This window comes from Knoellia aerolata DSM 18566, from assembly GCF_000768695.1.
Lineage (GTDB): Bacteria > Actinomycetota > Actinomycetes > Actinomycetales > Dermatophilaceae > Knoellia > Knoellia aerolata.
Map to the genome: position 1 here is coordinate 1 of NZ_AVPL01000023.1, position 52,916 is coordinate 52,916.

48 protein-coding genes are annotated in these 52,916 nt (G+C 72.4%); 28 read left to right on the forward strand and 20 right to left on the reverse strand.

What is annotated here, in order from left to right; all coding sequences use genetic code 11:
* Positions 1–1,096 (forward strand): LCP family protein (locus N801_RS09955; protein WP_245618350.1); only part of this gene is annotated, 1,096 nt, incomplete at its 5' end.
* Positions 1,097–1,106: 10 nt separating this feature from the next.
* Here N801_RS09955 and N801_RS09960 read toward each other — a convergent pair.
* From N801_RS09960 to N801_RS09970, 3 genes are all read right to left on the reverse strand, one after another.
* Positions 1,107–2,285, reverse strand: coding sequence for an acyl-CoA dehydrogenase family protein (locus tag N801_RS09960; protein WP_035937111.1), 1,179 nt, complete (start codon positions 2,283–2,285; stop codon positions 1,107–1,109).
* Positions 2,286–2,366: 81 nt separating this feature from the next.
* Positions 2,367–4,457: an acyltransferase family protein gene (locus N801_RS09965; RefSeq protein WP_084108648.1), complete on the reverse strand. Its 2,091-nt coding sequence runs from the start codon at positions 4,455–4,457 to the stop codon at positions 2,367–2,369.
* 48 nt (positions 4,458–4,505) lie between these two features.
* Positions 4,506–5,522: an LLM class F420-dependent oxidoreductase gene (locus N801_RS09970; RefSeq protein WP_035937115.1), complete on the reverse strand. Its 1,017-nt coding sequence runs from the start codon at positions 5,520–5,522 to the stop codon at positions 4,506–4,508.
* Positions 5,523–5,611: 89 nt separating this feature from the next.
* Between N801_RS09970 and N801_RS09975 the strand changes: the two genes are divergently transcribed.
* Positions 5,612–6,064: a CoA-binding protein gene (locus N801_RS09975; protein WP_035937117.1), complete on the forward strand. Its 453-nt coding sequence runs from the start codon at positions 5,612–5,614 to the stop codon at positions 6,062–6,064.
* A gap of 107 nt (positions 6,065–6,171) precedes the next feature.
* On the opposite strand, the gene purE is transcribed toward N801_RS09975, so the two are convergent.
* Together purE and N801_RS09985 are read right to left on the reverse strand one after the other, a co-directional pair.
* On the reverse strand, positions 6,172–6,714 hold the full coding sequence (purE, locus tag N801_RS09980) for a 5-(carboxyamino)imidazole ribonucleotide mutase (protein ID WP_035937119.1): 543 nt from the start codon (positions 6,712–6,714) through the stop codon (positions 6,172–6,174).
* Positions 6,711–7,883 carry a 5-(carboxyamino)imidazole ribonucleotide synthase gene (locus tag N801_RS09985; RefSeq protein ID WP_035937122.1) on the reverse strand — a complete coding sequence of 391 codons (1,173 nt, stop codon included), beginning with the start codon at positions 7,881–7,883 and terminating at the stop codon, positions 6,711–6,713. The genes purE and N801_RS09985 overlap by 4 nt, the downstream gene beginning before the upstream one ends.
* A gap of 80 nt (positions 7,884–7,963) precedes the next feature.
* Here N801_RS09985 and N801_RS09990 point away from each other — a divergent pair, with 80 nt between their 5' ends.
* On the forward strand, positions 7,964–8,491 hold the full coding sequence (locus N801_RS09990) for a GtrA family protein (protein ID WP_052112830.1): 528 nt from the start codon (positions 7,964–7,966) through the stop codon (positions 8,489–8,491).
* A 218-nt stretch (positions 8,492–8,709) separates the two neighbouring features.
* Here N801_RS09990 and N801_RS09995 read toward each other — a convergent pair whose 3' ends face one another.
* From N801_RS09995 to N801_RS10010, 4 genes are read right to left on the reverse strand one after another with little or no spacing between them, the layout of a single operon-like run.
* A complete protein-coding gene (locus tag N801_RS09995) occupies positions 8,710–9,690 on the reverse strand; it encodes a sensor histidine kinase (RefSeq protein ID WP_439330535.1) in 981 nt (326 codons plus the stop codon).
* 42 nt (positions 9,691–9,732) lie between these two features.
* Positions 9,733–10,413, reverse strand: a complete 681-nt coding sequence (locus N801_RS10000; protein ID WP_035937127.1) for a response regulator transcription factor — start codon at positions 10,411–10,413, stop codon at positions 9,733–9,735.
* A 29-nt stretch (positions 10,414–10,442) separates the two neighbouring features.
* Positions 10,443–11,510 (reverse strand): adenylate/guanylate cyclase domain-containing protein, encoded by a 1,068-nt coding sequence (locus N801_RS10005; RefSeq protein ID WP_245618352.1) that lies wholly within the window; start codon positions 11,508–11,510, stop codon positions 10,443–10,445.
* 26 nt (positions 11,511–11,536) lie between these two features.
* Positions 11,537–12,298 carry a biotin--[acetyl-CoA-carboxylase] ligase gene (locus N801_RS10010; protein ID WP_035937132.1) on the reverse strand — a complete coding sequence of 254 codons (762 nt, stop codon included), beginning with the start codon at positions 12,296–12,298 and terminating at the stop codon, positions 11,537–11,539.
* Between the two features lie 24 nt (positions 12,299–12,322).
* Here N801_RS10010 and N801_RS10015 point away from each other — a divergent pair, with 24 nt between their 5' ends.
* The gene (locus N801_RS10015) at positions 12,323–13,963 is read left to right on the forward strand and encodes an acyl-CoA carboxylase subunit beta (RefSeq protein WP_052112833.1); all 1,641 of its coding nucleotides are present in this window, start codon (positions 12,323–12,325) and stop codon (positions 13,961–13,963) included.
* Positions 13,960–14,175 carry an acyl-CoA carboxylase epsilon subunit gene (locus N801_RS10020; protein ID WP_035937136.1) on the forward strand — a complete coding sequence of 72 codons (216 nt, stop codon included), beginning with the start codon at positions 13,960–13,962 and terminating at the stop codon, positions 14,173–14,175. Before N801_RS10015 ends, N801_RS10020 begins: the two co-directional genes overlap by 4 nt.
* 175 nt (positions 14,176–14,350) lie before the next feature.
* Here N801_RS10020 and N801_RS10025 read toward each other — a convergent pair whose 3' ends face one another.
* A complete protein-coding gene (locus tag N801_RS10025) occupies positions 14,351–15,025 on the reverse strand; it encodes an MOSC domain-containing protein (RefSeq protein ID WP_052112834.1) in 675 nt (224 codons plus the stop codon).
* 66 nt (positions 15,026–15,091) lie between these two features.
* Here N801_RS10025 and N801_RS10030 point away from each other — a divergent pair, with 66 nt between their 5' ends.
* The 4 genes from N801_RS10030 to N801_RS10045 all read left to right on the forward strand — a co-directional run bounded on the left by N801_RS10030 (position 15,092) and on the right by N801_RS10045 (position 20,547).
* Positions 15,092–16,006 (forward strand): endonuclease domain-containing protein, encoded by a 915-nt coding sequence (locus N801_RS10030; protein WP_035937139.1) that lies wholly within the window; start codon positions 15,092–15,094, stop codon positions 16,004–16,006.
* Positions 16,007–16,264: 258 nt separating this feature from the next.
* Complete coding sequence (locus N801_RS10035) at positions 16,265–17,908, forward strand: DUF885 domain-containing protein (RefSeq protein ID WP_052112841.1); 1,644 nt, start codon at positions 16,265–16,267, stop codon at positions 17,906–17,908.
* Positions 17,909–17,971: 63 nt separating this feature from the next.
* Positions 17,972–19,870: a Na+/H+ antiporter gene (locus N801_RS10040; RefSeq protein WP_035937142.1), complete on the forward strand. Its 1,899-nt coding sequence runs from the start codon at positions 17,972–17,974 to the stop codon at positions 19,868–19,870.
* On the forward strand, positions 19,867–20,547 hold the full coding sequence (locus N801_RS10045; protein WP_052112835.1) for a Maf family protein: 681 nt from the start codon (positions 19,867–19,869) through the stop codon (positions 20,545–20,547). The genes N801_RS10040 and N801_RS10045 overlap by 4 nt, the downstream gene beginning before the upstream one ends.
* A 69-nt stretch (positions 20,548–20,616) precedes the next feature.
* On the opposite strand, the gene N801_RS10050 is transcribed toward N801_RS10045, so the two are convergent.
* Both N801_RS10050 and N801_RS10055 read right to left on the reverse strand, forming a co-directional pair.
* A complete protein-coding gene (locus N801_RS10050) occupies positions 20,617–22,209 on the reverse strand; it encodes an acyl-CoA carboxylase subunit beta (protein WP_035937145.1) in 1,593 nt (530 codons plus the stop codon).
* A 25-nt stretch (positions 22,210–22,234) separates the two neighbouring features.
* On the reverse strand, positions 22,235–23,422 hold the full coding sequence (locus N801_RS10055; protein ID WP_035937148.1) for an acyl-CoA dehydrogenase family protein: 1,188 nt from the start codon (positions 23,420–23,422) through the stop codon (positions 22,235–22,237).
* A gap of 64 nt (positions 23,423–23,486) precedes the next feature.
* Between N801_RS10055 and N801_RS10060 the strand changes: the two genes are divergently transcribed.
* The 4 genes from N801_RS10060 to N801_RS10075 all read left to right on the forward strand — a co-directional run bounded on the left by N801_RS10060 (position 23,487) and on the right by N801_RS10075 (position 26,488).
* Positions 23,487–23,897 (forward strand): MerR family transcriptional regulator, encoded by a 411-nt coding sequence (locus N801_RS10060; protein ID WP_052112836.1) that lies wholly within the window; start codon positions 23,487–23,489, stop codon positions 23,895–23,897.
* A 32-nt stretch (positions 23,898–23,929) separates the two neighbouring features.
* Positions 23,930–24,109, forward strand: coding sequence for a hypothetical protein (locus N801_RS10065; RefSeq protein WP_035937154.1), 180 nt, complete (start codon positions 23,930–23,932; stop codon positions 24,107–24,109).
* 412 nt (positions 24,110–24,521) lie between these two features.
* Positions 24,522–25,745: an ATP-binding protein gene (locus N801_RS10070; RefSeq protein ID WP_052112837.1), complete on the forward strand. Its 1,224-nt coding sequence runs from the start codon at positions 24,522–24,524 to the stop codon at positions 25,743–25,745.
* Positions 25,742–26,488 carry a response regulator transcription factor gene (locus N801_RS10075; protein WP_211254705.1) on the forward strand — a complete coding sequence of 249 codons (747 nt, stop codon included), beginning with the start codon at positions 25,742–25,744 and terminating at the stop codon, positions 26,486–26,488. The genes N801_RS10070 and N801_RS10075 overlap by 4 nt, the downstream gene beginning before the upstream one ends.
* A 22-nt stretch (positions 26,489–26,510) precedes the next feature.
* Here the strand turns inward: N801_RS10075 and N801_RS10080 are convergent, their stop codons facing one another.
* The 3 genes from N801_RS10080 to N801_RS21360 all read right to left on the reverse strand — a co-directional run bounded on the left by N801_RS10080 (position 26,511) and on the right by N801_RS21360 (position 29,362).
* The gene (locus tag N801_RS10080; RefSeq protein ID WP_035937156.1) at positions 26,511–27,434 is read right to left on the reverse strand and encodes a PfkB family carbohydrate kinase; all 924 of its coding nucleotides are present in this window, start codon (positions 27,432–27,434) and stop codon (positions 26,511–26,513) included.
* Between the two features lie 64 nt (positions 27,435–27,498).
* Positions 27,499–28,917, reverse strand: a complete 1,419-nt coding sequence (locus N801_RS19730; RefSeq protein ID WP_052112838.1) for a serine/threonine-protein kinase — start codon at positions 28,915–28,917, stop codon at positions 27,499–27,501.
* Positions 28,910–29,362: a hypothetical protein gene (locus N801_RS21360; protein WP_035937159.1), complete on the reverse strand. Its 453-nt coding sequence runs from the start codon at positions 29,360–29,362 to the stop codon at positions 28,910–28,912. Before N801_RS21360 ends, N801_RS19730 begins: the two co-directional genes overlap by 8 nt.
* Before the next feature lie 128 nt (positions 29,363–29,490).
* Here N801_RS21360 and N801_RS10095 point away from each other — a divergent pair, with 128 nt between their 5' ends.
* The 3 genes from N801_RS10095 to N801_RS10105 are packed head-to-tail and all read left to right on the forward strand — an operon-like array spanning position 29,491 to position 33,794.
* Entirely contained in the window at positions 29,491–31,428 is a 1,938-nt protein-coding gene (locus N801_RS10095) for a VWA domain-containing protein (protein WP_245618353.1), read from the forward strand.
* 4 nt (positions 31,429–31,432) lie between these two features.
* A complete protein-coding gene (locus tag N801_RS10100; protein ID WP_035937164.1) occupies positions 31,433–32,323 on the forward strand; it encodes an AAA family ATPase in 891 nt (296 codons plus the stop codon).
* A gap of 10 nt (positions 32,324–32,333) precedes the next feature.
* Positions 32,334–33,794, forward strand: a complete 1,461-nt coding sequence (locus N801_RS10105; RefSeq protein ID WP_035937168.1) for a VWA domain-containing protein — start codon at positions 32,334–32,336, stop codon at positions 33,792–33,794.
* Between the two features lie 22 nt (positions 33,795–33,816).
* On the opposite strand, the gene N801_RS10110 is transcribed toward N801_RS10105, so the two are convergent.
* Positions 33,817–34,653, reverse strand: a complete 837-nt coding sequence (locus N801_RS10110) for an aldo/keto reductase (RefSeq protein ID WP_052112839.1) — start codon at positions 34,651–34,653, stop codon at positions 33,817–33,819.
* Complete coding sequence (locus N801_RS10115) at positions 34,629–35,630, reverse strand: DMT family transporter (RefSeq protein ID WP_245618355.1); 1,002 nt, start codon at positions 35,628–35,630, stop codon at positions 34,629–34,631. Before N801_RS10115 ends, N801_RS10110 begins: the two co-directional genes overlap by 25 nt.
* A gap of 39 nt (positions 35,631–35,669) precedes the next feature.
* Here N801_RS10115 and N801_RS10120 point away from each other — a divergent pair, with 39 nt between their 5' ends.
* Positions 35,670–36,182, forward strand: a complete 513-nt coding sequence (locus N801_RS10120) for a MarR family winged helix-turn-helix transcriptional regulator (RefSeq protein WP_035937170.1) — start codon at positions 35,670–35,672, stop codon at positions 36,180–36,182.
* A gap of 27 nt (positions 36,183–36,209) precedes the next feature.
* The gene (locus tag N801_RS10125) at positions 36,210–37,994 is read left to right on the forward strand and encodes an acetyl/propionyl/methylcrotonyl-CoA carboxylase subunit alpha (protein WP_035937171.1); all 1,785 of its coding nucleotides are present in this window, start codon (positions 36,210–36,212) and stop codon (positions 37,992–37,994) included.
* 80 nt (positions 37,995–38,074) lie between these two features.
* Here the strand turns inward: N801_RS10125 and N801_RS10130 are convergent, their stop codons facing one another.
* From N801_RS10130 to N801_RS10140, 3 genes are all read right to left on the reverse strand, one after another.
* Positions 38,075–38,701 (reverse strand): hypothetical protein, encoded by a 627-nt coding sequence (locus N801_RS10130; protein ID WP_035937173.1) that lies wholly within the window; start codon positions 38,699–38,701, stop codon positions 38,075–38,077.
* A gap of 225 nt (positions 38,702–38,926) precedes the next feature.
* Complete coding sequence (locus N801_RS10135; RefSeq protein WP_035937174.1) at positions 38,927–39,580, reverse strand: antitoxin; 654 nt, start codon at positions 39,578–39,580, stop codon at positions 38,927–38,929.
* Positions 39,581–39,662: 82 nt separating this feature from the next.
* Complete coding sequence (locus N801_RS10140) at positions 39,663–41,081, reverse strand: NAD(P)H-quinone dehydrogenase (RefSeq protein ID WP_035937175.1); 1,419 nt, start codon at positions 41,079–41,081, stop codon at positions 39,663–39,665.
* Between the two features lie 28 nt (positions 41,082–41,109).
* Between N801_RS10140 and N801_RS10145 the strand changes: the two genes are divergently transcribed.
* From N801_RS10145 to N801_RS10190, 10 genes are all read left to right on the forward strand, one after another.
* Positions 41,110–41,958 (forward strand): purine-nucleoside phosphorylase, encoded by an 849-nt coding sequence (locus N801_RS10145; RefSeq protein ID WP_035937178.1) that lies wholly within the window; start codon positions 41,110–41,112, stop codon positions 41,956–41,958.
* Positions 41,959–41,966: 8 nt separating this feature from the next.
* The gene (locus N801_RS10150; RefSeq protein ID WP_035937179.1) at positions 41,967–43,670 is read left to right on the forward strand and encodes a phospho-sugar mutase; all 1,704 of its coding nucleotides are present in this window, start codon (positions 41,967–41,969) and stop codon (positions 43,668–43,670) included.
* 42 nt (positions 43,671–43,712) lie between these two features.
* Entirely contained in the window at positions 43,713–44,519 is an 807-nt protein-coding gene (locus N801_RS10155; RefSeq protein ID WP_035937180.1) for an isocitrate lyase/PEP mutase family protein, read from the forward strand.
* Entirely contained in the window at positions 44,519–45,010 is a 492-nt protein-coding gene (locus N801_RS10160; RefSeq protein WP_035937181.1) for a DnaJ family domain-containing protein, read from the forward strand. The genes N801_RS10155 and N801_RS10160 overlap by 1 nt, the downstream gene beginning before the upstream one ends.
* 157 nt (positions 45,011–45,167) lie before the next feature.
* Positions 45,168–46,190, forward strand: a complete 1,023-nt coding sequence (deoC, locus tag N801_RS10165) for a deoxyribose-phosphate aldolase (protein ID WP_035937184.1) — start codon at positions 45,168–45,170, stop codon at positions 46,188–46,190.
* A 23-nt stretch (positions 46,191–46,213) separates the two neighbouring features.
* Positions 46,214–47,653, forward strand: coding sequence for an aldehyde dehydrogenase family protein (locus N801_RS10170; RefSeq protein ID WP_035937186.1), 1,440 nt, complete (start codon positions 46,214–46,216; stop codon positions 47,651–47,653).
* A gap of 1 nt (position 47,654) precedes the next feature.
* A complete protein-coding gene (locus N801_RS10175) occupies positions 47,655–48,572 on the forward strand; it encodes an aldehyde dehydrogenase family protein (protein WP_211254706.1) in 918 nt (305 codons plus the stop codon).
* Positions 48,569–49,186, forward strand: coding sequence for a uridine kinase family protein (locus N801_RS10180; RefSeq protein WP_035937191.1), 618 nt, complete (start codon positions 48,569–48,571; stop codon positions 49,184–49,186). Before N801_RS10175 ends, N801_RS10180 begins: the two co-directional genes overlap by 4 nt.
* A gap of 75 nt (positions 49,187–49,261) precedes the next feature.
* Positions 49,262–50,647 carry a magnesium chelatase ATPase subunit I gene (locus N801_RS10185; protein WP_035937193.1) on the forward strand — a complete coding sequence of 462 codons (1,386 nt, stop codon included), beginning with the start codon at positions 49,262–49,264 and terminating at the stop codon, positions 50,645–50,647.
* Positions 50,648–50,656: 9 nt separating this feature from the next.
* Positions 50,657–52,669 carry a vWA domain-containing protein gene (locus N801_RS10190; RefSeq protein ID WP_035937196.1) on the forward strand — a complete coding sequence of 671 codons (2,013 nt, stop codon included), beginning with the start codon at positions 50,657–50,659 and terminating at the stop codon, positions 52,667–52,669.
* The last annotated feature ends 247 nt before the right edge of the window (positions 52,670–52,916 follow it).

Genomic DNA, 52,916 nt, shown 5'->3' on the forward strand with positions numbered 1-52,916 from the left:
CGCCAGGCCCCCCCGCCGGGAGCACGCCCCCGCCCCGCGTCGGCCGGAGCCCGAGAGGCGACAGGGTCCCCCGCGCGGCGCCCGACCGGTCGCCGACCCGATCCAGCAGGAGCCGCGTCGCCGCCGTCGCACCTGGCTGCTCCTCCCCCTGCTCCTCGCGCTCTGGCTCGTCTTCCTCGTCGTGACGCCGTTCCACGCGTGGAGCACCGTGTCCCGGGTCGAGGACGCCCCCGCCGGCGACCGCCCCGCCGAGACGCCGGGCAACACCTACCTGCTCGTCGGCTCCGACTCCCGCGAGGGGCTCACCGCCGAGCAGCGCAACGAGCTCGGCACCGGCACCGCCGAGGGCCGCCGCACCGACTCGATCATGATCGTCCACGTCCCCGCGGGCGGCGGGAAGTCCGCGATCGTCTCCATCCCCCGCGACAGCTACATGCCGATCCCGGGGCACAACAGCAACAAGGTCAACGCGGCGTACTCCATCGGCGGCCCGCAGCTCCTCGTCGAGACCCTCGAGCAGGTCACCGACCTCCGGATCGACGGCTACCTCGAGATCGGCTTCGGCGGTTTCGCCTCGGTCGTCGACAGCCTGGGCGGCGTCGACATCTGCGTCCCGTTCGCGATGGACGACCCCAAGGCGCACATCAACCTCGCGAAGGGCTGCCAGACCCTCGACGGCAAGAACGCCCTCGGCTTCGTCCGCGCCCGCTACTCCGACCCGCGCGGCGACATCGGTCGGGCCGAGCGGCAGCGGCAGTTCCTCGCGGCCATCATGAAGGGCGCGGCGACACCGTCGACCGTGCTCAACCCGTTCCGCTACTGGTCCTTCACGCACACCGCCGCGAGCGCCGTGGGTGTCGGCGAGGAGACCGGCATGCGCGACGCCGCCAACATCCTGCTCGCCATGCGCGGAGCCGGGAACGACTCGACCCTGAGCCTCACCGTGCCCATCCAGGACGCGAACTACCCCACGGCCGCCGGGTCGGCGGTCAAGTGGGACACCGAGCGCGCCAAGGCCCTCTTCACGATGCTGCGCGAGGACCAGCCCCTCGAGGGTCCGCCCGCCGGGACGGACGGCAAGCCGTCGCAGGGGTAGGGGCTGGCGCCTACCCCTTGAGCAGCTGGCGGGCCATGACGACGCGCTGGACCTGGTTGGTGCCCTCGTAGATCTGGGTGATCTTGGCGTCGCGCATCATCCGCTCGAGGGGGAAGTCGCGGGTGTAGCCGGCGCCGCCGAGGAGCTGGACGGCGTCGGTGGTGACCTTCATCGCGACGTCGGAGGCGAAGCACTTGGCGGCGGCGCCGAAGAACGGCAGGTCGGGGTCGGAGCGCTGCGACTTCGCGGCGGCGACGTAGACGAGCTGGCGGGCGGCCTCGAGCTCCATGGCCATGTCGGCGAGCATGAACTGGATGCCCTGGAAGTCGGCGATGCGCGTGCCGAACTGCTTGCGTTCCTTGACGTAGGCCGTGGCGTGGTCGAGCGCGCCCTGCGCGATCCCGACCGCCTGGGCGCCGATCGTGACGCGGGTGTGGTCCAGCGTGCGCAACGCGATCTTGAGGCCCTCGCCCGGGGCGCCGACGATCCGGTCGCCGGGGATGCGGACGTTCTCCAGGATGAGCTCGCGGGTCGGGCTGCCCTTGATCCCGAGCTTGCGTTCCTTCTCCCCGAAGGAGAACCCCTCGTCGGACCGCTCCACGACGAAGGCGCTGATGTTGTTGCCGCGGGCCCCGTCGGGGTCGGTCACGGCCAGGACGGTGTAGTACTCGGAGACGCCGGCGTTGGTGATCCACGACTTCTGCCCGTTGAGGATCCACACGTCGTCCCCGGCTGACCTGTCCAGCGTCGCGCGGCACTTCATCGCCGCGGTGTCCGAGCCGGCTTCGCGCTCGGACAGCCCGTACGAGAACGTCGCCTCACCGGCGGCGACCGGCGGCAGGTAGCGCTGCTTGAGCTCCTCGGACCCGGCGAGGATCAGCGGCATCGTGCCGAGCTTGTTCACCGCGGGGATGAGCGAGGAGCTCGCGCAGACGCGGGCGACCTCCTCGATGACGATGCAGGTCGCGAGCGCGTCCGCGCCGACCCCGCCGTACTCCTCACCGATGTGCGGGGCGAAGAAGTCGGACGCGACGAGGGCGTCGTGCGCCTCCTGCGGGTAGCGCGACTCCTCGTCGACCGCGGCCGCGAACGGGGCGATCTTGTCCCGGGCCACATCACGGACCGCCTCGCGGATCGCCTCGTGGTCCTCGTTGACCTGGAACAGGGGGAAGTCGGCGTTGGCGCTCACCCGGCGATCCTACCGACGCGTAGGGAGTGCCCCTCGCCGCATGGGTGTGGGACCGACCACGTTGGGCGCGGTCGCGGCGCGTCAGTCCAGGCGCACTTCGACGTGGGTGGCGAGCATGGTCGAATACTCGGTGCTGAGATGGCTGGAGTCCTTGTAGACGATGACGTCCCCGACACGGGCGTAGCACGACGTCTGGTCGCAGAACAGGTCGGTGAGGTCGATGACCGGGATGTCCGCTGCGCGGGCCGCGGTCACCGCGAGGTCCTCGACGACGGCGGTCCCGCGCGGGACCGCGCACTTCTCGGGAGCCGTCGGGTTGGCGGCGATGCAGCCCGGAACGAGCTCACCCGACGTGGCGGGCACGTCCGAAATGACCCGCACGTCCTTGCCCGCGTCGACCCAGCGGTCGTATCGACGGCTGAAGCCGGCCTTCCCGGCCTCGGCCCCCGTCGCCCCGCCCAGCCCTTCCCAGCGGTACGCCCGGGTGAAGGAGGATGCGATGACCATCGAGATGGACTCGTCGCCCAGGATCGCTTCGTCCACGGCGGCGTTGTATGCCGCGCAGCTCTCCTGGCGCTCGTCCGAGGTCTCCACGTCGAGGACCCGGAGCGCGTCGGTCGACGGGCACGAGCCCTTCGTGTGGACGACGACCTTCCAGCCCCGGCGCTTCCCGAGCTCGTCGGCCATGGGGAGGAGCGCCCCGGCGTGCGAGTCGCCGACGAGCGCGATGGTCCCCTTGCTGCCCGACGGGTCGCCGACCACGCAGTCGAGGATCGCGGGGCTTTCCAAGGTCTGCTGGCACGCGCGGATGCGCGGGTCCCTGACCTGCGCGAGGACGGACTCGACCGGAGCCACGAGCGGACCATCACCGGCGACGGGGCCGCAGTCGTTGGCCTCGACGAGCGCACCCGGACCGAGACACCGGTCCGCAACGGCCAGACGCTCCTTCGTCTGTTGCGCCGCCACGGCCTCACGCCGCTCGAGGCTGGTACCCCACGCGGTCGTGAAGCCGACCACGAGGGCCATACCGAGCACCGCGAAGGAGAAGGCGCGGGCCGGAGCCTTGGCGAGCAGGGGCCGCACACGCAGGGGGTCCTCGACCCACGTCTTCGACAGCCAGGCGAGGCCGAGCGTCGCGGCGAGGACGGCGACCTTCTCCGGCCAGGCCAGTTCGTGCCCGGTGACGTGCGGCGTGATGACGATGAGCGGCCAGTGCACGAGGTAGATCGAGTACGAGATGTCGCCGACGAAGGTCATCGGCCGCGTGCTGAGGACCTGACCGACGCGGGTCCCCGCCCCCGACAGCAGCAGCGCCACCGTGCCGAGCACCGGGAACAGCGCCACCCAGCCCGGGAAGAGGCTGGCCTCGGTGAGCACCAGCCCGGACACGACGACGGCGACGACACCGAGCCACGCGAGGACGCTGTCGGCGGGCCGGCCCACCCGGGTGAGGACCAGGGCGGCCATCCCGCCGGCGGCGAACTCCCACACGCGGGTCAGGGTGCTCATGTAGGCGAAGGCCTGGTCCTGGTGGGTGGACACCACCGACCAGGCGAGCGACACGACGAAGATCACGGTGAGGCCGGCGAGGATGGCCCGGCGGGTGTCGCGGTGGCCGCGCAGCCTCATGACGGCGAGCAGCCCGAGGATGAGGACCGGCCAGACGGCGTAGAACTGCTCCTCGACCGACAGCGACCAGAAGTGCTGCGCGACCGTGGGCACGTTGTCGAGGGCCATGTAGTCGACCGCCGACGTCGCGAGCTGCCAGTTCTGCACGTACAGGGCGCTGGCCCCGATCTCGCGCGCCGTCTGCGCCCACGTCGTGCTGGGCGTGAGGAGCAGGACGCCCAGGCCGGACAGGACGAGGACGAGGAGGCTGGCCGGCAGGAGGCGGCGGATCCGGCGCGCCCAGAAGCGCACCACCACCAGGTGCCCCGTGGCGAGGATCTCGCGGTGGATGTGCGAGGTGATGAGGAACCCGGAGATGACGAAGAAGACGTCGACCCCGACGTATCCGCCGGTGATTCGCGTGGGCCACAGGTGGTAGAGGACGACGAGCCCGACGGCGACGGCACGCAGGCCCTGGATGTCGGGCCGGAAGTCCGACGCCGGCCGGGGGCGGGCGCGCATCTCTGACCGGGTCTGGGCCGCGGTCACCACGGGAGTGCTCATCGGGCGACCATGCTATCTGCGCCGCTGCCGATGGACACAGTCCAGGCCTCAGCGCAGGGCGGGGATGACCTCGCGCTCGAACAGCTCGACGCCCGACAGGTCGTAGGCGGACTCGATGAAGTTGGTGATCGCGTAGGTCATGCCGACGTCCTGCATGTCGGCGAGAGCGCTCGCCACCTGGTCGGGCGTGCCCACCGCGACGCCCTCGCGGTAGACCTTCATCGACCGCGCGACGGCGTCCTCGGGCACGCCCGCGCCGCGCAGGTGGTGCTCGATCCACCTGAACCGCTCCTGCACCTCCCTGGCGTCCCGGCCGATGACGACGTTGAAGTTCGAGGAGCGCGTGATCGTGTCGGCGTCGCGGCCGACGTCGGCGCAGTGCTGCCTGAGGACCGCGTTCTTGTGCGCGAAGGCCGTCGGATCGCCGGAGAAGTTGGTGTAGTCGGCGTACTCCGCCGCGATCCGCAGTGTCTTGCGCTCGCCTCCGCCGGCGACCCACAGCGGGATGCCGTTGCGCTCGGACCCGTCGAACACCGTGCCCTGCAACGGTCTTGGGAAGCACAGGGCGCCGTCGACCTGGTAGTGCTCCCCGGCATACGTCGCGGTGCCGGTGGTCCACATCTGACGGAAGATCTCCACGCCCTCGCGGAGGCGGGCGAGCCGCTCCCCCGCCGTCGGGAAGCCGTAGCCGTAGGCGCGCCACTCGTGCTCGTACCAGCCCGCACCGATGCCCATGTCGAGACGGCCCTCGGAGATGACGTCGACGGTCGCGGCGACCTTGGCGAGGTAGGCCGGCTCGCGGTACCTCATGCACGTGCACATCTGGCCGATGCGCACCCGCCCGGTGACCCCCGCGAACGCCGCCATGAGCGACCAGGCCTCGTGGACCGCCTCCTGCGTCGGGTGCGGCGTGGGGTGGAAGTGGTCGTAGACCCAGATCGACTCCCAGTCACGGATGCCGTCCGCCCGCCTCGCGAGCCCCGCCATCACGCCCCAGTGCTGGTCGGGCTCGATGCCGGCGAGGTCGTGACGCCAGCCCTGGGGGATGAAGATGCCGAAGCGCATGCCCCCACCCAACCCGTCGGCGGGGGTCCACGCAAGGCAGACGCGCACCCCGGCCCCACGCGTTCGCGGCCGGTGGCAAGGTGAGACCCATGACGTACCGGCACCGCAACGACCCCGACCTCATCCGCGAGCTGCTCAACGACCCCGGGGTGTGGGTCGTCGTCGGGCTGTCCACCAACAGCAAGCGGCCCGCGCACGGCGTCGCCCGGTGGCTCAAGCACGAGCTGCACAAGGGGATCATCCCCGTGCACCCCAAGGCCGAGACGGTGCACGGCGAGCAGGGCTACGCCAGCCTCGCCGACATCCCGGACCAGGACGTCAAGGTCATCGACTGCTTCGTCAACTCCGAGCACGTCGGCGCCGTCGTCGACGAGGCGATCGAGCACAAGGACCGGCTGCAGATCGACGCGATCTGGATGCAGCAGGGCGTCGTCGACGAGGACGCCGCGGACCGGGCCCGAGCCGTCGGCATCGACGTCGTCATGGACACCTGCCCGCGCATCGAGTGGCCCCGGGTCCGGGGCGAGGGTTCGGCCCGCTGACCGCCCGACTCATTGCGCATTTCGGTCAGCGAGCCGCCACTGATTGCGCATTCGGGTCAGCGAGCGGCAGCGAACGGGACCCTCATGCGCAGTCCGTCGGGGTCAGGTCAGGAAGAAGCGGAGCTGCGCTGGGCGCGCAGGGCCTCGCCCTTGGCGTGCGCCTGGTTGCGCAGCCCCTTGCGGAACTCGCCCATCGCGGCGCGCAGGCGTGCCGCCTCGTCGGTGTCCCCGGCGCCGAGGATGCGGACCGCGAGCAGCCCCGCGTTGCGGGAGCCGCCCACCGACACCGTCGCGACCGGGACGCCGCTCGGCATCTGCACGATCGAGAGCAGCGAGTCCATGCCGTTGAGGTGCTCGAGCGGGACCGGCACCCCGATGACCGGAAGCGAGGTCACCGACGCGAGCATGCCCGGCAGGTGCGCCGCGCCGCCGGCGCCCGCGATGATGACGCGCAGCCCGCGCTCCTCGGCCTCGAGGCCGTACGTGATCATCTCGTCCGGCATCCGGTGCGCCGAGACGACGTCCACCTCGTAGGTGATGCCGAAGTCGTCGAGCACCTTCGTCGCGAGCTGCATGACGGGCCAGTCGCTGTCGCTGCCCATGACGACGCCGACGACGGCGTCTCCCGTGGACGTGGTCGATGGGCTCATTCGGTGACGGCTCCCTCGATGTAATCAGCGGCGTGTCGCGCGCGTCTGCGCAGGTCGGCGACGCTATCACCGCTGACGTTGACGTGTCCGATCTTGCGGCCGCGTCGCACACCCTTTCCGTAGAGGTGCGCCTTGACCTCCGGATCGCGGGCCATGACGTGCCGGTATGCCGGGTAGAGCTCGGGGTGCTCACCGCCGAGGATGTTGCCCATCACCGTCCAGGCGTGCCGCGGTCGCGGTGACCCCAGGGGCAGGTCGAGGACGGCCCGCAGGTGCTGCTCGAACTGCCCGGTCACGGCTCCGTCCATGGACCAGTGGCCGCTGTTGTGCGGTCGCATCGCCAGCTCGTTGACGACGAACCCGCCATCGGGCAGCTCGAACATCTCGACGGCGAGGACGCCGGTGACACCGAGCTCACCGGCGACCCGGAGGCCGGCCTCCGTCGCCCGGGCGGCGAGGTCCGGGTCGATCCCGGGTGCAGGTGCGATCACCTCGGTGCAGATCCCGTCGGTCTGGACGGTCTCGACCACCGGCCACGCGGCTGCCTGCCCGGACGGGCTGCGAGCGAGCAGGACGGCGATCTCCCGGGTGAAGCCGACCATCTCCTCGAGGAGCAGGCTCGAGCCCTCGGCCGAGGCGCGCTCCAGCCAGTCGGTGAGCTCGTCCGCGGCGCCGACGACCCGGACCCCCTTGCCGTCGTAGCCGCCCCGGGGGGTCTTGGCGACGACCGGCCACCCCACGTCGTCGCCGAAGACCGTCACCTCGGCGGTGGTGTGGACCTCGGTCCAGCGGGGACACGGGATGCCGAGCGCGGTCAGCCGCTCGCGCATGGCGAGCTTGTCCTGGGCGAAGACGAGCGCCTCGGGCGTGGGGTGCATCGGGACGCCGGCGTCGGCCAGCGCGGCGAGCACGTCCGCCGGGACGTGCTCGTGGTCGAAGGTCACGACGTCGCACTCGCGGGCGAAGGCGAGAACGGCCTCGACGTCGCTGTGGGCGCCGACCGGTGCCGAGGGGATGACGAGCGCGGCGCTGGAGTCGGCCGCCTCGGCGAGGACGCTGAGGGTGAGGCCCAGCTCGGCGGCGGGTCCGGCGCACATCCGCGCGAGCTGTCCGCCACCGATGATGCCGACGACGGGGAATCCTCCGGGAGCACGAAGCGGGGCGGTCACCCGGCGAGGATAGCCGCGCGGGTCCGGGCGGGTCGTGCGCAGCCGGCATCCGGCGGGGTGTCGGCGGCTAGGCTCTGCCGGTGACGTCCACGAGCCCTGCCAAGGGCCTCCTCACCCGGCTCAGGGGCGCCATCGACGTCCTCTACCGCGAGGCCATCAAGTTCGGTGTCATCGGGGCGGTCGCCTTCGTCATCGACATGGGCAGCTTCAACCTGCTGCGGCGCACCCTGCTCGAGGAGAAGCCCACCGCGGCCGTCATCGTGTCGGCCTCGATCGCCACCGCGTTCGCCTGGGTCGGCAACCGGAGCTGGACCTTCCGCCACCGCCGCAACCGGCCGGCCCACCACGAGGCGGCGCTCTTCGCCGGCACCAACGGGGTGGCCCTCGTCATCCAGGCCGCCGCGGTCGCGTTCTCGAACTACGTCCTCGACTTCAGCTCGCTCACCGCCGACAACGTCGCCAAGGTGGTCGGCATCGCGCTGGGCACGCTCTTCCGGTTCTGGGCCTACCGCCGGTTCGTCTTCGCCGGTGAGCCCCTCGACGTCGACACCTCGCCGCTGGCCGACCTCCGCCACCACCACGACCCCCAGCACCCGCACCCGCACTGACCGACCCCCACACCGCACCACCCCCACCCCACCCCGTGTTCCCAACTCACCAATTCCCCCGTTGGGTACACGTCCCCAACTCACCAATTCCCCTGTTGGGCACATGTCCCCAACTCACCCATTCCCCTGTTGGGCACAGCCAACCCCACCCCTCACGCACCGCCGGAGCACTCGAGCGTCACTCCGCTTCGGAGGGGGTCATTCCGCTTCGGAGAGCGTCACTCCGCTTCGGAGAGGAAGACCGCGAAGACGGCGGGCTGGGTGCTGACGAGCTCGAGCCGGCCCCCGTTGTCCTCGGCGAGGTCGCGGGCCAGGGTCAGGCCCAGCCCCGACCCCGACGACGAGACCGACCGCTCGAAGATGTGCGGGGCGATCGCCGGGGCGACGCCCGCCCCCTCGTCGCCCAGCTCGACGACGACCGACGGGCCGGCCCGGCGGGCGGCGATGTCGACCGTGCCCCGGCCGTGCGCCAGGGCGTTCTCGACGAGGGTGGAGAGGATCTGGGCCAGCGCCACCGGCGTCGCCCGGACGCGGAGCCCGCGCTCGCCGTGGATCCGCATGCTCCGCTTCGATGCCGCGAACGCCGGCTGCCACTCGCGCTGCAGCGAGGCGAGCACCGCGTCGAGCGAGACGCTCGGGCGCGTCGGGTCGCTGACCCGGGTGCGCCCCATGAGGTCGTCGACGACCTTGCTCAGCCGCTCCACCTGGTCGATGGCGACCTGGGCCTCCTCCTGCACGACGGCGAGGTCGTCGGTGGACGCGATCTCGTCGAGCCGCATGAGCAGGGCGGTGAGCGGCGTGCGCAGCTGGTGCGACGCGTCCGCGGCGAAGTCGCGCTCGGCGGCGAGGTTGCGGGTCACCTGGTGAGCGCTGCGGGAGAGGACGTCGCTGATCCGGTCGAGCTCTCCGATGCCGGAGTTGAGCGGCATGAACCGCGACTCGCCGGCGCCGAGGCGCTCGGCGCGGACGGCCAGCTCGGTCAGCGGGTCACCGAGGAGGCGTGAGCGTCGCTGCGCGACGAACCAGCCGACCGCGAGACCGAGCAGCATGAGCACGAGGATGAGACCCGTGAGGAGCATGACCCCCTGCAGGCCGGTCGTGACGCGCACGATGTCGGCCCGCCTCTCGGGCGGCGCCGTCGACACGACGACGGCGACCACGAAGAGCGGAACGGCGAAGATCGCCAGCGTGGCACCCACGGCAGCGAGCGTGGACCTGAGGAGCAGCCGACGCATGCCCCGTCATTCCCCCGCAGGGTCGAACCGGAAGCCGACGCCCCGGATCGTCGTGATGTAGCGAGGCTGCATCGCGTCGTCGCCGAGCTTCTTGCGCAGGACGGAGATGTGCATGTCGAGGGTCTTGGTCGAGCCGTACCAGGCCGTCTCCCAGACGTCGCGCATGAGCTGCTCGCGCGAGACGACCTTGCCCTGGTGGCGGGCGAGGACCCGGATCAGCTCGTACTCCTTGGCGGTGAGCTGGATCTCCTCGTCATGGAGGAAGACCCGCCGCGACTCGGTGTCGACCCGGATGTCGGCCTGACCGGACGCCGGGGCGTCGGGGATGCCGCGCCGCAGCAGGGCCCGGGCGCGGGCGAGGAGCTCGGCGAGCCGGAACGGCTTGGTGACGTAGTCGTCGGCCCCGGCGTCGAGGCCCACCACGGTGTCGACCTCGTCGGCGCGGGCCGTGAGGACGATGACGGGGACGGTGTGGCCCTCGCCGCGCAGGCGGCGGCAGACCTCGAGGCCGTCCATCGTCGGGAGCCCGAGGTCGAGCACGACGAGGTCGGGGGCGTCGCTGCGAGCGGACTCCAGGGCCTCGCGGCCGTCGGCGCGCACCTCGACGTCGTACCCCTCGCGCCGCAGGGCCCGGGCCAGGGGCTCGGAGATCGCCGGGTCGTCCTCGGCGAGCAGCACGCGGGTCATGGGGGCGATGCTAGTGGGGTGGGGGCCGGTCACGCGTGATGGTCCCACGACCGGGCCCGGCGCGCGCCGGTCGAGCGGGCCAGCTCGAACGGGGTCACCGTCCCGATCCCGCGCAGGTGGCGTCGCCGCTGCTCGATCATCGAGAAGCCGGACAGGGCGCCGAGCGCCCGCGCGACCTCGTCGTCGACGAACACCCGCCCCGGCGGGGTGACGGCGGTGAGCCGCGAGGCCCGGTTCACCGTCGTGCCGAACACGTCACCGAGCCGGCTGATCACCTTGCCGGAGGCCATGCCGACGCGGACGTCGGGCAGCAGCGGGTCCTCCCCCATGGCGTCGACGAGGTCGAGCCCGATCGCGGCGGCGGCCGCGGCGTCGACGTGGACGAAGAGCACCTCGTCGCCGACCGTCTTGATGACCCGGCCGCCGTGGGTGGTGACGACGTCGCTCGCGAGCTCCTCGAAGCGCTGCACGAGCGTCGCGAGCTGCCGCTCGGTCATCCGGCGCACGAGCGAGGTGAACGACACGAGGTCGGCGAAGCCGACGACGCGCAGCGGCGCGCTCGGGTCGTGGTCGGTGTCCCGCGCGTCGGCGAGCATGCGCGTGATGGCCGCGGTGAGGTGGCGCCGCCACACGTAGACCATGAGCGGCTCGAGCTGGTCGGCGAGGTCGACGAGCAGGGTCGCGGCCTCCTCGGCCACCCCCCGCTCGGGCACGGCGCGGGCGTCCTTCTCCCCGATCTCGGCCTCCTGCTCGGCCGGGGTGATGTACTCGGCGACGAGCTGGGTCTGCCAGACGGCGAGCCGGTCGGCGGTGCGGGCGAAGGCCCGGGTCATCGCGAGCGCGAGGTCCTCGTCGAGGTCGTTGTCCCGCACGAGGTCGGCCACGCGGCGCAGGGCGTCGAGGTCGGCCTCGGTGAACATCACCTCCTCGTCGTCGACGATCTGGAAGCCCAGCGCGTGCCACAGCTTGCGGGCCTGGAGGAGCGAGACCGAGGCCTCGCGGCTCACGTCGCGACGACCCATCGTCGCGGGGCGGCCGAGGAGCCGCGCCTCGACCTGGGCCTCGAGATCGCCCGGGCCCTCCGGCACCTGCGCCACCTGCACCCTCCTCCACGACTCGGATCTCACCGGACGTGGACGACGTCCCCGGCGGCCACGGCACACGGACCGTCCCCGGTCCTCAGGCACAGTCTGCCGTCTGCGTCGATCCCGGTCGCGACTCCCCGCAGCTGCGACGTCGGCAGGTGCACGACGACCTCCCGTCCCACGGTGGTGCAGGCGGCCTCGTAGGCCGCGCGGACGGCATACGCGTCGTCGTCCAGCTCGCGCAGGAGAGCCGCCAGACGGACGAGGTATGCCGTGAGCACCCGTTCGCGGCGTACCCCCGGTGCGCCCGCGAGCCGGAGCGAGGTCGCGGTGTCCACGGGGAGCTCGGCGCGGCCCTGGTCGACGTTGACCCCGGTGCCGACGACGACGCCCGCGGGCGTGAGCTCGGCGAGGATGCCGGCGACCTTGCGGTCCCCGTCGGCCGGGAGGAGGAGGTCGTTGGGCCACTTGAGCGAGGCCTCGAGCCCGCTCACGCTGGTGAGGGCGTCGCGCAGGGCGAGCCCGGCGACGAGCGGGACCCAGCCGAGGGGTGCGGTCTCGGGCCGCGGCACGAGGACGCTCGCCGCGATGCTGCTCCCGGGCGTCGTGGTCCACCCGCGGTCGAGCCGGCCGCGGCCGGTGCGCTGCTCCTCGGCGGTCACCACCCGCCAGGGCCGGCGGGCCTGGGCGAGCTCGGCGTTGGTGGAGCCGACCGACCCGTGCACCTCGACCGGCAGCCACGGCGGACCGGGTGTGACGAGGTCGGCATCCATCGGTGGGCGAGCAGCAGGAAGGGTCACGGGGTCAAGGCTAGAGTCGCCATCATGGCGCAGACCGACATCCAGCCCACCGGTGGAACCGACGTCCCCGCCGAGGACACCGGCATCGACATCCACACGACGGCCGGCAAGCTCGCCGACCTCAAGCGGCGCGTCGGCGAGGTCGCGCACGCCGGGTCCGAGCGGGCCGTGGAGAAGCAGCACGCGCGCGGGAAGAAGACGGCCCGGGAGCGCTTGGCGATGCTGCTCGACGAGGGCTCGTTCGTCGAGATGGACAAGTACGCCCGGCACCGTTCGGTCGCCTTCGGCCAGGACGCGAACCGGCCCTACGGCGACGGCGTCGTCACCGGCTACGGCACGGTCGACGGGCGCACCGTCGCGGTGTTCGCGCAGGACTTCACCGTGTTCGGCGGGTCGCTGGGTGAGGTCTTCGGCGAGAAGATCACCAAGGTCATGGACTTCGCGATGAAGGTCGGCTGCCCGGTCGTGGGGCTCAACGACTCCGGCGGCGCCCGCATCCAGGAGGGCGTGGTCTCGCTGGGGCTTTACGGCGAGATCTTCCGCCGCAACGTCCACGCGTCCGGGGTCATCCCGCAGATCTCGCTCATCATGGGCCCGTGCGCCGGCGGGGCGGTCTACTCCCCCGCCGTCACCGACTTCACCGTCATGGTCGACCAGACCTCGCACATGTTCATCACCGGACCCGAGGTCATCAAGACCGTCACCGGCGAGGACGTCTCGTTCGAGGAGCTCGGCGGCGCCCGGACCCACAACTCGAAGTCCGGCGTGGCCCACTACATGGGGACCGACGAGGAGGACGCCGTCGAGTACGTCAAGGCGCTGCTGTCCTACCTGCCCTCGAACAACCTCGAGCAGCCGCCCGTCTTCGGCGACGAGGAGCTCGACCTCGACGTCACCGACGACGACCGTGCGCTCGACACGATCATCCCCGACAGCCCGAACCAGCCCTACGACATGCACCGCGTCATCGAGGCCGTCATGGACGACGGCGAGTTCCTCGAGGTGGCACCGCTGTTCGCGCCCAACATCCTCTGCGGGTTCGGTCGCGTCGAGGGCCGCTCCGTCGGCGTCGTCGCCAACCAGCCGATGCAGTTCGCCGGCACCCTCGACATCGACGCCTCCGAGAAGGCCGCCCGGTTCGTGCGGACCTGCGACGCGTTCAACGTCCCGATCCTCACCTTCGTCGACGTGCCCGGCTTCCTGCCCGGCGCCGACCAGGAGTGGGACGGCATCATCCGCCGCGGCGCCAAGCTCATCTACGCCTACGCCGAGGCCACCGTCCCCCTGGTCACCGTCATCACCCGCAAGGCCTACGGCGGCGCATACGACGTCATGGGCTCCAAGCACCTCGGGGCCGACATCAACCTCGCCTGGCCCACCGCCCAGATCGCCGTCATGGGCGCGCAGGGCGCGGTAAACATCCTCTACCGCAAGCAGCTGGCTGCCGCCGCGGAGCGCGGGGAGGACGTCGACGCGACCCGGCAGCGGTTCATCACCGAGTACGAGGACACCCTCGCCAACCCCTACGTCGCGGCCGAGCGCGGCTACATCGACACCGTCATCACGCCGTCGAACACCCGGATGAACGTCACCAAGGCGCTGCGGGCCCTGCGCACCAAGCGCGAGACCCTCCCGCCCAAGAAGCACGGGAACATTCCCCTATGACGGACGCCACTGCGGCACAGCGCATCGAGGTCATCGGCGACGCCACCCCCGAACAGGTCGCCGCCCTCGTCGCGGTCCTCTCGGCCGCGTCCGGTGCTCCGGCCGACGCCGACGCGCCCCGAGCCGGGTCGGAGTGGGCGGCTCCGGCGCGGGCGATGCGCCGCCCCCTCACCCCCGGACCGGCCGCCTGGCAGAACTCCCTCCGTCCCTAACTCGCCAATTCCCCCGTTCGGCCCGCGACACGCCGGTATGCCGTCCGCTCCCCCTCCGTGCCCAACTCACCAATTCCCCCGTTCGGCCCGCGACACGCCGGTATGCCGTCCGCTCCCCCTCCGTGCCCAACTCACCAATTCCCCCGTTCGGCCCGCGACACGCCGGTGCCTCGACCTAGGCACTCCGTGAGCGGGACCCGTCCCACTTGGCCAGGCGGGCCGCGAGCTCCGCGTGCCCGGCGGGAGTCAAGGCCCGGGCGCCCAGCACCTGCCGAGCGAGGTCACGGTCGCCCATCCACGCCCGGAACGCGGTCGGCACGGTGATCCCGTGGCCGGGACGCCACGCCACCTCGACGAGGGCACCCGGACGGACGGTCCCCGGCTGAAGCACCGCCAGGTACGCCCCGGTCCGGCCCCGCGCCGTGAAGGCCTTGACCCAGCCGCGGACGCCCATGTGCGCGGCGAACGTCGCGCACGGCACCCTGGGCCCCGTCACCTGCAGCATCACGCTCCCCCCGACCCGCCACTGCTCCCCCACCAGCGCCGCGTCGACGTCGAAGCCGGACGTGGTGAGGTTCTCGCCGAACGCCCCCGGCGCCAGGTCCCGACCGAGGTCGATTCCCCACGAGTCCAGCTCCTCGCTGGCGAAGGCGTAGACCGCCTGGTCGGTCCCTCCGTGGTGCTTGCGGTTCATCACGGCATCACCCTCGACCCCGCTGCCGCCCGTCCCCTTGGGGCCGGGGTCGAACACGTGGATCTCGTCGGTCGACCGCTTGTCGATCCCGGTCGGGCGCTTGATGATTCCCGCCCTCGGCGGACTGGTGTTGACCGAGTGCACGCGCGCTGACATGCGGTGAATCCTATGGGCTGTGGAAAACCCGGATCGGGTATGCCGGTCAGTCGCCACAGTGTTCCCATGTCCGACTTCGACCCCTTCCGCCCCTTCCTCACGGACTGGGCCCGAGCGGCCGGCGTGAGCAGGCGAGAACTGGCGGGACCGGCATACCGACAGATCTTCCGAGGAGTGCACGTCAGTGCCGTGGTGCCCGACTCCCTCGTGGTCCGAGGCCGCGCCGCCCTGCTCCGGGCGCCCTCGCACGCACTGCTGAGCCATGACAGCGCAGCACAGCTGTGGGTCCCTTCGTGGCCGCGCAGCAGCGAGGTGCATCTGGCGTTCAGCCGCAGCGTCAAGACGATCGGCGACGGCATCCGGACTCACCGCTTCACCTATCGGATGGAGCGGTGGAGTCGGCACGGGTTGCCCGTCACGGGTCCGGCCATGACCTTCATCCACCTCTCGGTCCGGCTCGACCTCGTCGAGCTCGTCTGCTTCGGTGATCGCCTCGTCGCTCGAGGGGTCATCTCGCCGGAGGAGCTCGTGCAGGCTGCGCTCGCCTGGGAGGGCCACGGCCGGCGGGCCTCGATCACCGCCGCCCGGCTGGTGCGGGCCCGCTCGGAGTCGGTCCCGGAGACCCAGAGCCGACTCCTCATGGTCCTTGCCGGGCTTCCGGAACCGCAGTGCAACCACCCCTACCTGGTCGACGGGACGGAACGCTTCCGGCTCGACCTGGCCTGGGTCGGGGCGAAGGTGGCGCTGGAGTACGACGGTCGTTGGCACGACGAACCAGGGCAACGGGCCAAGGACGAGGCCCGCCGCAGGGAGATGCGCGCCGCCGGCTGGATCATCATCGTCATCCGAGCCGTGGACCTGTACGACCACCCCGATGACGTCGTGCGCCGGGTGGCTGACGCGCTGCGCGAGCGCGGGTGCACCGTCGACGTGAGTCTCGCCTACCAGCGGTGGTTCCAGCCGCGAGGCATCGTCGCCTGACGAGGACCTCCGGGCCCACGCGTCAGGACCTGCGGACCCACGCGTATGGCGGGCGGACGGCATACGGCGTGTGGCGTGCGCAACGGGGGAATTGGCGAGTTGGGGCCCGGGGGTAGCGTGCGGCGGGTGACCGACACCTCCAGCTCCTCCAGCTCCTCCAGCTCCTCCAGCTCCTCCAGCTCCTCCAGCTCCTCCGGCTCCTCCAGCTCCGCCACGTCCTCCACGTCCTTCCGGCGGGAGCCCACCGCCGTCGACGCGATCGCCGAGGGTCACTTCGACGCCGTCATGGAGAGCAGCCCGATCGAGGCCACCTACCTCGGCGTCGACGTCCGGCAGGGCGAGCTCGACGACTTCTCGCCGGAGGGGTACCGCGCCCGGGCCGAGCTCGCCCGGGCCACCCTCGCCCGGCTCGAGACCGTCGAGGCGGTCGACGACATCGACCGGGTGACCGTGGCCGCGATGCGCGAGCGGCTCGAGCTCGACGTCGCCATCCACGAGTCGGGGTATGACCGCGCCGACCTCAACGTCATCGCCTCCCCGATGCAGTCGATCCGCGACGTGTTCGACCTCATGCCCACCGACACGCCGGAGCAGTGGGCGACCATCACGACCCGGCTCGGCGTCGTGCCGACGGCCCTCGAGCAGTGGTGCGCCTCGCTCCTCGCGTCGGCGGCGGAGGGCCGCGTGTCCGCCCGGCGCCAGGTCGTTGCCTGCATCAGCCAGTGCGACGACCTCGTCGGCGACGACGGCTTCTTCGCCACCTTCGCCGCCGGTGCCCGCACCACGGACGGCCAGCCGCTGCCCGAGGAGCAGCGGACCGCGCTGGCCAACGCCGCCACTCGCGCCGGCGACGCCTACGCGGACCTCAAGGTGTTGCTGCGCGACCGGCTGCTCGACCTCGCCCCGGCCGAGGACGCCGTCGGCCGCGAGCGCTACCAGCTCGCCAGCCGGCACTTCCTCGGCGCGACCGTCGACCTCGAGGAGACCTACGCCTGGGGTCAGGAGGAGACCGACCGCCTCGACGCCGAGATGCGGCGCACGGCGGAGCGGATCCGGCCCGGCGCCACCGTCAAGGAGGCGATGAAGGCCCTGGGCGAGGACCCGGCCTACCGGCTGGACGGCACCGACGAGCTCCAGCGGTGGATGCAGACCAAGGCCGACGAGGTCATGGACCTGCTCGACGGGACGCACTTCGACATCCCCGCCCCCGTGCGCACGATCGAGTGCCGCATCGCCCCCACCCACACCGGCGGCATCTACTACACCGGCCCCAGCGAGGACTTCACCCGACCGGGCCGGATGTGGTGGTCGGTGCCCCGGGGCGTCGAGACGTTCGGGACGTGGGCCGAGCTGAGCACGGTCTACCACGAGGGGGTCCCGGGCCACCACCTCCAGGTCGCCCAGACGACCTACCGCGCCGAGCTGCTCAACCGGTGGCGGCGGATGCTCTGCTGGGTGAGCGGGCACGGCGAGGGCTGGGCGCTCTACGCCGAGCGGCTCATGGTCGAGCTCGGCTTCATGGACGACCCGGGCAACTACCTCGGCTTCCTCGATGCACAGTCGCTGCGCGCGGCCCGCGTCGTCCTCGACATCGGGATCCACTGCGGCTTCGAGGCGCCGGCGGAGGTCGGTGGTGGCGAGTGGACCTACGACAAGGCGTGGCAGTACCTGGGCGCCCACGCCAACAACGACGAGGCGTCGCTGCGCTTCGAGCTCGACCGCTACCTCGGCTGGCCGGGGCAGGCGCCGAGCTACAAGATCGGCGAGCGGATCTGGATGCAGCTGCGCGACGAGACCGCGGCGAGAGAGGGCGACGCGTTCGACCCGAAGGCGTTCCACCGACGGGCCCTCGACGTCGGCTCCGTCGGCCTCGACGCCCTCGTCGAGGCCATGCGCCGCTGACCCGACCGGGGACGACGGGCAGGCGCGCGGCGCACTCCCCCGCCGGCCGGTGACAATGTTCCGGTGACCCTCGCCCTCACCCTCGCCGCCATCGCCGTGACGGTCATCCTCGTGGCGCGCCTGTGCGCCCCTCTCGGCCTCCCCTCGCCGATCGCGCTGCTGCTCGTCGGCCTCGTCGCGTCGGTGCTGCCGTTCGTGCCCGACGTGTCGCTCGATCCCGACGTCGTCCTGTTCGGGCTCCTCCCGCCCCTGCTGTACGCGGCGGCGCTCGGGACCTCGCTCGTGGACATCCGCGCGAACCGGCGCGCGATCCTCGGCCTCTCGGTGGGGCTCGTGCTCTTCACGACGTTCGGGGTCGCGCTCGTCGCGTGGTGGCTCCTGCCCATCCCGTTCACCGTGGCCGTCGCGCTCGGCGCGATCGTCGCCCCACCCGATGCCGTGGCGGCCACGGCGGTGGCGCGCGGGATCGGGCTGCCCCGGCGCGTCACGACCATCCTCGAGGGCGAGTCCCTCCTCAACGACGCGACCGCGCTCGTGACCCTGCGGACCGCGATCGCGGCCGCGGGTCTGGCCACCACCCACCACGGCTTCGCCTCGCACGGAGCGGTCACGGTCGGCTCGGTCGCGCGGGACTTCGGCCTCGCGGTCGTCGGTGGCGTGGGCGTCGGGTGGGTCGTCTTCGTCCTCATCGGCCTCGTGCGCAAGCAGCTCACCGAGGCCTCGTGGGACACCGCGCTGTCCTTCGCGGCCCCGTTCCTGTCCTACCTCCCCGCCGAACAGCTCGGCGCCAGCGGTGTCCTCGCCGTGGTGACGACGGGGCTGATGCTCGCCCACAAGGCGCCGGTGCTGCAGTCCGCCACCTCCCGCCTCAGTGAGCGGATCAACTGGGCCAGCGTGACGTTCCTGCTGGAGAACGCCGTCTTCCTCCTCATCGGGCTGCAGCTCTCGCGGCTCGTCACCGACGTCGAGGCGAGCGAGATCACGCTGGGTCGTGCCGTCGTCGTCGGGGTGGCCGTCCTCGTCACGGTGCTCGCCCTGAGGCCGCTCTGGCTCTTCCCGTTCACGTGGCTGGTCACCCGGCTCGACCGCTCCGACCGCACCCCCCTCGACGTCCCCGGGGTCACCGTCACCTCCTGGGCGGGCATGCGCGGCGTCGTCACCCTCGCCGCAGCGCTCACCCTCCCGCAGTCGACCGTCCACCGGCCGACGCTGGTCCTCATCGCGCTCATCGTCACGGTGGGCACGCTGGCCCTCCAGTCGACGACGCTTCCGACGCTGGCGAGGGCCCTCGACGTGCGCGGACCCGACCCCCGGGAGGACGCGCTGCAGGAGGCCACCGTCGTGCAGGCGACCACCGGTGCCGGCCTGCGGGCGCTCGACGCCGAGGCGGACCTCGACCCCGCCATCGCCCAGGAGCTGCGCGCCAACGCCGAGCTGAGGGTCAACCGCATCTGGGAGCGGCTCGGGACGCTCGGCCCCAGCGTGGACGAGACCCCGAGCGAGGCCCGGCGCCGGCTCCGCACGGTGATGCTCGAGGCCGAGCGCCGTGAGCTGCTGCGCATCCGCGACGAGGACGACGTCGACCACGAGATCCTCTCCAGCGTGATGAACCAGCTCGACGCCGAGGAGGCGGCGCTCTCGTGGCGGACCGCGCGGGCCGCCCGGGTCAGGGACACCGTCGTGCGCACGCCGGACCAGGTGTCGCGCGCGTGCGAGCACCTCGTCGACGAGCCCGACTGCGCGGTCCCGTCGAGCGCCGAGGGCTGCGAGCAGTGCCTGCGCGAAGGGCTGACCTGGGTGCACCTGCGCATCTGCACGCGGTGCGGCCACGTCGGCTGCTGCGACTCCTCGCCGGGGCAGCACGCGTCTCGCCACTTCGGCGACACCCAGCACCCGGTGATGCGCTCGCTCGAACCCGGTGAGGCGTGGAGATGGTGCTTCGTGGACGAGGTCCTCGGATGAGCGACGACAGCCTGAGCGGCGTATGCCGGCCGGTCGTGCTCGTGCTGGCGTCGGCGTCCCCGGCGCGGCTGGCCACCCTGCGCGCCGCCGGGGTCGAGCCGGTCGTGCAGGTGAGCGAGGTCGACGAGGACGCGGCCCTGGTGGTGGCCGCGGAGGTCCACGGCCCCCTCGACCCGGCTGACGTCGCCCTCCTGCTGGCCCGGGCCAAGGCGGAGGACGTGGCGCGGGCGCGGGTCGCCGCCGACGCGCCCGAGGCCCTCGTCCTGGGCTGCGACTCGGTCCTCGAGCTCGACGGCGAGGTCCACGGGAAGCCGGAGGACGCGGCCGTCGCGACCGCCCGCTGGCAGCGCATGCGGGGGCGCTCCGGAGTCCTGCACACGGGGCACTGGCTCGTCGACGACCGCGACCCCGACGACGGCGGGACGAGCGGGACGGTCGGCGCGACCGCCTCGACGACGGTCCACTTCGCCGACCTCGACGACGACGAGATCGCCGCGTACGTCGCGACCGGCGAGCCGCTGCAGGTCGCCGGCGCCTTCACCCTCGACGGGCTGGGCGCTCCCTACGTCACGGCGATCGAGGGCGACCCCTCCAACGTGGTCGGGGTCTCCCTCCCCCTCCTCCGCGACCTGCTCGGCGAGCTGGGCGTGCCCTGGCGCGACCTCCGAGACCGCTGACCCCGAAGCGCCCGCCTTGTGTGTCTGAGCGCGAGCACTTGGTCGCGCTCAGGCACACGACGCGTGGTGTCAGACGGGAGGGATGTCGCGGCGCTTGGTCGCGAAGGCCCGGTCCCGGTTCGCGGCGTAGCGCAGCCGCCGCAACAGCTCCGACCGCAGGTCCTCGGGCTCGACGATGTGGTCGATGACGAGGTCGGCGGCGAGCCGCTCCAGGTCGACGTCCTCCTCGTACTCGCTGCGTCGGGCGGCGACGAACGCGTCGCGCGCCTCGGCACCCTCGGCGGCCTCGATCTCGGCGATCTTGTTGGCGTAGACGGCGTTGACCGCCGCCTCCGGGCCCATGACGGCGATGCGCGCGGTCGGCAGCGCGATCGTCGCGTCCGGCCCGAAGCCCGGCCCGCCCATCGCGTAGAGACCTGCGCCGTAGGCCTTGCGGACGACGACGCAGAACTGGGGGACGGTGGCTGAGGACACGGCCGAGACCATCTTGGCGCCGTGACGGATGATGCCACCGCGCTCCACCTCGGAGCCGATCATGAAGCCGGGCACGTCGGCGAGGTAGACGAGCGGGATCGAGTACGCGTCACAGAGCCAGATGAACCGGGTCGCCTTGTCGGCGCTGTCGGTGAAGAGCACCCCGCCCTTGACCATCGAGTTGTTGGCGACGATGCCGACCGTCTCGCCGTCCATCCGACCGAAGCCGATGACGAGCTCGGGGGCGAAGAGCGCCTTGATCTCGAAGAAGCTGTCGTCGTCGACGATCCCGTCGATGACCTCGTGGACGTCGAACGGCTGGCTCTCGCGCTCGGGCACGCTCGTCCGGGTGAGGGGCGCGCTCGGCTGCTCGACGGCATACGAGGGGCCTGGGGTCCGCCAGTTCTGCGGGACGTAGGAGAAGTAGAGCTTCGCGAGCTCGATGGCCTCGGCGTCGTCGTGGGCGAGGATGTCGCCGACCCCGGAGACGGTGCAGTGCATGCGCGCGCCACCCATCTCCTCGAGCGAGACCGTCTCGCCGACGACCATCTCGGCCATGCGCGGGCTGCCGAGGTACATGGACGCGTTGCCCTCGACCATGATGAGCAGGTCGGTGAAGCTCGGGATGTAGGCACCGCCGGCGGCCGACGGTCCGAAGAGGCAGCAGATCTGGGGGACCTTGCCCGACAGCGCCACCTGGTTGTGGAAGATCCGGCCGGCGCCGCGACGGCCGGGGAACATCTCGACCTGGTCGGTGATGCGCGCGCCGGCACTGTCGACGAACCAGAAGACCGGCAGCTCCTCGCGCAGCGCCGTCTCGGTCGCGCGGACGATCTTCTCGACGGTGCGGGCCCCCCACGAGCCCGCCTTGACGGTCGGGTCGTTGGCGATGACGACGACCGGGCGGTCGTCGACGGTGCCGCGCCCGGTGACGACGCCGTCGGCGGGCAGGCCCTTGGCCAGGGCGTTGGCGTAGCGGCCGTCCTCGACGAAGCTGCCCTCGTCGACGAGCAGCGCGATGCGGTCGCGGACGTAGAGCTTGTTCTGCGAGGCGAGCTTGGCCGCCGCCTTCTCCGGGGGTGCGGCCGAGGCGACGAAGGCGGCCTCGAGGCGGGCCCGCACGTCGGCGACCCGGGGGTCCCCGACCACGGCGGGACCTGCGCTGTCTGGGGACTCGCTGACCGGCATACCCCTCACTGTGTCAGCCACGCGCTCAGGCCGGGAGACCGAGGTGGCGGGCGATGACCATGCGCTGGACCTCGCTCGTGCCCTCACCGATCTCGAGGATCTTCGCGTCGCGGTAGAACCGGGCGACGGGGTACTCCTCCATGAAGCCGTTGCCGCCGAACACCTGCGTGGCGATGCGGGTCGCGGAGACGGCGGCCTCGCTCGTGTAGAGCTTGGCGATGGCGGCGGCCTTCTTGACGTCGGCGACGGAGCGGCGACCGGCGTCGTGCTCGTCCTTGAGCCACGCGGCCTTGTAGGTGAGGACGCGGCTCGTCTCCGCCATGACGGCAAGGTCGGCGAGCTGGAACGAGATGCCCTGGTTGACGCCGATCGGCCTGCCGAACGCGGTGCGCGACGACGCGTATGCCGTGCTCTCGGCGAGCATGCGCTCGATGAGTCCCAGCGCGAGGGCGGAGATGGCGATGCGGCCGTCGTCGAGGGTCTTGAGGAACTGCTTGAAGCCGCTCCCCTGCTCGCCGAGGAGGTTGCTCGACGGGACGCGGCAGCCGGCGAAGCTGAGGCCGTGGGTGTCGGAGATGTGCCACCCGAGCTTGTGGTAGGGCTCCTCGACCGTGAATCCCGTTGTGCCGGAAGGGATCATGATCGCGCTGAGCTCCGGACGCCCCTTGTCGTCGGTGCCGGTGCGGGCCGTCACGGTGACGACGGAGGTGATGTCGGTGCCCGAGTTGGTGATGAACGCCTTGGCGCCGTCGACGACCCACTCGTCGCCGTCGCGGACCGCCTTGGTGCGGGTGGCGCCGGCGTCCGAGCCGGCGTCGGGCTCGGTGAGGCCGAAGCCCGCGAGGGTGCGCCCGGCGACGAGGTCGGGCAGCCACTGCTGCTTCTGCTCCTCGGTGCCGAAGGTGAGGATCGGGTTGATGCCGAGACCGACGCCCGCCGAGAGGGTGATGCCGATCGACTGGTCGACCCGGCCGAGCTCCTCGATCGCGACGCACAGCGTGGTGAAGGCCCCGCCCTCCTCGGGGTCGAGGCTGCCACCGAACTCCTCGGGGACGACGAGGCCGAACAGGCCGAGGTCTCCCATCTTCGGGACGAGCTCGGTCGGGAAGTGCGAGTCCCGGTCCCACTGGGCCACGTGCGGCTCGACCTCCCGCTCGGCGAAGTCGCGCACGACCTTGCGGAAGTCCTCGTGGTCCTGGCTGAGCTCGAACATCGTCGTCCTCTCGGGGGCGGGCAGTGCTTGACGTTGACGTCAACGTAAGGCAATACTGCCGACCGTGGCAACCCGGCGCGTGGCCCCCGCGGCCCCTGAGCAGACGTGGACGATCCGCGAGATCGCCGAGGAGTTCGACGTCACGCACCGGACGGTCCGCCACTACGAGGAGCTCGGGCTCATCACCCCGGAGCGACGCGGCACGACCCGCATCTACCACCGTCGCGACCGGACGCGCCTCGGCCTCATCCTGCGCGGCAAGCGCCTCGGGTTCCCGCTCGAGGAGATCCGCACGATCATCGACCTCTACGACGCGCCCCGTGGGCGACGCAGCCAGCTCGAGTACGTCCTCGCGCAGATCGACGAGCGCCGGGCCGACCTGGAGCAGCGACGTCGCGACCTCGAGGCGGCCTTGACCGAGCTGGACCGCTTCGAGGATCGTTGCCGCGAGGACCTGTCCCGGCACTCGTCCTGACGGGTCCGGGCACCGAGCGAGAAGAGGCAGCCATGGACCGATCGGACGAACCGTCCGCCTTCGCCTGGATCATGTCGGGCACCGTCGGCGCCGTCGTCGCGGCCGGGCTCGGCAAGTTCCTCCTCGACCGGCGCCGGCACCGCGCGGTCATGGAGGCCCGGGCCGCCGCGGACGCGGAGGAGATGGCAGAGGTGGAGGGCCACCCGAGCTGACGCGCAGCGGGGCCGGCACCCGAGGTGGGTGCCGGCCCCGCCTCCGTTCTCGTCACCGGCCCGAAGGGGATGGCGGCGGCGAGAGGAGTGGTCAGCCCTGCGCCGCGGACGCTACGGGCTGCTGAGGGTGCATCGACACCACCGCAGGGAAACTGCTGATTGTCGACAACCTGCCACCTCTGTCGATCTTCGCCAACAGCGAGGGTTCGCGGATTCGTGGGTACCCACGAGCAGGGCGAACCCGAAGACTGAGGGGCCCAATCCCCCGCGTCGTCCCGCCCGGACTCGCCTCTGCCGGAAGGTCCTGTCGTGTCCCGTCGCCGCCATCGTGAGCGCGCCCGCGCCGGGCGGCGATCGGCCACCGTCCGAGCGCGTCGGGCCGACCCGGACCGGCTGGGGCAGACTGTCCGGTGTGGGGAACGAGACCGAGCCGGCGACCGTCGGCGCAGGTGTCAAGGTGCCCACGACCGCTGCCGGGACCGACCGGGCCTTCGCACTGCTCATCCTCGGCATGCGGCTCGGCACCGTCGTGCAGATGGCGCCCTCGCTGCCCCAGGGCCTGTCCGAGTCGCCCACGCGGCTCGGCTATCTCCTGGTGTGGCTGCTCGCGGCCGGCACCGCAACGGTGGTCAGCGTCGTCGTGTGGCGCAGCGGCCGACCACTGTCGCCGCGCTGGTACCTCGTCGACGCGGCCATCTGCTCGCTCGTCGTGCTCCTGGGTCTCGTCGTCGTGCCTGAGCAGGTCCGCCTCGGCACCTGGGTCGGCTACCAGCCGGCATACGCGCTCTCGGTGGTCTGCAGCGGTGTGGCGGTGCGCAGCAACCGCGCGTGGCTGGCCGCGCTCGTCGCGGTCGTGGCCGCCGACGTCGCCTACCTCCTCCCGACCCTGTCCACCGACACCGCTGCCACGCTGCTCGGCAACGTGCTCACCCTCGTCGTGCTCGCGGGTGTCGGTCGATGGGTCGCCCTCTACATCCGCCGGATCGCCGAGGACGGCGACCGGGCGCGCGCCCAGGCCCTCGACCTCGGACGTCGTGAGGAGGAGCGCCGCGCCCAGCTCGCGATCCACAACGGGGCAGCGGTGATCCGGATGCTCGGCGACCCCGCACTCGACGACCGCGCCCGGTTCATGCTTCAGGAGGAGGCGCAGCGCGAGGCGAGGCGCATGCGGTCCTACCTCAGGGGCCGCGACCACACCGACCCCTTCCTCAGCGCCTCGGGCGCGGCCCCCGCCGGACCGGTCTCGCTGCCGCACGCCGTGGGCCGCGTCTGCGACCGCTTCGGCGACCTCCCGCTGCACGCCACGCTCGACCTCGCCGACACCGTCGTCCTCGACGACACCGCGGCGGAGGCGCTCGACCATGCGCTCGCCAGCGTGCTGCTCAACGTCCGCGACCACTCGCGGGCCGAGACGGTGGTCATCCACGCCGATGCCGAGGAGCCCGGCGGCGATGGCGCGTGGGTGCTCACGGTCCACGACGACGGCGTCGGCTTCACCCCCGATCCCGAGCAGCTCGGTGTCGGGCTGCGCGAGGTCGTCATCAACCAGCTCCGTCCCCACGGCATGGAGGTCGAGGTCTCGTCGACCCCCGGGCTCGGGACGACGGTCACGATCTCCGGAAGGGTGGTCACGTGACCTCTCCCGCATCCACGGAGGGCCGCGCCCTGCGCGTCGTCGTCGTCGACGACGCCACCGTCATCCGCGAGTCGCTGCCGGCCCTGCTGCCCGACCTGGACTTCACCGGCAGCTTCGCCAACGTCGAGGCGATGCTGCGCGCGCGGCCCGAGGCCGATGTCGTCGTGCTCGACCTGCACCTCAGCAACGCGGGTCAGCCGAACGCCCGGCAGGGCGTCGCCGCCATCCGCGCCGTCACCGCCGCCGGCTACCGCGTCTGCGTCTTCAGCCAGGAGGAGCGGCGCTTCGTCCTCGCCGCCTGCCTCGCCGCCGGGGCGCACGGGCTGGTCTCGAAGGCCGCCCCGACCGCGCGCCTCGAGCAGTCCCTGCGCGAGGTGGCAGCCGGCGAGGTCGTCATCCCGCCGGCGGTCATCGGCCTGGTCGAGGTTCTCGTCCGGCGCAACAGCCTGACGATCCTCTCCGACCGTCAGCGCCACGTCCTCTCCGGGCGGGCGCGTGGGCTGACGTACGCCGAGATGAGCGGGCGGCTCCACCTGTCCGAGTCGACGCTGCGCGGCTACTGGGCCGAGGTGACGCGCAACGTCTCGGAGCACTTCCAGCGCACCGCTCCCGGTGACCTCGAGCACGCGCTCGGCCTGGGTCCCGGAGACCTGCTCGACTACTGGCCCGAGCCGCTGCCGCCCGGGACGCCGACGTCACCGCAGCGCACCGACCGCTGGTGGCGGCTCGGCCGCACGCGCTGACCGGCGGTCACGCGGCGGCAGGTCAGGCGTTCGCAGCGAGGAAGTGGTCGATCTCCGCCGCTGTGGGCGCGGTGGCCGGTCCGCGGCGCGTCACCTTGATGGCGCCACCGGCGTTGGCCCGGCGGGCGGCCTCGACCCAGGGCAGCCCGGCCGCCCGGCAGGCGACGAGAACACCGGTGTGGGTGTCGCCCGCTCCGTTGGTGTCGACCGCCGTCTGGGGGTAGCCGTCGAGGTCCGTCGTCTCGCCGTCCACGTGGACGGCACAGCCTTCGGGTCCGTCGCGCGCGATCGCCACGGCACCCTGGGGCAGGTGCTGGGCGGCCCTGGCGACCGCCGTGACGATGTCGACCTCCCCCGTGAGCGCCTCGCTCTCCTCGGCGTTCCCCGTCCACACGGTCGTCATGGCGAGCATGCGGAGGCGGACGTCGTCGGGCAGCTCGGCGAAGATCGCTCCCGGGTCGAGGACGACCTCGACACCCTCGGGCAGCCCAGCAAGCCACTCCAGCAACGGATCTCGTGTCCTGCCCGTCAGTGAGTAGCCGCTCACGCAGACCAGGTCACCGGCCTCGGGAGAGGACGTCTGCAGCGACTCGACCGAGATCACGCGCTCGGCCGCCTGGGTCGTCACGAAGGTCCGCTCGGCCGTCGGCTCGAGCATGACGACACAGATGCCGGTGTCGAGATCGGGCACGACCGGGCTCGTGATCTCCACGCCCTCCGCGGCGAGCGCGGCGCGGACGAGGTCACCGTGCGGCCCCGTTCCCGTCGCTCCGGCGTGGACGCACCGTGACCCCTGGCGAGCGGCGGCGAGCAGAATGTTGACCGCTCCCCCGGCGTACTCCTTCGGCGGCGGCGCCATGACGTTGCCGCCACGCCGTGGCAGCGCGGGCACCTCGACAACGACGTCGACGAGTGCCTGAGCCGTGTGGATCACCCGGGGAGACATGCACGGCAGCGTATGCCGTCCGCTCGCCCTCACGGGGTGCGCGCTCGCGTCGCGCGGCGGCGGGTCAGCCTGCGGGCCGGACCCAGGCGTAGGAGCCGTCCGCACGTCGCTGGCACACGACGGGGACGCCGTCCACGGTCTGCTCGCGCACCCCGACGTCGCTGAACTGGCACGGTTGACCGGGAGCGACGACGACGCTGCCCACCGTGACCGACCCCCGCGTCGTCGGTGTGGCCGCCGGTGTCGCCGTGGGTGTGGGCGACGCCGCGGGCGCGGAGGTGGCCGTCTCCGGCGCGGAGGTGGCCGTCTCCGGCGCGGTACTGGAGGCTCCGCCCGGGGAGGGGGGCGACGTGTCCGGGTCGGCGGACCACGGCGACCAGATCCCGAGACCGACGGCCAGGGTGAGCACCGCGGCCACCGCAGCCACGGACACCACGGCTGTTCTCGGACGACCCCACCGCGGTCCCGGTGCGGTCGAGGGCGGACGCGCTGCTCGGGGTCCGCCCACCGCCCCGGTCACGGTCTCGGGAGCAAGCGTGGGGAACGCCGTGGCGGGTGGCGGGCCATCCCGTCGGACCCGGGTGGCGTCGGCATCGCTCGGCGTCGCGGCTGCGGCACCTGCCCCAGTTGGTACCTCGCCGGGGCGGGCCGTGAGCTGGGCGAGGCCGGGTGCCGGCTCCGGGACGTGGCGCAGCACCTCCACCTCCCCCATCGACCCCGACCTCCAGACGAGGGCGGGCGCATCGAGCCGGCGCAGCACGTCGTCCGCCGCCTGGGGGCGAGCGTCCGGGTCTTGTCGCGTGAGATCGGTCAGCAGCTGCCACAGCTCCGCCGGGGTGCCGTCGGGTCGGGTCGGGAGGTCCGTTGGTCGCTCCCCGGTGAGCATCGCGACGCCGACCCGCCCCACGGCATACAGGTCCGCACTGGGATGGGGCTCGGCCCCGGACAGGGACTCGGGAGCGGTGTAGCTCGGGGTGCCGGACCACTGACCGGTCTGGGTGAGGCGGACGCCGTCGAGCTCGATCGCGATTCCGAAGTCGGTGAGGAACGCGTGCGGGCGCTCCTGGCCGGTGGCCGCCAGCAGCACGTTCGCCGGCTTGACGTCACGGTGCAGGATTCCGGCCGTGTGCACGGCGTCGAGCGCCCTGCTCAGCTGGCGCAGCACCTCGGCGACGAGCCCCGGGGGAAGCGGGCCGTGGTCCCCGATGAGGCTGGCGACGGAACCGCCCTCGACCACAGGCATCGTGAACAGCACCCGGTCGTCCTCACCTGCCCAGGAGAGCGGAGTGAGCACGTGCGGGTGGACGACCCGGAACGCCTGCTCGCGCACGAACCGCAGCAACGAGACGGCGTCGGACTGGCGCAGCACCTTGGCCGCCACGATCCGCTCCTCGCGGGCGTCCCACACCCGCCAGACGGTCCCCATCCCACCCTCACCGAGCGGGTCGAGCAGCTCGTAGCGACCGGCGAAGACCTCACCCACGCGCGGCCCCTGCGGCCCGGTCGAGCAGCTCGGCGAGCGACGTGGCACCGGAGGATCGCGCCGACCGCGCAGCGGACTCGAGCTGCTCGGCGCTCGCCACGCCGGCGAGCGCCCGCACAGCCGCGACGTCCTCCGACCCAGCTCCCGTGAGCGTCAGCTGCTCCTCGCGAACCGCCGCCAACCGCAGGCGGATGTCGTCGGCCGACATCGTGGACGCCGATCGCGACAGGTCGAGGAGCATCTGGAGGCGGTGGACGACCGCGGGGTTGCCGATCTTGACCCGCTGGCCACTCATCAGCTGCGAGAGCATCGGCGCCGAGAGACCCAGCGCCTCGGCGAGCCGCCCCTGGTTGAGGCCCAGGCTGCGCATGACATCCGCGCCGAGCTCGGCGAGCGGGGCCCCGTACAGCGCCTTCTGCTGCTCGAGTGCGTCCGTCGTCGTCATGTCGGCATCCTAGGCGGGCGTCCGTGCCGACCGTCGGGTCGCTCGCTTGCAAATTTGCTATTGCAAACGGTACGGTGGGCCAGCCGCACCGACCACAGGGGGAACCACGAATGCGCATCCTGCCCGCCGTGACCACGGTCCTCGTCCTCGCCGTCGCGGGGCTGGGCCAGTCCGCCGCCTCGGCCGCCGTCTCGGCCAGCGGCTCGGCCACCGCCCCCACGCGGGGCGCCACCTCCACCGACGCCGAGCCGGGCAAGCTCCTGCTCATGCTCGACGCGTCCGGGTCGATGAAGGCCAAGGACCCGTCCGGGCTCACCAAGATCGAGGCAGCCAAGAAGGCCCTCACCGGTGTCGTCGGCGCCCTGCCCGACACCGCCCAGGTGGGGCTGCGCGTCTACGGAGCCACGGTCGACGGCAAGGGCAAGCCGACTCCGGCCGCGTGCGCCGACACCCAGCTCGTCTCCCCCATCGGGCCGCTCGACAAGGCCGGGCTCACGTCGAGCATCACCGCCATCAAGGCCCTCGGGGAGACGCCCATCGCGCACTCCCTCGACGAGGCCCTGAAGGACCTGGGCGCCACCGGCAAACGCAACATCGTCCTCGTCTCCGACGGCGAGGAGTCCTGCGTCCCCGACCCCTGCCCCTCGGTCAAGAAGCTCACCGCAGCCGGCGTCGACCTCCAGATCGACACCGTCGGCTTCGGCGTCAACGCCACGGCACGCGCCCAGCTCCAGTGCATCGCCGACGCCGGGAGGGGCACCTACTACGACGCCAAGGACGCCCCGGCCCTCACGGCGTCACTGAGCAAGCTCAGCCAACGGGCCCTGCGCCCCTTCGCCGTCAGCGGCACGCCGGTCACGGCCGCCCCCACCCCAGAGTCCGCACCCACCCTCGCGGCGGGTCAGTACACCGACACGTTCGGTGTCGGTGGCCCCGCCCGCTACTACAGGATCGAGCGCGAGCCCGGTTCCACGGTGCGGCTGTCCGTCGCGATGCGCCCGCCCCGCTACGGCGACAAGTGGTACGAGGAGGTCGAGCTCAAGGTCACCGACACCCAAGGGAGCCGCTGCACCGAGGATCTGGAGAACCGCCTCGCCGCCGAAGGCCTGCTGCAAGTGATGGTGGCTCGGGTCACGGTGTCCGGCGACGGCGAGGATCCCTGTGCCACAGGCCCCTTGATCGCCAGCGTCACGAGGGGCAAGAACGGCGTGCCCGAGGCTCCCGTCGAGGTCCTCGTCATGGAGGAGCCGCCGGTCGAGAGTTCCGATGCGCTCCCTGCGGCGACCTCCGCCGAGGCCTTCACGGCACCGGCCGCGGGCGGTGGGTCCCCCGTGGTGGGTGGCGGAGGGTTCTCCGACGCCCTGACCCTCGATCCCGGCACCTACACCGAGATCGTCCTTCCGGGCGAGCAGATCTTCTACAAGGTGCGCGTGGGGCACGGGCAGCGCGCCGCCTTCACCGTCGACGCTCCCGCGCCCGGGCTGCCGCTGCCCGACTTCCGCGGGGCGGACGCCGCGATGTTCGAGGTGACGGGGTGGAACCCTGCCCGCGAGCCCTTCAACCACTCATCATCGAAGCCGCCGGCGCGCAGCACGTTCTGGGGCAAGGCCCCGGCCGTCGCCAATGAGTTCGTCCCTGAGGTGCGTTACCGCAACCGCGAGGGCAAGGCGCTCGCGGTGGCGCCGGCATCCATCGCCGGCTACTACTACTTCTCCCTCGGACGTGAGGTGGAACGTGCCGACTCGACCGCGAACGTGCCCCTGACCGTCCGTCTTCGCCTCGCGGTGGACGGGGAGGTCAACGGAGAACCGGCGTATGCCGGCCCCTCGCCCGACGCCTCCATCGCGGCATCGGCGTCGCCCACGTCTGCGGACGGCACCAGCGTGACGGGAGCCGCAGACACCGAGCCCGGCGACGACGCGGGCGACGACGCGGGCGGATGGCTCCTCTGGGTCGGGCTGGGACTGGTGGCCGTGCTCGGAGGCCTGGGTGCGGCATACACCGTCGTCCGCACTCGACTGAAGGGCAACCGGACCGAGGAGTCGCGGGGCGCAGTGTCAGGATGACGGCGTGACTCCACGCTTCGGATCGATCGACGAGGTGACGTCCCGGCTCGCCGAGACCGGCTACCTCGCCTCGGACGCGATCGCCACGACCGCCTTCCTCGCCGACCGGCTCGGCAAGCCGCTCCTCGTGGAGGGCCCTGCCGGAGTCGGCAAGACCGAGCTCGCCAAGGCCGTCGCCACGGCCACCGGGGCCGAGCTGATCCGGCTCCAGTGCTACGAGGGCGTCGACGAGTCGCGGGCCCTCTACGAGTGGAACCACGCCAAGCAGCTCCTCCGGATCACCGCCGAACGGGACGCCGCCGACGGTTGGGATGCGTTGCGCGACAACATCTTCAGCGAGGAGTTCCTCCTCCCCCGGCCTCTGCTCGCCGCCCTGCGCAGCGAGCAGCCGGTGGTGCTCCTCATCGACGAGCTCGACAAGGCCGACGTCGAGATCGAGGGTCTGCTGCTCGAGATCCTCGGCGACTTCCAGGTCACCGTCCCCGAGCTCGGGACGATCACCGCCCGGCACCGCCCCTTCGTCGTCCTCACCTCCAACGCCACCCGCGAGCTCTCCGAGGCGCTGCGACGACGCTGCCTCTTCCTCCACATCGACTACCCGAGCGCCGAGCTCGAGCAGCGGATCGTCACCCTGCGCGCGCCCGGGCTCGACGACGCCCTGGTCGCCTCCGTCGTGCGGCTCGTGCAGCGGCTGCGCGAGCTGCGCCAGCGCAAGTCACCGTCCGTGGCCGAGACCGTCGACTGGGCCCGCACCCTCATCGCCCTCGGCGCCACGCGTGACGCGGACCTCAGCGCCGAGCTCGTCCGGGACAACCTCGGCGTCCTCCTCAAGCACCAGGACGACATCGAGCGCGCCGCAGTGGCGCTCGACCTGCCGGCACCGGCCACCCGCTGACCACGTCGCCATGTCCGTCGCCCTCGATGCCCGTCTCGTCGGCTTCGCCCGTGCCCTGAGGGGCCACGGCGTCGTCGTCGGGACGAGCGACGTCGTCGACGCCGGCGCGGCCGCCCACGTCCTCGGGCTCGAGGACCGTGAGCGCCTGCGCGAGGGCCTGGCGTCCGCCCTGCTGCGCCGCGCCGGCCAGCGACAGGTCTTCGACGACCTCTACGACGTCTGGTTTCCCTCGGCCGTCGGCGACCGGTCGCACGGCACGTTCGAGGCGCCCCCGGCGACGCTCCCCGACCGTCGCTCGAGGGCCGAGGAGCTCCGTCAGCAGCTCGCCCGGGCCCTGGCCGACGCCGACGAGCGCGCCCTCGACGAGCTCGCCGCCCGCGTCGTCGCCGAGCTGGGCGCGCTGGCCAACGCCGCGACGACCGGGTCGTTCTCGGCGCAACAGGCGCTCGACACCCTCGCTCCCCAGACCGCGATCGCCGGTGCCCTGGCCCGGATGCAGGACGCGGCCGAGAACGCACCCGGCGGCAGCGGTGACGGGAGCGGCGGGAGTGGGGGTACGGGCGCCGGGGTGTCCGGGCCTGCCGGCGGTGGGGGCTTCGCCTCGCGGTTCTCCCGGGACGAGCTGCGCTCCGGCGTGGCGGCCTTCCGCCGGCGGGTCGAGGTAGAGACCCGCCGACGCAACGCGGAGGCCCGCGGCGCCGAACGGATCAGCCGGTATGCCGTCCGCCCACCCGCCGACCAGACGCCCTTCCTGCTCGCGGGGCCGCACGAGCTCGACGAGCTCCGCTCAGCGGTCGGGCCGCTGTCACGCAAGCTGGCGACGCGGCTCGCGGCCCGGCGCCGGAGGGCGTCGCGTGGCTCGATCGACGTGAGGCGCACGCTCCGACGCTCACTGTCGACGGGCGGCATACCCATCAGGCCGGCCCTTCAGCACGCCAAGCCGCACCGCCCCGACCTCGTCATCCTCTGCGACCTGTCGACCTCGGTCTCGGGCTTCTCCCGGTTCACCATCCTGCTCGTCCAGGCGCTCGCCGCCCAGTTCCGCCGGGTGCGGATCCTCGGCTTCGTCAACCGCGTCGACGACCTCACCGAGCAGGTCCTCGGCGCCCCGCCCGGCAGCGACCTCAGCAGCGCCTTCGACGACCTCTCGCGGATGACGCGGTGGCACCGCAACAGCGACTACGGCGCCGTCTTCGCCGACGTCGTCGAGCACCACCTCGACGCCATCGGCCACCGGACCGCCGTCCTCATCCTCGGCGATGCCCGCTCGAACCACACCGAACCCCAGGTCGACATGCTCCGCGAGATCACCGGCCGGGCCCGGCACGTCTCCTGGCTCAACCCCGAGCCCGCCCGCATGTGGGGCAGCGGCGACTCGGTGGCCCTGCTCTACAGCGAGGTCGTCGACATGCATGAGTGCCGCAACCTCGCCCAGCTCCGCGACTTCGTCTCCCGCCTCCTCCCCGTCTGATCCGGGGACCGTAAAGAGGACCTCAGCCGTTGAACTCGTCAGGGTTCGGGCCGGTGCGCATCCCCCGGTCGAGGGCGGCGATCTCGGCCATGTCCGCCTCGGTGAGCGACACCTCGGCGGCGGCGAAGTTCTCGGCGATCCGCGACGGCGTCACGGACTTCGGCAGCACGACGAAGCCGCGGGCGAGGTGCCACGCGATGATGACCTGCGCGGGCGTGGCGCCGACCCGCTCGGCGATCGCGCCGATGACCGGGTCGTCGAGGACCTCCTTGCCGGACGCGAGCGGGCTCCACGACTCGGTGACGATGCCGTGCGCGGCGTTGAACTCGGCGACCTCGACCTGCTGCAGGTAGGGGTGGAGCTCGACCTGGTTGATCGAGGGCCACTCACCGGTCTCGTCGAAGAGCCGCTGGAGGTGCTCGACGTGGAAGTTGCAGACGCCGATGGCGCGCACCCGGCCGGAGTCGCGCAGCGCCTGCAGCGCCTTCCAGGCGTCGACGTAGCGGTCCTGCTCGGGGAACGGCCAGTGCAGCAGCAGCAGGTCGAGGGTGTCGAGGCCCAGGCGCTCCATCGAGCCGGTGAACGACGCCACGGTCTCCTGCGCGCCGAACTCGGTCGGCCAGACCTTGGTCGTCACGAAGATGTCGTCACGGGGGACGTCGGTCGCGGCCAGTGCCCGGCCGACCCCCGCCTCGTTGTTGTAGAGCTTGGCCGTGTCGATGTGGCGGTAGCCGGTCTCGAGGGCCGACAGGACGGCGGCGTCGACCTCCGCGTCGGGGACCTGCCACACCCCGAACCCGACCTGCGGGATCTCGATCTTCGCGGCGCCGGAGGTCAGGGGGATGTCGTTGATGGGCATGCTTCCACCGTATGCCGGGTGCGCACCTCCCGTGTGCGCCCGCCACCCCCAGCGTCTGCGGATCCGGTCGTCAGAACCACCGAATGCGCAGACGCAAGGAGGCGGCGGGTCTGAGGCTGGGCGAGGACCACGCTGCCGAGGACGAGGGCCATGCCGACCGCGTGGACGGGCCCGAACGGCTCGCCCAGCAGGGCCACGCCGAGCAGGACCCCGACGACGGGGTTGAGGAGGCCGACGACCGCGACGGACCCGGCACTCATCGACGCGAGCCCGCGGTACCAGGCGACGTAGGCGACGCCCGAGCCCACGAGCCCGAGGTAGGCGAGGGCGAGCCAGCCGGACAGCGGCAGCTGCGGCGGGGCGCCCTCGACGAGCAGGGCGACCGGAGCGAGGAGCAGCCCACCGGCGACGAGCTGCCACGACGTCACGACGATGACGTCCTCGTCGGCGCTCCACCGCTTCGTGAGGACGAAGCCGGCGCTGGCCGACGTCACCGCCCCGACGGAGGCGAGGACACCGATGACGTCGACCGAGCCCTGAGCGCCGTTCTGGAGGACGAGGAGCACGACGCCGAGGGCGCCGACCACCGAGGCGGCCAGGGTCGCCACCGCCGCCCGCTCACGCAGGAACAGCCACGCGAGAGCCATCGTCACGAGCGGGCCGACCGCGGTCAGCGTCGCGCCCAGCCCGCTCGGCAACCGGACCGCCGCGACGTAGAGGAGGCCGAAGAACAGTCCCATCGTCAGGGCGCCGAGGACGACCGAGCGCCACCACCAGTCGCCGCGCGGGAGGCGCCGGTGCCACGCCAGCATGAGCAGGCCGACCGGGAGGGCGCGCATCGCGCCGGCGAACAGCGGACGGTCGGGCGGGAGCCAGAGGTGCGTCACGGCATACGTCGAACCCCAGACCACGGGGGCGACCGCGGTGACGGCGACGAGGGCGAGGCCACCGAGCTGTCGCCGAGAGATACTTTCCATGGAAGGGATAATACCTTCTGTGGAAGGTATATTCCCCGTGTGACCGAGAAGCCGTATGCCGTCCCCGCCGACCGTGCCCAGCAGATCGTCGACCAGTGGCGCACCGAGCGGCCCGACCTGGACGCCACGCCCTTCCTCGTCATCGGCCGGCTGCACCGGGTCGCGGCGGCGCTGACGACCGAGCTGGTCCGCGTCTACGCCCAGTTCGGGCTCGGCGAGGGCGAGTTCGACGTCCTCGCGACGCTGCGGCGCCAGGGGGGTGACTGCGCGCTCACGCCGTCCGACCTCTCCGAGCAGACGGTCGTCACCTCGGGCGCCGTGACGAAGCGGGTCGACCGGCTCGAGGCGCTCGGCCACGTGGAGCGGCGACGCAGCGGCACCGACGGTCGCTCGAGGCTCGTCGCCCTCACCCCGTCGGGTCGGCGGCTCATCGACGAGGCGTTCGCCGCACACTTGGCGAACGAGCACCGGCTCCTCTCGGTCCTCTCCCCGGAGGAGCGCGCCGACCTCGAACGGACGCTGCTCGTCCTCTCGAGGTCACTCGACGTCTGAGCCCGCACACCCACTACAGTCCCGGTCATGGCCATCAGCAAAGTCCTCATCGCCAACCGTGGAGAGATCGCCGTCCGGATCGCCCGCGCCTGCAAGGACTCCGGCATCGGCTCCGTCGCCGTGTACGCCGAGCCCGACCGTGACGCCCTGCACGTCACGGTGGCCGACGAGGCGTACGCGCTCGGTGGCACCACCCCCGGGGACTCCTACCTGCTCCAGGACAAGCTCATCGAGGTCGCCAAGGAGGCCGGGGCCGACGCGGTCCACCCCGGCTACGGCTTCCTCGCCGAGAACGCCGACTTCGCCCAGAAGGTCATCGACGCCGGCCTCACCTGGATCGGCCCCTCCCCGGAGGCGATCGACGCCCTGGGCGACAAGGCCAAGGCCAAGCACATCGCCGTCAAGGCGAACGCGCCGCTGGCCCCCGGCACCAAGGACCCGGTCAAGGACGCCGACGAGGTCGTCGCCCTGGCCGAGGAGTTCGGGCTCCCCATCGCGATCAAGGCGGTCTACGGCGGTGGCGGTCGCGGGCTCAAGGTCGCCCACACCCTCGAGGAGATCCCCGAGCTCTACGAGTCCGCCGTCCGTGAGGCCGTCACGGCGTTCGGCCGCGGCGAGTGCCTCGTCGAGAAGTTCCTCGACCGGCCGCGCCACGTCGAGACGCAGTGCCTCGCCGACCAGCACGGCAACGTCGTCGTCGTCTCCACCCGCGACTGCTCGCTGCAGCGGCGCAACCAGAAGCTCGTCGAGGAGGCACCGGCGCCGTTCCTCACGGACGAGCAGAACGTCGAGCTCGTCCGCGCCTCCAAGGCCATCCTCCGCGAGGCCGGCTACGTCGGCGCCGGGACCTGCGAGTACCTCGTCGCCCAGGACGGCACCATCAGCTTCCTCGAGGTCAACACGCGCCTCCAGGTGGAGCACCCGGTGACCGAGGAGGTCACCGGCATCGACCTCGTGCGCGAGCAGTTCCGCATCGCCGACGGCGAGGAGCTCGGCTTCGACGACCCGACGCCGGTCGCCCACTCGTTCGAGTTCCGGATCAACGGGGAGGACGCCGGCCGCAACTTCATGCCCGCACCCGGCACCGTCACCCGCATGGTCGTCCCGCACGGGCCGGGGGTCCGCTGGGACGCCGGCATCGTCCAGGGGGACACCGTCGCCGAGGCGTTCGACTCGATGATCGCCAAGCTCATCGTCACCGGCCGCACCCGCAAGCAGGCCCTCGAGCGCTCGCGCCGGGCGCTGGCCGAGCTCGAGGTCGACGGCATGCCCACGGTCCTGCCGTTCCACCGCGCCGTCGTCGACAACCCGGCCTTCGCGCCCGAGGGCGACGCTCCGTTCACCGTGCACACCCGCTGGATCGAGACCGAGTTCGACAACCAGATCCCGCCCTTCTCCGCCGACGGCGCTGCCGGCGACGGCGACGGCGAGGAGACGGGAGAGCGCCAGCGCGTCACCGTCGAGGTCGGCGGTCGACGCCTCGAGGTCGTCCTCCCCGCCGGCCTCTCCCTCGGTGGCGGGGGCGGCGGTGGCGCGGCGAAGAAGAAGGCGCCCAAGCGCTCCGGGGGCAGCAAGGCCGGGGCCGCGGCGTCCGGCGACTCCCTCACCGCGCCCATGCAGGGCACGATCGTCAAGGTCGGCGTCGAGGACGGGGCCGAGGTGGCCGCCGGTGACCTCGTCGTCGTGCTCGAGGCGATGAAGATGGAGCAGCCGATCACCGCGCACAAGGCCGGCACGATCAGCGGGCTCGCCGCCTCGGTGGGCGCGACCGTGACCAACGGCCAGGTCCTCTGCGAGATCAAGGACGCCTGACGGCACGTCGCTCGAACCGCACACGAGAACGCGGCGCCTCCCGGGGGAGGCGCCGCGTTCTCGTCGCCGGGCGAAGCCGGTCACCCGAGGAACGTCACGATGTCCTGGCAGAAGTCGCGCTCACCGAGCTGACGGATGCCGTGGTCGGCGAGGACCTCGAAGCTCAGCTCTTCGTCGTCGTCCGGATTGTCGAGGTCGTTGAGGTCGACGGTGGCGGTGTAGCGCACCATGCCGGCGTCGACGCCGACGAGCTTGCCGTCCTGGTCGAACAGCTTCCAGCCCAGGCGGTCCGCCCACGTGGCGGTGAGGATGCCGGAGTCGTCGATGTCGATCTTCTGGTCCTTCCAGCTGAACGACGAGAGGTCATGGAAGCTCGCCCCGGTCTCGACGTTCGTGTACGTGTTCGACGACGTCACCTTGAAGCTGCCGAAGTAGCGGTCGCCGCGACGGACCATCGTCATGTCGGTGACCGTGCCCTTGCCTTCCCACAGGACGATGAAGGGCACGTCGCAGAAGTCGTCGCCGTGCTCCTCCTGCTCGATGTGGCTCTCGTTGAAGGTGAAGTGGTCGCGGAAGACGATGTTGCCCTGGTTCTCGCCGGGGGCGGCCCCGGCAGGGGCTGAGGCCGCGACGGTCGTCGACGCGGCGAGTGCGGTGGCGGCCGCTGCGGCACACCATCCGCGGCGCGAGATGGAACGGTGGGACATCAGCGCCTCCTCTGAGGTTCAGCGGACGCCGCACACGTCACCGTGGCGGCGACGCGAGGCTGACGGGCAGCACTCGGTGAGGCTCACGCTAGGAGCACGGCCGAGACGCCCACAATGTGCATTCCCCCACCCGACCTGACCATCTTTTCCCGGCGGAGATCACCCGAACGCCCCGTATGCCGGTCACCCGGATGCCGGGCGTTCGTCGAGGTGGTGCTGCTCGCGTCAGCGCCTGGGCGGCGCGCCACCTCCGCCGGACACGTCGTCCTGGCCGAGGTCGATCCGGTCGCCGCCGTCTGCGGGCTGGGTCCCGCCGGGCTGGCTCGCCGCGCCCGCGTCACCCTGCTGGGTGCTGCCACCCTGCGGGAGCCCGCCACCCTCGCCCGGGCTGGCGGACCCTGCCGACGGGGGCTCGGAGTCCGGCGCGGGGAAGCCCGTCTCGGGCAGCTGCGGCTCGCCGTCACCGGGGATGATCGACCCCGGCTCGGCCGGGTCCTGCCGCGGCTGGGGGTCGTCGCCGGTGCCCGGGGCGGGGCTGGGCACGGGGACCTCGGAGGGCTGCTCGGGGGCCGACGGCGACGGCGGCTCGACCGGGGTCGTCGGCGTGGTGGGGGTCGTGGGCGTGGAGCCCGGGTCCGCGGGAGGGGCGCTCGGGTCGGCCGGGACGGTCCCGCCCTCGTTGCTCGGCAGGCCCAGCTGCTTCTCGACCATGTCGCCGCCCTTGTCGATCGCGCCGGAGAACTTGCCGCCGGTCTTCGCGTCGAGGAAGTCCTCGACCTTGTCGATGGCGCTGCGGGCGGAGTCGGGGTTGTCCTTGGCGTACTCCTTGGCCCTGGTGATGGCCTCGTCGCCGCTGATCGGCTGCTTCTGGTCGCTCATCGTGCTCACGTCTCCCAAAGATGTCGCGTGGTCCGGACCTCTCCAAACTAGCGACGCGACCGGGCGGGAGGGGGCTTGGCGCTCAGCTGCCGGTGGCGTGCAGCCGGCGTGCGGCCTCCGCGATGGTCCCGGAGAGCGAGGGGTAGACCGTGAACGTGCTCGCCACCTGGTCGACGTTGAGCCGGTGGTGCACGGCCAGCGTCACCGGGAAGATCAGCTCGGACGCGCGTGGCGCGACGACGACGCCGCCGATGACCGCGCCCGAACCCTTCTGTGCGAACAGCTTGACGAAGCCGTCGGTGATGCCGGCCATCTTGGCCCGGGGGTTGCGGGACAGCGGCATCATGACGACGTCGGCATCGGCCGTGCCGTCGTCGATCGCCTTCTGGGAGATGCCGACGGTGGCGATCTCGGGGTCGGTGAAGATGTTGGCCGAGACCACGCCGAGGTTGAGCGGGGCGACGGCGTCGCCGAGGGCGTGCGACATGGCGATGCGTCCCTGCATCGCGGCCACGGACGCGAGCGGCAGGACCCCGGTGCAGTCGCCCGCGGCATACACCCCGCGCACCGAGGTGCGCGAGACACGGTCGACGACGATGTGCCCGGACGGCGTGAGGTCGACGCCGATCTCCTCGAGCCCCATGTCCGCGGTCTGCGGGACGGAGCCCACGGCCAGCAGTGCGTGCGACCCCTCGACCTCGCGGCCGTCCTCGAGCCGCACGACGACACCGTCGCCGCGGCGCTCGACGGAGGCCATCCGCGAGCGCCCGAGCACGTCCATGCCGCGGCGTGTGAAGACGTCCTCGATGACGGTGGCGGCGTCGGGGTCCTCGCCGGGCAGGACCCGGTCGCGCGAGGACACGAGGACGACGTCGGACCCGAGCCCGAGGTAGGCCTGGGCGAGCTCGGCCCCGGTGACGCCCGAGCCGACGACGACGAGCCGCTCCGGCAGGGCGTCCAGGTCGTAGATCTGCTGCCACGTGAGGATGCGCTCGCCGTCGGGCTGCGCCGAGGCCATGACCCGGGGGGTGGCACCGGTCGCGACGAGGACGACGTCGGCGTCGATCGTCTCCGTGCCGCCGTCGGTGAGCGTGGCCTCGACCCGGGTGGGGGACAGCAGCCGGCCGGTGCCCCGGAGCACGCGGACACCGACCTCGTCCACCCGCTCGCCGATGTCGTGGCTCTGCGCGGCGGCGAGGTCCTTGACCCGGGCGTTGACCTCGGCGAGCTCGGCGACGGCGTCGCTCACCGCGTCGCCCTCCCCGTCCTCGAGGTGCACGCCGAGGTGGGCGGCGGTCTCGAACTCGGACATGTAGTCGGCCGTGGAGATGAGCGTCTTGGAGGGGACGCAGTCGGTGAGCACCGCAGCGCCACCGAGCCCGTCGCGGTCGACGATCGTCACCTCGCCCCCGAGGTGGGCGGCGACGAGGGCGGCCTCGTAGCCGCCGGGTCCGCCCCCCAGGATGACCACTCGACTCGTTCGCCCGTTCACGCGGCCCATCCAACCACGCGGCCGATACCCTGCTCGCGTGACCGACAACGCCGCCGCCCCGCGCTCGCTCGACCTCGCCGACCCCGCGACCGACCCGTTCGCGGTGGCCGAGGCCGCGGCCGCGGTGATCCGCGAGCGCACGGGCGTCGCGACCCACGACGTCGCTCTCGTCCTGGGCTCCGGCTGGGGCCAGACCGGCGACCTCATCGGCGAGACCCTGGTCGAGATCGACAACACCGACGTGCCCGGTTTCGGCAAGGCCGCCGTCGCGGGCCACTCGGGCACGATGCGCTCCGTCGCCATCGGCGACACCGGTCGCCGCGCCCTGGTCTACGGCACCCGCACCCACTTCTACGAGGGCCGTGGCGTCCGTGCCGTCGTCCACGGGGTGCGCACCGCGGCCGCCCTCGGCTGCCGCACCATCGTCCTCACCAACGGCTGCGGCGGGCTGCACGAGGAGTGGCTACCCGGGACACCGGTCATCATCAGCGACCACATCAACCTCACCGCCCACTCCCCGATCGAGGGCGCGAACTTCGTCGACCTCACCGACGTCTACACCCCGCGGCTGCGCGCCCTCGCCCGTGAGGTGGACGGCGACCTCAACGAGGGCGTCTACGTCCAGTTCCGCGGACCGCACTACGAGACCCCGGCCGAGGTGCGCATGGCCCGCGTGATGGGCGGCGACCTCGTCGGCATGTCGACCTCCCTCGAGGCGATCGCGGCGCGGCAGAGCGGCATGGAGGTCCTCGGCATCTCGCTCGTCACCAACCCCGCGGCCGGCATCTCCAAGACCCCGCTCGACCACGCCGAGGTCCTCGAGGCCGGCCGTGACGCCGCCGACCGCTGCGGCCGGCTCCTCGCCGCCGTCGTCGCCAAGATCTGAAGGACGCCATGACGTATGCCGGCCGGCACCAGTCCCCGGGCACGCCCGACTCCGAGACCCCCGACGCGGAGCTCGTCGAGGCCGCTCGCGCCTGGGCCGCCGACGACCCCGACCCGCAGACCCGGGCCGAGCTCGAGGCGGTCATCGCGGCGGCGTCCGGCGGTGACGCGGCGGCGAGGGACGACCTCGCCGACCGGATGTCGGGGATGCTCCAGTTCGGCACCGCCGGCCTGCGTGGCGCCCTCGGGGGCGGTCCGAACCGGATGAACCGCGCGGTGGTCATCCGCGCGGCAGCCGGCCTCACGGCATACCTCCGGAAGAGCCAGCGGTCCCCGATGGTCGTCATCGGGTTCGACGCCCGGGTCAACTCCGACGTCTTCGCCCGTGACACCGCGGCCGTCGTCGTCGGCGCCGGTGGGGTCGCTGCCGTGCTGCCGCGGCCGCTCCCGACGCCGGTCCTCGCCTATGCGATCCGTCACCTCGGGGCCGACGCCGGAGTCATGGTGACGGCCAGCCACAACCCACCCGAGGACAACGGCTACAAGGTCTACCTCGGCGACGGCTCCCAGATCGTCTCGCCCGCGGACGTCGAGATCGCCGCCGAGATCGCCCGCGTCGAGCGGGTTGCCGACGTGCCGCTGCCCGACGACGGGTGGGAGACGCTCGACGAGTCCGTGCTCGAGCGCTACCTCCACGACGTCGTCAGGGTCGTGTCCCCCGACTCCCCGCGCGACCTCGTCGTCGTCCACACGGCCCTCCACGGTGTGGGCTCCGAGACCGTGGCGCGAGCGTTCGACGGGGCGGGGTATGCCGTCCCGCTGCCGGTCCCGAGCCAGGCCCAGCCGGACCCCGCGTTCCCGACCGTCTCCTTCCCCAACCCCGAGGAGCCCGGGGCCATGGACGCGGCGCTCGACCTCGCCGAGCAGACCGGGCCCGACGTCGTCATCGCCAACGACCCCGATGCGGACCGCTGCGCCGTCGCCGTCCCCGGCCCCGGCGGGTGGCGGATGCTGCGCGGCGACGAGGTGGGCGTCCTGCTGGGGGCGCACCTGCTGGAGCGCGGCGTCCCGTCGAACGCCGTGTTCGCCAACTCCATCGTGTCGTCGCGGATGCTCGCCACCGTGTGCCGGGCCGCCGGGATCGCCCACGAGGAGACGCTCACCGGCTTCAAGTGGATCTCCCGGGTGCCGGGACTGAGGTACGGCTACGAGGAGGCGCTCGGCTACTGCGTCGACCCGTTGCAGGTGCGGGACAAGGACGGCGTCTCGGCGGCGCTCGTCGTCGCCGAGATCGTCGCGACGCTCAAGGCCTCCGGTCGGTCCGTCCCCGACCGGCTCGACGAGCTGGCCGTGGCGCACGGAGTGCACGCGACCGACGCCTTCTCGGTGCGCGTCGAGGACCTCTCGCTCATCGACACGATCATGGCGAGGCTGCGCGCGGAGCCCCCCACGACCGTGGCGGGGGTGGGCGTCGCCCGTCTCGACGACCTCGCGGCCGGTGACGGCGGGCTCCCGCCGACCGAGGGCCTGCGCTGGTTCCTCGACGACGACTCGAGGGTCATCGTGCGCCCGTCCGGGACCGAGCCCAAGCTCAAGGTCTACCTCGAGGTGGTCGAGGCCGTCACCGAGGGCGACCTCGCCGGGGCCCGGTCGCGGGCCGCGGTGCGGCTCACGGCCATCCGGTCCGACTTCGAGGCGGCCACCGCCCTCTGAGGAATACAGTGGACGTCTTCCGGGACTGAGGCGAGGTGCGACATGGGCGTCCACGACGACCGCGTATCGGAGTTCCACCGGCTGCACGCCACCGGGTGCTTCGTCATGCCGAACCCGTGGGACGTCGGGAGTGCGCGGGTCCTCGAGCGGATGGGGTTCCCCGCGCTGGCCACGACGAGCGCCGGGCTGGCCTGGTCGCTGGGCCTCCCGGACGCCGAGGTCGGGGTGGAGGACGCCCTCGAGCACCTGCGCGCCGTCGCGGGAGCCGTGTCGGTGCCGGTGAACGCCGACTTCCAGGGCGGGTACGCCGAGGAGCCCGCGGGTGTCGCCGAGAACGTCCGGCGGGCCACCGACACCGGCGTCGCCGGGCTCTCGATCGAGGACTCGTCGGGCGACCCGGACGAACCGCTGCTCGGCTTCGACCTCGCGGTCGCACGGGTCGCGGCCGCGCGACGGGCGATCGACGAGTCCGGGACCGGTGTGCTGCTCACCGGACGGTCGGAGGGGTTCGTCGTCGGGCGGCCGGACCTCGACGAGGCGATCCGCAGGCTGCGCGCCTTCGCCGAGGCCGGTGCGGACTGCCTCTACGCGCCACGGCTCACCCGGCTCGAGGACGTGACGGCGATCGTCGAGGCGGTGGCGCCCCTGCCGGTCAACCTGCTCGTCAACAGCCCGTTCACGACCGTCGCGGAGGCGGCCGCGCTGGGTGTGCGGCGGATCAGTGTCGGCGGCACCCTCGCGCGCACGGCGTGGGGTGGGTGGCTCCCGGCCGCGCAGGAGATCGCCGACGAGGGCACCTTCTCGCGGTTCGTCGACCTCCCCGACGTCGAGGGGCTGTTCGGTCACTGATGTCGTTCCAGGAGTCGTGGGTCGAGAAGCAGATCCGGGAGGCGCAGGAGCGGGGCGACTTCGACAACCTGCCGGGGGCCGGTCGTCCGCTGCAGGGGCTCGACGACCCGGACCCCGACTGGTGGGTCAAGAGGATGATGGCCCGCGAGGGGCTCGACCTCGCCGACGCGATGCCGCCGGTGCTCATGCTGCGCCGCGAGTTCGCCGGGTTCCCGGAGTCGCTCGTGGAGCTGCGGACCGAGGAGGGCGTCCGCGAGGTGCTGTGCGACTACAACCTGAGGGTCGTCGACGACCGCCGCCGGCCGGTTCTCGGGAAGCAGTCCCCGGTGTGGGCGCCGACGGTCGACGTGGAGGACATGCTGCGACGGTGGCGCGAGCTGCGGGCCGAACGCCTCGCGGCACAAGCCCCGGAGCCGGGGCCGGAGCCGGAGCCCGGGCCGCCGGCGAGCCCGCCCCGGCGGCGCCGCTGGTGGCAGATCTGGCGCCCCTGACGCCCGGCTCGGCGAGCCGACCCGGCTCGCGAGCCGACCGGGTGCTCCCGAGCCGGATCGAAGCGGCTCACGAGGGCACTCCCGGCTCGCGAGCCGCTTGTCCTGTGCGGCTCCTGCGCGCCACGGGGTGCTGCCCGGGCACGGATAGACTCCGTGGGTGAACACCCCCGCAACGGACGTCGACTCCACGCTCGACGCCACGGCTCGCGCCCGCGACCTCGTCGGCGTCTCCCGACTGACGAACTCGGCCCTCACCGGCTGGCTCCACGGACTCCCGGGAGTCGACCAGGTGGGCTGCGAGGCCCGCGCCGCCGGGCTCGGCACCCGCTCGATCAAGACGACGAGCAAGGCGTGGGCCATCGACCTCGCCATCTCGATGATCGACCTCACGACGCTCGAGGGCGCCGACACCCGGGGTCGGGTGCGAGGACTCGCCGCCAAGGCGCTCCTCCCCGACCCGAGCGACCTCAGCACCCCCCGCCCGGCAGCGGTCTGCGTCTACGGCGACATGGTGACGACGGCCAAGGAGGTCCTCGGCGACAGCGGCGTCAAGGTCGCGGCCGTCGCCACCGCGTTCCCGAGCGGCCGGGCGAGCATGGCCGTCAAGCTCGCCGACACCCAGGACGCCGTGCGGGCCGGCGCCGACGAGATCGACATGGTCATCGACCGTGGCGCGTTCCTGTCGGGCGACTACCTCACCGTCTTCCACCAGATCGCCGAGGTCAAGAAGGCGTGCGTCCGCGCCGACGGCAGTGCGGCTCGGCTCAAGGTCATCATGGAGACCGGCGAGCTCGTCACCTACGACAACGTCCGCCGCGCCAGCTGGCTGTCGATGCTCGCCGGTGGCGACTTCATCAAGACGAGCACCGGCAAGATCCAGCCGGCCGCGACCCTCCCGGTCACCCTCATCATGCTCGAGGCCGTGCGCGACTGGCGCGACCTCACCGGGACGATGGTCGGGGTCAAGCCCGCCGGTGGCATCAAGACGAGCAAGGACGCGATCAAGTTCCTCGTCACCGTCCACGAGATCGCGGGCGAGGACTGGCTCGACAACCACTGGTTCCGGTTCGGCGCGAGCAGCCTGCTCAACGACCTCCTCCTCCAGCGCCAGCGGATGACGACCGGCGCCTACTCCGGCGCCAACTACATCGCCGACGACTCCCCCTCCACGGCCTACTGAGCGAGACGACAGGACAACGCGAGATGCCCACCTTCGAGTACGCACCGGCCCCCGAGTCCCGGGCCGTCGTCGACCTCCAGAGCTCCTACGGCCTGTTCATCAACGGCGAGTTCGTCGACGGCGGCGGCACGAGCTTCAAGTCGATCAGCCCCGCCACCGAGGAGGTCCTCGCCGAGGTCTCCGAGGCGACCGACGCGGACATTGACAAAGCAGTCGCGGCGGCCCGCAGTGCATACACCCGGGTCTGGTCGCGCATGAGCGGCGCCGACCGCGGCAAGTACCTCTACCGCATCGCCCGCATCCTCCAGGAGCGGGCGCGCGAGTTCGCCGTCCTCGAGACCCTCGACAACGGCAAGCCGATCAAGGAGAGCCGCGACGTCGACGTGCCGATCGCGGCGGCGCACTTCTTCTACCACGCGGGGTGGGCCGACAAGCTCGAGTACGCCTCTCTCGGAACCAATCCGCGCCCGCACGGCGTCGTCGGCCAGATCATCCCGTGGAACTTCCCGCTGCTCATGCTCGCGTGGAAGATCGCTCCTGCCCTGGCCACCGGCAACACCGTCGTCCTCAAGCCGGCCGAGACGACGCCGCTCACCGCGCTCCTCTTCGCCGAGGTGTGCCAGCAGGCGGAGCTGCCCCCGGGCGTCGTCAACATCGTCACCGGCTCCGGCCCCACCGGCCAGGCCATCGTCGACCACCCCGGCATCGACAAGATCGCCTTCACCGGCTCGACCGGCGTCGGCAAGATGATCGCCCGGTCCATCGCCGGCACCCGCAAGAAGGCGACGCTCGAGCTCGGCGGCAAGGCGGCGAACATCGTCTTCGACGACGCGCCCATCGACCAGGCCGTCGAGGGCATCGTCAACGGGATCTTCTTCAACCAGGGCCACGTCTGCTGCGCGGGCTCGCGCCTGCTCGTGCAGGAGTCGATCGCCGACGAGTTCGACCGCCGGCTCAAGCGGCGCCTCGGCACGCTGCGCGTCGGCGACCCGCTCGACAAGAACACCGACGTCGGGGCCATCAACAGCCGCGCCCAGCTCGACCGCATCGTCGCGCTCACCGACGTGGGCGAGGGCGAAGGTGCCGTGCGCTGGGACAGCGGGTGTGCGCTTCCGACCAAGGGCTTCTGGTTCCGCCCCACGATCTTCACCGGGGTCAGCCAGACGCACCGGATCGCGCAGGAGGAGATCTTCGGGCCGGTCCTGTCGGTCCTCACCTTCCGCACGCCGCAGGAGGCCGTCGCCAAGGCGAACAACACCCCCTACGGCCTGTCCGCGGGCATCTGGACCGAGAAGGGCTCGCGCATCCTCTGGATGGCCGACCAGCTCAAGGCCGGTGTCGTGTGGGCCAACACGTTCAACCAGTTCGACCCGACCAGCCCGTTCGGCGGGTACAAGGAGTCCGGGTACGGCCGCGAGGGCGGTCGCCACGGTCTCGAGGCCTACGTGAAGACGGGTGCGTGAGATGGCTCGCGTGGATGTGAAGAAGACCTACAAGCTCTACATCGGGGGCAAGTTCCCGCGCAGCGAGAGCGGCCGCTCCTACGAGGTGTATGCCGCGCCGTCCACGACCCGGCGCCCCAGGACTGAGCCCCCGAGGTTCCTCGCCAACGCGGCGCAGGGATCGCGCAAGGACGCCCGTGACGCGGTGACCGCAGCACGCGCCGCGCAGCCCGGCTGGGCCGGCGCCACGGCGTACAACCGCGGTCAGGTCCTCTACCGCGTCGCCGAGGTCATGGAGTCGCGCCGCCCCCAGCTCGTCCAGGAGGTTCGCGACGCCGAGGGCCTCAGCCCCGCCGCCGCGGAAGCCGTTGTCTCACAGGCGATCGACCGCTGGGTCTGGTATGCCGGGTGGTCCGACAAGTACGTCCAGATCCTCGGTGGGCTCAACCCCGTCGCGGGGCCGTACTTCAACATCTCCGCGTCCGAGCCCACCGGCGTCGTCGCCGTCCTCGCCCCGCAGGGCTCGAGCCTGCTCGGTCTCGTGTCGGTGCTCGCGCCGATCATCGTGTCCGGCAACGCCGCCGTCGTCGTGACGAGCGCCGACCGCCCGCTGCCGGCGATCACGCTCGCCGAGTGCCTCGCCACGTCGGACGTCCCCGGCGGGGTCGTCAACATCATCAGCGGCAAGGCGTCCGAGATCGCCCCGTGGCTCGCGAGCCACCGCGACGTCAACGCCATCGACCTCTGCGGCGCCGCCGACGCCGACGGGGTCGACTGGGCCGCCCTCGAGGAGGCCAGCGCCGACAACCTCAAGCGCGTCCTGCGACCCGCGGGCGAGGGCGCCGGCGCCGTCGAGCCCGACTGGAGCCAGACCCCCGACCTGTCCCGACTCACCGCCTTCCTCGAGACCAAGACGGTCTGGCACCCCAAGGGCCGGTGAGCGCCGCCGACCCACGGGCCCGCGTCGTCGTCCTTGCCGGACCGAGCGGGTCCGGCAAGTCCCGGCTGGCCGAACGCCTCCACGAGGCACACGGCTGGCCGATCGTGCGGCTCGACGACTTCTACCGCGACCAGGACGACCCCGCGAACCCGCGCAGCGCCGAGCTCGGGATGGTCGACTGGGACCACCCCGGATCGTGGAACCTCGACGCCGCCGTCGCCGCCGTGTGCGAGCTCGTCGAGACCGGCTCGACCCTGACGCCGGTCTACGACATCTCCCGGAGCCGGGCCGTCTCGACGACGACGCTCACGGCACGTCCGGACGACCTCGTGCTCGCCGAGGGGATCTTCGCCGCCGAGGTCGTGGCCCCGCTGCGTGCGGCGGGGGTGCTGCACAGCGCCTGGTGCATCCACCACCGCCCCTTCGTGACGTTCGTGCGGCGGCTGGTGCGCGACCTCGCGGAGCGGCGCAAGAGCCCGATGGTGCTCGTGCGGCGCGGGCTGGCCCTCATGCGGGCCGAGCCCGAGGTGATCCGCCGCCAGGTCGAGCTCGGCGCCGAGGCCGCCCGCGCCAAGGACGTCGAGGCCCGGCTGGCCGCCCCCTCCCACGACTGAGGCGCGGTCGCCCGGGCGCGCACCCGGCATACGGCTGACCCCGGGCGGGGTTGCGCCCGGGGTTAGCGTGGAGGGGTGACTGCACCTGAGCCCCGCACCGTCGGTCAGCTGCGCGCGTCGGGACACGAGCCCAAGAAGCTCCGCCAGGAGATCCGTGACAACCTCCTCGCCAGGCTCCGGGCCGGCGAGGACCCGTGGCCCGGCCTGCACGGGTTCGGCGACTCGGTGATCCCCCAGGTCGAGCGGGCGCTGCTCGCCGGCCACGACGTCGTCCTCCTCGGGGAACGCGGGCAGGGCAAGACCCGGCTGCTCCGGGCCCTGGTCGGCCTGCTCGACGAGTGGACGCCCGTCATCGACGGCTCCGAGCTCGGCGAGCACCCGTTCGAGCCGATCACGCCCGCCTCGATCCGACGCGCCGCGGAGCTCGGCGACGACCTGCCGGTCACGTGGCGACACCGCAGCGAGAGGTACGCCGAGAAGCTCGCGACGCCGGACACGAGCGTCGCCGACCTCATCGGCGACGTCGACCCGATGAAGGTGGCCGAGGGCCGCAGCCTGGGCGACCCGGAGACGATCCACTTCGGGCTCATCCCGCGCAGCCACCGCGGCATGGTCGCGATCAACGAGCTGCCCGACCTCGCGGAGCGGATCCAGGTCGCGATGCTCAACGTCATGGAGGAGCGCGACATCCAGATCCGCGGCTACGTCCTGCGCCTCCCGCTCGACGTCCTCGTCGTGGCCAGCGCCAACCCCGAGGACTACACCAACCGCGGCCGGATCATCACCCCGCTCAAGGACCGCTTCGGAGCGGAGATCCGCACCCACTACCCGCGCGAGATCGAGGAGGAGATCGCGGTCATCGCGCAGGAGGCCCATCTCGTCGCCCGTGTGCCGGCCCATCTCCTCGAGGTGCTGGCCCGCTTCACCCGGGCGCTGCGCGCGTCCTCGAGCGTGGACCAGCGGTCGGGGGTGAGCGCCAGGTTCGCCATCGCCGGGGCAGAGACCATCGCCGCCGCGGCGCTGCACCGCGCGACGACCCGCGGCGAGGACGTGGCGGTCGCGCGCGTCATCGACCTCGAGACCGCCGTGGCCGTGCTCGGCGGCAAGATCGAGTTCGAGACGGGCGAGGAGGGCCGTGAGCCCGAGATCCTCACCCACCTGCTGCGCACGGCCATCGCCGAGACGGTGCGCGCGCACCTGGGAGGGGTCGACCTCCGCCTGCTCGTCGACGCGATCGAGGGGGGCGCCACCGTCACCACGGGCGCCCGCGTCAGCGCCCGCGACTTCCTCGCCGGTCTGCCCGTGCTCGGCGAGTCCGACCTCTACGACCAGGTCACCGACCGCCTGGGTGCCACCGACGACGGGTCGCGCGCGGGTGCGATCGAGCTCGCCCTCGAGGGCCTCTACCTCGCGCGCCGGATCGGCAAGGAGACGGGCGCCGGGGAGACCGTCTATGGCTGAGCCGCGACCATGAGCCGCTACCGCAGGTACGACGGCGGCGACCCGCTCGCTCCCCCGGTCGACCTCGCCGAGGCGCTCGACGCCATCGGGCAGGACGTCATGGCCGGGTCGTCGCCCGAGCGGGCGATGCGCGAGTTCCTGCGGCGCGGCGGGCAGGACCGGACCGGGCTCGACGACCTCGCGCGCCGGGTGGCCGAGCGGCGCCGGGAGATCCTCGAGCGCCACGACCTCGACGGCACGATGCGCGAGGTGCGCCGGCTCCTCGACACGGCGGTGACGGCGGAGCGCGGCCAGCTCGCCCGCGACATCACCATGGACGACGGCGACCGCGCCTTCCGCGAGCTCAGGCTCGAGAACCTCCCCACCTCCACCGCGTCCGCGGTGAGCGAGCTGTCCGACTACGACTGGCAGAGCCGCGAGGCGCGTGAGGCCTACGAGCAGATCAAGGACCTCCTCGGCCGCGAGCTCCTCGACCAGCGCTTCGCGGGGATGAAGCAGGCGCTCGAAGGCGCCACCGAGGAGGACCGCGCGGCCGTCCAGGAGATGCTCTCCGACCTCAACGACCTGCTGGAGAAGCACGCCCGGTCCGACGGGTCCCCCGAGGCGACCGCCGAGGTCGACCGGGCCTTCGCCGAGTTCATGGACAAGCACGGCGACTTCTTCCCCGAGAACCCGCAGAACGTCGACGAGCTGGTCGACGCCCTCGCCCAGCGCGCCGCGGCCGCCCAGCGGATGCTCGCCTCGATGACGCCCGAGCAGCGCGCCGAGCTCATGGAGCTGTCCCAGCAGGCCTTCGGGTCACCGGGGCTCATGGAGCAGCTCGCGCGGATGGACGCCAACCTGCAGGCGCTGCGCCCCGGCGAGGACTGGTCGGGGTCGGAGACCTTCGAGGGCGGCGAGGGGCTCGGGCTCGGCGACGGCACGGGAGCGCTCCAGGACCTGGCCCAGCTCGACGCTCTCGCCGACCAGCTGTCGCAGTCCTACGGCGGTGCGCGCCTCGACGACGTCGACCTCGACGCGCTCGCCCGCCAGCTCGGCGACGAGGCCGCCGTGGACGCCCGGACCCTCCAGGAGCTCGAGCGCGCGCTGCGCGACAGCGGCTACCTCAGGCGTGGCTCCGACGGCGAGCTGCGGCTCTCGCCGAAGGCGATGCGACAGCTCGGCAAGTCTCTCCTGCGCGACGTCGCGGACCGGATGAGCGGCCGCTCCGGCGCCCGGGAGACACGCACGTCGGGGCTCGCGGGTGAGCCGTCCGGCGCCACCCGGCGGTGGGAGTTCGGCGACACCGAGCCGTGGGACGTGCCGCGCACGATCACCAACGCGGTGCTGCGCGACGGCGGGTCGCCGGTGCGCCTGCGGATCGACGACGTCGAGGTCGGCGAGACCGAGGCCCGGACGCAGGCGGCGGTCGCGCTCCTCGTCGACACCTCCTTCTCGATGGCCATGGACGGCCGCTGGGTGCCGATGAAGCGCACCTCCCTCGCGCTGCACCAGCTCATCCGGTCGCGCTTCCGGGGCGACCGGCTCCAGCTCATCGGCTTCGGCCGGCACGCGGAGGTGATGGAGATCGAGCAGCTCACCGCGCTCGATGCGCGCTGGGCCAAGGGCACGAACCTGCACCACGCGCTGCTGCTGGCCAACCGGTTCTTCCGCCAGCACCCGAACGCCCAGCCGGTGCTCCTCGTCGTCACCGACGGCGAGCCGACCGCCCACCTCGAGCCCGACGGCGAGGTCTGGTTCGCCTACCCGCCCGACCCGGTGACGATCGCCCACACCGTCCGCGAGCTCGACGGGTCGGCACGGCTCGGGGCGCAGGTGACGTTCTTCCGGCTCGGCGAGGACCCCGGCCTGGCCCGCTTCATCGACTCGATGGCCCGGCGGGCGGGCGGTCGGATGGTCAGCCCCGAGCTCGACGACCTCGGCGTCGCGGTGGTCGGGTCCTACCTCGGCTCACGCGGGCCGGGCACCTCCTACCGTGACCACTTCGCCGACTGGCCGGGAGGCCGCGGCTTCTGGGCCTGACCCGGCTCCCGGCCGGGGCCCCTCGGGACACCGGTGCCTCGGTTAGGGTTCTGACGAGTTCACCGCCACGGGGAAGGCAACGCATTGAGCGACCAGGGTTGGACCGCACCCGGTCAGGGTTCCGGACGCCCGGACCAGGGGCCGCCGCCTGCCGGCGGGTATGCCGGCCGGCCCGGTCCCCCGGCCCCGCAGGGTCCGCAGTCCCCCCAGACCCCCCAGGCCCCGCCGCCGTCCCGCTACGTCCCCC

Coding starts and splice junctions, on each gene's coding strand:
- N801_RS10065 (WP_035937154.1), top strand. CDS start 23,930: ATGGACCGATCGGACGAACCGTCCGCCTTCGCCTGGATCATGTCGGGC.
- N801_RS10190 (WP_035937196.1), top strand. CDS start 50,657: ATGAGCCGCTACCGCAGGTACGACGGCGGCGACCCGCTCGCTCCCCCG.
- N801_RS09975 (WP_035937117.1), top strand. CDS start 5,612: ATGACGTACCGGCACCGCAACGACCCCGACCTCATCCGCGAGCTGCTC.
- purE (WP_035937119.1), bottom strand. CDS start 6,714: ATGAGCCCATCGACCACGTCCACGGGAGACGCCGTCGTCGGCGTCGTC.
- N801_RS10125 (WP_035937171.1), top strand. CDS start 36,210: ATGGCCATCAGCAAAGTCCTCATCGCCAACCGTGGAGAGATCGCCGTC.
- N801_RS10140 (WP_035937175.1), bottom strand. CDS start 41,081: ATGGGCCGCGTGAACGGGCGAACGAGTCGAGTGGTCATCCTGGGGGGC.
- N801_RS10135 (WP_035937174.1), bottom strand. CDS start 39,580: ATGAGCGACCAGAAGCAGCCGATCAGCGGCGACGAGGCCATCACCAGG.
- N801_RS09970 (WP_035937115.1), bottom strand. CDS start 5,522: ATGCGCTTCGGCATCTTCATCCCCCAGGGCTGGCGTCACGACCTCGCC.
- N801_RS09965 (WP_084108648.1), bottom strand. CDS start 4,457: ATGAGCACTCCCGTGGTGACCGCGGCCCAGACCCGGTCAGAGATGCGC.
- N801_RS10015 (WP_052112833.1), top strand. CDS start 12,323: ATGGCGCAGACCGACATCCAGCCCACCGGTGGAACCGACGTCCCCGCC.
- N801_RS10170 (WP_035937186.1), top strand. CDS start 46,214: ATGCCCACCTTCGAGTACGCACCGGCCCCCGAGTCCCGGGCCGTCGTC.
- N801_RS21360 (WP_035937159.1), bottom strand. CDS start 29,362: ATGACGACGACGGACGCACTCGAGCAGCAGAAGGCGCTGTACGGGGCC.
- N801_RS10130 (WP_035937173.1), bottom strand. CDS start 38,701: ATGTCCCACCGTTCCATCTCGCGCCGCGGATGGTGTGCCGCAGCGGCC.
- N801_RS10030 (WP_035937139.1), top strand. CDS start 15,092: ATGTCCGACTTCGACCCCTTCCGCCCCTTCCTCACGGACTGGGCCCGA.
- N801_RS10105 (WP_035937168.1), top strand. CDS start 32,334: ATGTCCGTCGCCCTCGATGCCCGTCTCGTCGGCTTCGCCCGTGCCCTG.
- N801_RS10160 (WP_035937181.1), top strand. CDS start 44,519: ATGTCGTTCCAGGAGTCGTGGGTCGAGAAGCAGATCCGGGAGGCGCAG.
- N801_RS10080 (WP_035937156.1), bottom strand. CDS start 27,434: ATGTCTCCCCGGGTGATCCACACGGCTCAGGCACTCGTCGACGTCGTT.
- N801_RS10155 (WP_035937180.1), top strand. CDS start 43,713: ATGGGCGTCCACGACGACCGCGTATCGGAGTTCCACCGGCTGCACGCC.
- N801_RS10055 (WP_035937148.1), bottom strand. CDS start 23,422: ATGTTCGAGCTCAGCCAGGACCACGAGGACTTCCGCAAGGTCGTGCGC.
- N801_RS10050 (WP_035937145.1), bottom strand. CDS start 22,209: ATGCCGGTCAGCGAGTCCCCAGACAGCGCAGGTCCCGCCGTGGTCGGG.
- N801_RS10025 (WP_052112834.1), bottom strand. CDS start 15,025: ATGTCAGCGCGCGTGCACTCGGTCAACACCAGTCCGCCGAGGGCGGGA.
- N801_RS10020 (WP_035937136.1), top strand. CDS start 13,960: ATGACGGACGCCACTGCGGCACAGCGCATCGAGGTCATCGGCGACGCC.
- N801_RS10110 (WP_052112839.1), bottom strand. CDS start 34,653: ATGCCCATCAACGACATCCCCCTGACCTCCGGCGCCGCGAAGATCGAG.
- N801_RS10175 (WP_211254706.1), top strand. CDS start 47,655: ATGGCTCGCGTGGATGTGAAGAAGACCTACAAGCTCTACATCGGGGGC.
- N801_RS10045 (WP_052112835.1), top strand. CDS start 19,867: ATGAGCGACGACAGCCTGAGCGGCGTATGCCGGCCGGTCGTGCTCGTG.
- N801_RS10150 (WP_035937179.1), top strand. CDS start 41,967: ATGACGTATGCCGGCCGGCACCAGTCCCCGGGCACGCCCGACTCCGAG.
- N801_RS10000 (WP_035937127.1), bottom strand. CDS start 10,413: ATGACCCGCGTGCTGCTCGCCGAGGACGACCCGGCGATCTCCGAGCCC.
- N801_RS10115 (WP_245618355.1), bottom strand. CDS start 35,630: ATGGAAAGTATCTCTCGGCGACAGCTCGGTGGCCTCGCCCTCGTCGCC.